Below are 57671 nucleotides of genomic sequence, written 5' to 3'. Positions count from 1 at the left end.
TTTCTGATCGTGCTGTCACTTGACCCTGCAATATCACATTCAGCGATCACATCAAAAAGAGCTATATGATGTCTCAGCAGGATTTTCTTCTTTTCCTCTATGGTAACAGGAACCGCTTCTCCATAAAGCGTTGCTATCACTTTCCAGAATCTGTTCTGCTTGTGCCCATAATAAAAGCGCTGCTCCCGTGATTTCACAGAGGGCAGCGTTCCCAGGATCAATATTTCACTGTTCCGGTCATATACCGGATCAAATTCATGTCGTATGTGCTGGTATTCCATCAAAAACTCTTTCTGATCGTCAGACAGTTCTGACCATCTTTATATTCATATTTCATGTCATCCATTGTTTTACGGACAAGAAAGATTCCAAGTCCGCCCTCTTTCCGCTCTTCGATCTCTGCAGAAATATCCGGATCCTGCCTTTTCAGCGGGTCATAGGGGAATCCGCTATCCAGAAACATCAGCTGTACGCCATTTTCTTCCTGAAGTGCCTCTATCCTTACTGTAACCGTTCCCGTTTTTTCCCCATAGGCATAATAGGCAATATTACTTACTATTTCATCAATAGCAATATCAAGCTGTATCCGTGCCTTCATAGGGCAATCCAGTTTTTCCAGCTCTGCATTGACAAATTCCGTCACAGTTTCTATCTGCTCAACTATAGCCTCCACTGTTAATTCTTTCATCTACTGTTTTGTTCCTTTCCTTCCTGCATACAATCTTCCTGTCAGCATACAGGAAAAAACCGCACACAATGTTCCGATACAGATTCCTGCAAGTACATCTGTAGGAAAATGTACAAACAGATAGAGCCTGGAAAAAGCAATCAAAAAGGCAAGTATCAATGCTGCGATCCCCGCTTTCCTGTAATAAAAAAGGATGGATACCGCTGCTGCAAAGCTACACACACTATGGCCGGAAGGAAATGAACGCAGCAGCTCCCTTTCCTTCATTTCTATCAGCAGTCTGATATGATTCCCGTCCATATACTCCGTATAATAATAAGGTCTTGGTCTCGCGCAGATTCCCTTTAAGGTCAGATCTGTGATCAGTGTTCCAAAGAGCATAGCCAGTAATACAGAAATTCCGCACTTTCTCGTTTTGGGTATAATCGTCAGGATCAGACCTGTCAGGATCCAGAATTCTCCATGATTATTAATCCATGAAAGGAAAATCAGCACAGGTGTCAAAAGCTGTGTATGAAGCTCCTGTATCACGCGCAAAAGTTCCATTTCCCATCCAAAATATGTCATACGCATCTCCTTGAATTTTCCTGCACTGTCAAAAAAGGGAACCAATGGTTCCCTTTCTTTATCTGTTATTTAATGCCTGTTCAATATCTGCCTTCATATCTTCGACAGCTTTTCTGGAAGCTTCCGCAAAGTTTGCTTCCCCATATGCTTCATACTTTTCCTGCTGATAAGCCGCAATGATACCTCTTGAGGAATTAATGATCGCCCCAAGACCGTCCTCATTAAAGAAGTGCACCAGATCAGCCCCTTTTCCTCCCTGTGCTCCATAACCTGGCACAAGGATATAGCTCTTAGGCATGATCTTCCGCAGAGTCTTTCCCATTTCAGGGTAAGTTGCTCCGACGACTGCCCCGATATAGCTGTAGTCATCTCCCATATGCTCTTCTCCCCATCTGGCTACCTGCTCTCCAACGATCTCATAAAGTGGCCTGTTATCTGCGTCTGCAAGCTTTCTGTCCTGAAACTCTCCACTGCTTGGATTAGACGTCTTGACCAGAATGAAAAGGCCTTTCTTTTCTTCCTGACATACCTTGATAAAAGGCTTGATACCATCTGATCCAAGATAGGGATTGACTGTTGCAAAATCCTCATCAAATCCATAATAGGAATGACTGCCTACCTGTACCTTCCCTAGATGTCCTACTGCATAGGCTTCTGACGTGGAGCCGATATCGCCTCTCTTCACATCTCCGATCACAACCAGTCCCTTTTCCTTACAGTAATCTACTGTCCTTTTGAAAGCCACAAGTCCCGGGATCCCAAACTGTTCATACATGGCGATCTGTGGCTTTACAGCCGGAACCAGATCGTAAATATGGTCTACGATCTCTTTATTATACTGGAATACTGCTTCTGCGGCGCCCTCCAGTGTTTCCCCATATTCTGCAAAAGCCTTTTTCTTAATCTGCTCAGGGATATACTTCATCATGGGATCCAGTCCTACCACAATAGGAGCCCCGGTTTCTTTAATTTTTGCTATCAGTTTATTGATCATTGTCATCCTCCTATATATGCTCTGGCTGCTTCCTCATAACCAGCCTGCAAAAGTACTCTTCTTACACTTTCCTGGATATCTGATGCCAGAATCCCTTCCTCTGTGATCCGCTCCTGGAAATCTGCTGTTACCCTGAGTGCCAGAAGATCTGCTTCATCATGTCCGTCTCTTCTGTCAGTTGCCAGAAAAGCCCTCATAATCGCATCACTGATCTTTGTCAGCGTAAAATCTGTTATTTCCCCATCTCTCTGAATTACCTGGATCATTGCTGCTACACCCCGTTTTTTGATATCTTTTGCAGGAAAATACGTTCATTCTTCCTGCCTGTCCTGATAGAAAAAGTGTATCATCGCACCTGTAAAAAGTCAACAGGATACACAAGATATTGGGTGTACGAAAATAGTCTCTCAAAGATATTGTATTCTGTCAATTATCGGGTTTTCAGAAATTCATATTCCCTTTTGGCTGTCTCGTCATCCGGGTAAGACTTCAAATAACTACTCATAAGGGTGGCCGCCTGTTTATACTGCTGAAGCCTTTCATATGCCACAATTTCGTTCATCTTCAGTGTCTGCATCATGCCATTATCTTCAATGTTCATGGCCTGCTGAAAAGCCGTAAGAGCACCTTCATAATCCTTCATCTGCAGCTTGCACAGCCCCATCTGGTTCAGGATCTCCGGACTCTGCTCGCCGCTTTCTGTCAGGAAGGTATTATAAACACTGACCGCATAGTTATAATCACCAAGAACCTCATGCGTCTTTCCAAGGAACAGCACCGCATCACTGCCTTCCTCTTCCTTCGCCTTGTCAAGGTAGGTTCTGGCATTCTCATAGTCCTCCAGATAATAGCTGATCCTTCCCTTTTCAAAGTTGGTCATATATCTGGTACCGCTTTCCATTGCATTCTGAAGGTAAGTCTTTCCGGACTCTCCATATCCGTTCGTATTCAATACACAATAAATATCGATCAGTCTGTCATAATCCCTTTCATTTAAAGAGATCGTTCTGTCAAAGTCAGCAAGAGCTGCATCAGTTTTTCCTGTTTCTGTCTCAATCACACCCCTGAGGTAATAAGCGTCCCTCTCCTCCGGTTTCATGGCAATGATCGCATTATACACTCCAAGAGCTTCCTCTGCCATTCCCTGCTTATAGTAGGCAGTGGCCAGATAATAGTTCATATCATAATCCATACTGCCAACTCTGCCATCACTTAAGGAAAGTGCTGTCACAAAGGAGTTTATTGCAGCCTCATATTCCGTCTTCCCCATATAGGCGATCCCTTCGCCTCTTACAAGAAGCCTTTCATCCTCGCCCGCTTCTCTTGCCGCAGCAAAGCTTTCAAGCGCACCGTCATAGTCTAGTGCTTCTATGGCTGTCATGCCGGCTTTTATATTTTCATTCTTATCCTGCAGTCCGCAGCCCGAAAGCATAAGCATAACGGGGAGGACTGCTGTCAGAAATCGTATGCTTTTTTTCATTTATCCCCCTATTTCAAACATATCTACCAGTTTTTGCGAAGCCCCTTGGGATAATGATTCTTCATGATCCCGTTTGCATTTTTCCCAAATCCGAGGCTGTAGCCTTCTATCGTGATCAGATTCCAGGAAGGTGCTCCTTTCGTCTCAAAGGTTTCTCCCCGCAGATACTTTTCTGCAAATCCTTCTCCAACTGTAAGATTACAGACCGGTTCAAATTCATCCTTCTTCAGGGAAAGTGCCAGTGCATGTCCCGGTTCGAACCGGTTCTTCTTCAGTGTTCCCAGATGCAGTCCTGCCCGGAGAACCCGAAGCCCCTTAAGTGCCGGTGCCCCTTTCGGGAGCAGATAAAGCTGATCCCCAAACAATACCGGGATTCCCTCTCTGTTTCTGCGAAGATGTTCCTTCTGAAAGGCCAGATATGCTTCATAATCCTTCTCCCTTGCAGGAGTGGCATATCCATACCGGGAAGGACGCTCTTCTTTTTCATTATACCCTTCTTTTTGGAGGACAGCAAGAAAATGTCCTTCTCCCATAAGCTTGTGCGGCCAGAGTCTTATCGTTTTTGAAAGCTCATCACTGCCGCCTTCTGCCCATTCTTTTCTGCCTGGCTCCATGCCCTCCGGCACTTTTACGGAAAGCAGGGAAAATTCCGGATGTCTGTCAAGGAAACGCTGTACACTGCCCTCATCCTCTGCCGGTGCAAAGGTACAGGTAGAATATACAAGCCTTCCTCCGTCATGAAGCATGATGGCTGCCTGATCCAGGATCTCATCCTGTCTCTCTGCACAAAGCTCCACATTTTCAGGACTCCATTCCGTCACTGCTTCTTCATTCTTCCGGAACATCCCTTCTCCTGAGCATGGTGCATCTACAAGGATCCTGTCAAAATATCCAGGGAACAGCTCTGACAGCTGCGCCGAATCATGGTTAACTACAATGGCATTTGCCACACCCATCCGCTCTATGTTCTCAGCAAGGATCTCTGCACGCTTTCTGTTGTATTCATTGCAGACCAGAATTCCTTCGCCCTGCATTGCTGCTGCGATCTGGGTACTCTTACCGCCAGGCGCCGCACACAGATCCAGGATCCTCTCCCCCGGCTTTGCTGCAAGAAACGGTACCGGTGCCATGGCACTTGCCTCCTGGATATAATAAACTCCTGCCTCATGGAAAGGATGTTTACCCGGTCTGTCTTCGCTGTCAAAATAGTAACCATTTTCTTCCCATGGAACCCTTGTCAGGGAAAAAGGGCATAACTCCAAAAAGCGCCCGCTATCCCCCTTCAGGGGGTTTAGCCGCAGCGCCTGTTTTTTTGGTTCTCCATAGCTTTTCAGAAATGCCTGATATTCTTCTGCCGAAAGCATTTCCTGCATCCGGTCTGTAAATGCCTCTGGCAGCATAGATTATACCTCTTTTTCAGGAATATCGATCTTGATATGCACATCCCTAAGCTGTTTTTCATCTACTTCGGAAGGTGCACCCATCATAACGTCCTGTGCTGTCTTGTTCATCGGGAATGGAATGATCTCACGGATACTCTCTTCTCCTGCGATCAGCATTACCATACGGTCTACACCGGGTGCGATTCCGGCATGCGGAGGTGCTCCGTAGCAGAATGCATTGTACATGGCAGGGAATTTGGCCTTTACATGCTCCTCATCCAGTCCCACAATCTGGAATGCCTTCACCATGATCTCCGGATCATGATTTCTGACTGCACCGGAAGAAAGCTCCACACCATTGCAGACAAGGTCATACTGATATGCGTAAATATCCAGTGGATCCTTGGTCATCAGCGCTTCCATGCCGCCCTGAGGCATAGAGAAGGGATTATGGCAGAATTCCAGCTCTCCACTCTCTTCACCGATCTCATACATCGGAAAATCCACAATCCAGCAGAATTCATAGCAGTCTGTCTTTCTGTGCTTCTCACTGGCGATACCGAGGAATTTACGAAGGACTCCGGCTGTCTTCTGGGCATCCAGAAGCTTACCTGCAGTAAGTCCTACGAAGTCACCAGGTTTTAAGGAAAGGGCTTCCATCACCTTTTCCTTCCGATCCTGCAGGAATTTGGCAATACCGCCTGCCAGCTCTCCGCTCTCATCCACCTTAAACCAGTATGCTTTATTTCCACTCTGTACTTCCACATCCGCACAGATCTTGTCGATCACCTTTCTGGTGGCTGTAAAATCATCTACTACGATCGCCTTGATCTTCTGTCCTTCAAAAGGTCCAAATCCACAGTCTGCCATCACATCTGTAACATCCTGCAGTTCAAGATCAATCCTGAGATCTGGCTTGTCCGAGCCATACCTTTCCATGGCATCCTTATAGGAAATTCTCTTAAACGGTGCTTTGGAAGCTGTCTTATAAGTTCCATATTTGGCGAAAACAGGAGGCAGTACATCTTCGATGACAGAGAAAACATCTTCCTGGGTTGCAAACGCCATTTCCATATCAAGCTGATAGAACTCTCCGGGAGATCTGTCTGCTCTTGCGTCCTCATCACGGAAGCAGGGTGCGATCTGGAAATATCTGTCAAATCCTGAGGTCATCAGAAGCTGCTTGAACTGCTGCGGTGCCTGAGGCAGTGCATAAAACTTGCCTGGATGGTTTCTGGACGGTACCAGGTAGTCTCTTGCACCTTCCGGAGAAGAACAGGTCAGGATCGGTGTTGTGATCTCCAGAAAATCATGCTCTGTCATTCTGCTTCTCAGTTCAGAAACGATCTTGCTTCTTAAAACGATCCTGCTCTTTACTTCCGGATTTCTCAGATCCAGATATCTGTATTTCAGTCTGGTTGCCTCATCAGCTTCCTTAGAGCGGTTGATCTCGAAAGGAAGTTCATTATAAATACATTTACCAAGAACCTTGATCTCTTCCGGTACTACTTCAATTTCTCCGGTAGGAAGGGAAGCATTCTTGCTTGAACGTTCTCTCACTATACCGGTGATAGAAAGAGTTGATTCATTATTGACTCCATTTAACTTCGCCATCATTTCCTCTGTCTCGATGACGATCTGGGTTACTCCATAAAAATCACGCAGGATCAGAAATCCCAGATTCCTGCTGACCTTACGCATATTGTCATAAAATCCGACCAGTGTTACCTTTTCTCCTGCTTCTGAGATTCTGAGCTGGCCGCAGTTATGTGTTCTTGACTGTATCATAACAAGCTCCTTTTGTTTTTAATCAATATCTGCACAGTATTATACATTTTTTAGTATCGGTGTGCAAGTGCTCCCATGCAACCGTTTCTTTTTTCTGTATATCTTTCACCTGCTTTCACAGGATCTCTCCTCCCGAAATTTCTTTTTCTGCTGATAGGCTGCGATCTTTACATACACAGGCACCGGAAGAAATCTGCCAAGTGTCATGGCTGTCTGCATCAGATGAGTGGGCACGATCACTACCTGTCTCCTTTCCATCTGCTTCAGCGCATAGTCCACACATTTTTCTGCGCTGATCCCCGGCAGTGCGAATTTCACATTGGCTCTTTCGTTGAACTCCGTATTTACAGGTCCGGGACAGAGACATCCCACGTAAACCCGGCTCTTTTTCTCTGAAAGCTCCTCTGCAACCGCTCTTGTAAGGCTGGTTACATAGGCCTTGGAGGCGTAATAGGTCGCCATATAAGGTCCCCCCGGCATCAGACCTGCGCTTGAAGCCACATTCAGGATATACCCGTGATGCTCCTTTTCCATCTTCTGCAGCATCAGCTTCATCAGTATATGAACCGCCTTCACATTGACCCGGATCATATCAAGATCCTTCTGGAGTCTTGTTTCCTCAAACAGGCCGCAGTCACCAAAGCCTGCATTATTGATAAGGAAAGCCACCGGCTTTTCCTTCAGTTCATAGAATACCCGGTAGCATTCCTCCTCCCTGGACAGATCTGCCACAATAATCTCACAGTCTGTCCGAAGCTCACCGGCAAGACTTCTCAGCCTCTCTTCCCTTCTGGCGATCAATACCAGTGGGTACCCTTTTCTTGCAAATCTTCTGGCAAACTCCATACCGATCCCGGAGCTTGCCCCTGTGATCACAACGTATTTCTTTCTCTGCAGCTTCCGCATTCCGAAATCCCCCTTTTCCCTATACTACATATCTGTTAAAGAAAGCACATTCCTCATCATTGCACTGATCTGCTTCCGGCAGACGGCAGTTCACATGAAAAACATGACCTACTTCTTCTTTTTCTTTGCTTCCATAAATATGAACTTCACTGTCAATCCCAAGAGACTGCAGCTTTTCATACATGGGCTGCGCATCTTTCAGAATATAATCATGAACAGCACTGGTCACAAATGCCGGTGGGAAATCCCCTGTCATGTATTTCAGGGTATTCAGTTCCTCTCTCATGTTTCTGGCTTTTTCTGTATCTTCCAGTATCTCTTTACCCGTATATTCCAGAAAAACATCATTCGGACTTGTATGCTCCGGATCACTGGTATCATAAACGCCGCAGTTCAGTCCCACTGCCCGTACCTTTATACCTGATGGGATAAAGGTAAAGTGCTTCGCATATTCCGGATTGGTACAGATGATCAGATACTGGGTAGCAAGCTGTGCCCCGGCAGAATCCCCCACCACAAAAATATTATTGGTATCAATAGCATATTCCTCTGCATGATCCCTGATAAAAAGGAATACCTGGTTGATGTCCTCAAGAGCCGTCGGGTATTTATACTCAGGAGCCAGTCTGTAGTTGAAATTGACAAAGGTAAATCCACGCTGTGCAAGGCGCATGCCGTAGAACTGATACTGCTCCTTGCTTCCATAAACCCAGCCGCCTCCATGGATACTGATGATCGTCTTCTGTGGCTTCGTTACCTTTTTCTGATGATAAATATCGAGCAGATTGGCATCTCCGTATGGTCCATAGGAAATATTATCAAATCTTATGATATCCTCCGGTGTTGTCAGGCCCTCATCTCTTTTGTCATCACTGATCTTCCAGTTTATCCTGATATCTCTTACTACTTCACTAATCATGTTTTTCCTCCAGTATAGATGTGCAGTGTGCACATTTTGTCGCATCAATGGGAATCTCGCTCTTACAGTAAGGACAGAGCTTTGTCGTCGGTGCTGCCGGCTCTTCCTTTTTCTTTCCAAAGCTCATCAGTTTATTGATAGCTTTCACCAGACAGAACAGAATAAATGCCATGATGATAAAATTCACAACAGAAGAAAGAAAGGCTGATACAAATCCAAGAACCTCTGTTTTCGTATACACAGCATTTCCCGTAAGTTCATTCAGGATAGGATTGATAAAATTATCTGTCAGGGAGGTTACAATTCCGGAGAATGCACCACCAATGATAATACCAACTGCCATATCCATCACATTGCCTCTTAAGGCAAACTCTTTAAATTCCTTCAAAAACCTTTTCATTCTGTACCTCTTCTCCTTATCCGCCGCTTTACTGGGTACTCTGCAGATAATCAACAAACTGCTGGGCTGTTCTGCCGGAAATGCCGCCATGGCTCAGCTCCCACTTGTTGGCTTCCCTCGTCAGCTCTTCTTCAGACATGGTGATGCCGGCACGTTTTGCCAGATTGACCACGATATTGAAATACTCCTTCTGATTCGGCTTTTCATAGCTGATAGTCACACCGAAGCGGTTTACCAGTGACAGCTTTTCTTCTACAGTATCAGAATGATGCTTGTCATTATTGTTATCCTGGTCATTTCTGTCATTCCAATTTTCCTTGATCAGATGGCGCCTGTTGGATGTCGCATAGATCAGGATATTGTCCGGTCTTGTTTCCACACCGCCCTCAATCACAGCCTTCAGATATTTGTACTCAATTTCAAATTCCTCAAAGGAAAGGTCATCCATATAAATGATAAACTTATAGTTTCGGTTCTTGATATCTGCGATCACCGTAGAAAGATACTGGAACTGGTGCTTGTAAATCTCGATCATGCGAAGGCCGTCATCATAATACTGATTGACGATCGCTTTGATACTGGTAGACTTGCCGGTACCGCTGTCACCAAAGAGCAGCACATTGTTGGCTCTTTTTCCCTTTACAAAGGCTTCGGTATTCTCCACAAGCTTCTTTTTCTGGATCTCATAGCCCACAAGATCAGAAAGCATGACCGTATCCATATTGTTGATCGGACGGAAAAGAATACCGCCCTGCGGCTTTTCCTCAATACGGAATGCCTTGTTCAGACCAAACATGCCAACTCCATAATCCTTATAAAAGCCGGTGATCACATCGAAAAATTCCTTTTCATCACTGGTCTGCTCCAGCTTCCTGCTTAGGGAACGTACCTTTTCACTGACATTTTTGTTGTACATCAACTCCTTCTTATGTACTGCCTGATAGTGGGAAAGCCTGGAAAAGCACTGTATCCCAAGATCCCTTTCAATGGGATCGAAATCATAGTCAAAAAGAGCCCTGAAAATACGGAAATCATTTTCAACCAGCTCGTTGACAGTTCCTTCATTGGCTCCCACCTTTTCACAGGTAAGACTGAAAGGATTCTCGCTCATCATCAGAAAAAAAGTCAGATAATTGTGCCAGAGGTTATCGTCAAAGCCATAGTCTGTTGCCACCTTCAGGATGTGCTTTACCTGGGTATTGATATCCCTCACAAGCTCCATCCGGTCATAGACGCCCTTCTCATAACGTCCAAACAGCTCTCCAAGCTGATACAGTATCCCCTCCCTGTCCAGATCTCCATACATTAATAACTGTGAAACTTCCTGATACATATTTTTCTCCTGTCTAATCCTGTTTTTCATGGTCATAGATGATCAGCGCCATGACCTGAAGCTCATCCTCCTCCAGATTGGTCAGGCTGTGTCCCTTGCCGGAGGGGGTAAAATAATGCTCTCCCGGCTTTAAGGTCAGAGTTCTTTCATGGTTGTCGTCTATGGTTGCGGTGCCTTTAAGCACATAATAGTCTTCCCCGTCTCCCTGATGCACATGATAACCTACGGAGCATCCCTTCTGCAGTGTCACCTTTGCATATACACGGTTCATGCCGTGCATTTCGTCTGCCTCCAGTATATGGTCAAAATGGACCGTTCCCTGTCCGCCTAAAAATTCCTTCTGATCTACACTTTTCATCCTGTTGTCCATACCTTTCCTTCATTAATTGCAGTCCTGTCCTGCTTACTGATATATTTTACTCTATTATTCAGCTTCTGAAAAGTCAAAAAATCTTTTCAGAAAAGCCATCAGATGTTATACTTTCCCTGGAGCATACTACTGACAGAAAGGACTTTTATTATGTACATTTCAGATGATATTTTTTATATTGGTGTGAATGACCACAGAATCGATCTCTTCGAGGGGCAATATCCGGTTCCTCACGGCATGTCCTACAATTCCTATGTTATCATGGATGAAAAGATTGCCGTCATGGATACCGTAGATGCTGGCTTTACAGAAGAATGGCTGTTAAAGCTCTCTTCTGTACTTTCCGGCAGAAAGCCTGATTATCTGGTCATCCAGCACATGGAGCCTGATCACTCTGCAGGCATTGCCATTTTCATGGAAGCCTATCCGGATACCTGTGTGGTTTCCTCTGCGCCGGCCTTTACCATGATGAAGCAGTTCTTTGGCAGTGATTTTAACACAAACCGTATGGTGATCAGGGAAGGAGATACCTTAGGTCTTGGCAGACATGAGCTTACCTTTGTGGCAGCTCCCATGGTTCACTGGCCAGAAGTCATGGTGACCTATGATGCCTGCGATCAGATTCTGTTCTCTGCAGATGGCTTTGGTAAATTCGGTGCCCTTGATGAAGAGGAAGCCTGGACAGATGGTGCCCGCCGCTATTACTTTGGTATTGTAGGCCGTTTTGGCATGCAGGTACAAAATCTTCTGAAAAAGGCTTCCGGGCTGACCATCCAGAAGATCTGTCCGCTTCATGGTCCTGTACTTTCTGAAAACCTTGCCTGCTATTTATCCTTATATAATACCTGGTCTTCCTACCAGCCGGAGGAAAAGGGCATCACCATCGCCTATGCCTCTGTTTACGGCAACACGAGAAAAGCTGCTGAGCTTCTTGCCGATATTCTTGAGAAAAAGGGTCGCAAAAATGTTGTCCTGATGGATCTTGCAAGAACAGACCTTTCCTTCTGCCTTGAAAATGCCTTCCGCTATGATAAGCTGGTTCTGGCTTCCATCACCTACAATGCCGGCATCTTCCCTTATATGGACAATTTCCTCCGTCTCTTAAAGGAGCATAATTATCAGAACCGCACCATTGCCTTTATGGAAAATGGATGCTGGGCTCCCACTGCTGCGAAGGGCATGATGGAGATTCTGAAGGACTGCAAAAATCTGACCTTTGTCGAAAATACGGTAACGATCCGTTCTGCAGTCAATGAAGATACCATGAAGAAGATCGAAGCTTTAGCCGAGGAACTGGCTGAATAAAATAAAAAGATGGCTGTGCATCTCTGAACAGATCAGAAAACACAGCCATCTTATACTGATATCCTCATTGCATTCTCTTCTTTCACTTCTGTGGCAGCTGCGCTCTGGCAGCCTGTACATACCTGTCAGCATTTCCCTTATTATCGGCAATTTCCTCTTCCGTCAGCTTCCGTATGATCCTTGCCGGGTTGCCAAAGGCAAGACTGCCGTCAGGTATGTTACTGTTCTGGGTGACCAGTGCCCCGGCACCAATGATGCAGTTATCTCCGATCACTGCCCCATTCAGAATAATGGCTCCCATTCCAACAAGTGTATTATTTCCAACCGTGCATCCATGGACAATGGCACTGTGGCCGATCGTCACTCCGTTTCCAATGCTGACTGGATAATTCCGGGAGGTATGGATCACAGCATTGTCCTGTACATTGGTTCTGCTGCCAATCGTAATCTGATCAGAATCTGCCCGTATCGTTGCATGATACCAGATCCCTGCTTCCTCCCCGACTATTACCTTTCCCTTGACTACTGCTTCATCAGCCACATAATATGCCATTTTTTCACGCTTTCTGTTACTGTTTTATGCTTCGTTTGCCATCTGATAGATTCGGATCATATCCTGCAGATCCAGCTTCTTTGCAGAACCAGTAGAACTTCCGCTTGCTTTCAGGCATCCCTCTGCCATTTCCCGGATCTGTTCCTCTGTCGGGTGGATGCCCAGCTCTTTTAAATTAACCGGCATGCCAATGCTGTGATAAAACTCCTCCATGGCCTTTATACCAAGAAGCGCTGTTTCTTCATCACTGCCACCTGACGTAACGCCCATTACATTCTTTGCATATTTCACAAATCGGGGCAGGCAATACTTATAAACATATCTCGCCCAGCTTGGCCAGATGGCTGCCAGTCCGGCGCCATGAGTCACATCAAACATACCACCCAGTTCATGCTCCAACTTATGGGACATAAAGTCACCACCGTCATTGCCACAGCCTGTCAGGTCATTATGTGCCAGACTTCCAGCCCACATAATCTCCGCACGGGCATCATAGTTATCCGGCTCGGTATGCAGAATTTTTGCATTTTCCATTACGGTACGAAGAAGACCTTCTGCCAGGGCATCTGTGATCTCCATATTGCCGCCATTGGTAAAATAACGTTCAATGGTATGCATCATAATATCGGTACATCCGGATTCCGTCTGGTAATCCGGCAGGGTTTTGGTAAATTCCGGATTCATAATCGCAAACTTAGGTCTTGCCAGGTTATCATCATAAGCTCTCTTTTCCAGTGTCTTCTCATTGGTGATCACACTGCTCCTTGAAGTTTCACTTCCTGCTGCGGCGATTGTCAGTACACTGGCAACCGGCAGGCACTTTCTGGCTTTTCTTGTATGCTCATATAATTCCCAGACATCCTTTTCCGGCTCGCCAAGTCCATAAGCGATCGCCTTAGCTGTATCAATAACACTTCCGCCGCCAACGGCCAGCAGGAAATCAATACCCTCATTTTTACCGATCTCAATACCCTCATATACCTTGTCCAGATGAGGATTTGGAACAATTCCACCAAGCTCCTGGAAATAAAGCTCCTCTTCCTTCAGGGATTCCTTTACCAGGTCAAGAAGACCTGAGCGAACCGCACTCTTTCCTCCATACAGAACAAGGACTCTGGATCCCCCGTATTCCCGGATCAGTTTTCCTGTCTGCTTCTCTGTTTCCTTTCCAAAAACAACACGTGTGGGTGAAAAATACTCAAAATTGTTTGCCATATTCTGTGTCCTCCTTTTTCTATGCCCGTATATGCCTATTATAAAATAAGTTTGGAAAAATCAAAATAATAAATATTCCGCTTTTTATCAAAAAAACATCTTTGATATGATATGAATATCCCTGTCTTATTTCCATAAACACCCTTTTCTTTATGATAAAATTCCCCATCAGCAAACACTGATGGGGAACATTTCTTATCCTTCCTGATTCATCCGGGCAAGTTTCGCTGTCTGATCTGCCAAAATGCACCCGTCTATGATTTCTCCGATATCTCCATTCATTATTTTGTCAAGTTTATACAGTGTCAGGCCAATCCTGTGATCGGTTACTCTTCCCTGTGGGAAGTTGTAGGTTCTGATCTTCTCAGAACGGTCTCCGGTACCGATCTGGCTTCTTCTCATTTCTGCTTCTGCGTCATGACGCTGCTGCTGCTCCAGATCATACAGTTTAGCTTTCAACAGAGCAAATGCCTTGGCCTTATTCTGCAGCTGGGATTTCTCGGTCTGACTGTAAACTACAATACCTGTGGGATAATGGGTCAGACGCACTGCAGAGTCTGTGGTATTAACACATTGCCCACCGTTTCCAGATGCTCTCATCACGTCGATCCTGATATCCTTATCATCAATAACAATATCAATATCATCATCTACCTCCGGCATAACTGCCACGCTGACTGTGGAGGTATGGATACGTCCGCCGGATTCTGTCTCAGGCACACGCTGTACACGGTGTACACCGCTTTCATATTTCAGCTTGGAATATGCACCCTGTCCGGTAATTGTGAAGCTGACTTCCTTCATGCCACCGATTCCGATCTCATCTACATTCAAAAGCTCTGTCTTCCATCGCTGGCTCTCTGCATAATGGACATAAAGCCGGTACATTTCCGCTGCAAACAGGGCAGCTTCATCTCCGCCGGCGCCGGCACGGATTTCCATGATAACATTCTTATCATCATTGGGATCCTTGGGAAGCAGAAGGATCTTCAGTTCCTTTTCCAGCTCCTCGATTCTTTTCTTGGCTGCTGAAAGCTCCTCCTTCAGCATCTCCTTCATATCCTCATCGGACTCAGAATCAAGTAATGCCAGGGAATCCTCCTCATCCTGCTTACATTTCTTATATTCCTTATATGCCTCTACGATCGGTGTCAGATCACTCTGTTCCTTCATCAGCTTACGGAAGCGATCCTGATTGTTTGTCACCGTAGGCTCATTCAGCTCATTCATGATCTCCTCATATCTGGCAAGCAGATCGTCTAATTTATCAAACATGACTATTTCCTCCCGTTAAATGTTCCATACACCACTCTGTCAAGTCCGGCAAGATCCTGACTGACAGTCACCTCTTCGTATCCTTCCTCTTCCATCAGCAGCTTTACTGCTTCTCCCTGATCGTAACCGATCTCAAAGAAAAGCATGCCTCCGGAATAAAGATGTTCTGTCGCTTCCCTGGTAATCTTCCGGTAAAAGTCAAGACCGTCTTCGCCGCCATCCAGTGCGATCAGCGGCTCATGATCCCTCACCTCTTCCATCAGAGTCGGAATCATATCCTTTCGGATGTATGGTGGATTGGATACAATATATTCAAACCTTCCTTCTATGCTTTCAAACAGATCACTCTGGATAAACTGCGCAGATATTCCAAGCTCTTTTGCATTTTGCCCTGCAACAGCAAGTGCTTTTTCCGAAATATCACAGCCAACGCCCCTGCAGCCATTAGAATACCGCAGGAGACTTAAAAGAATACATCCACTGCCTGTACACACATCCAGGATCTCCATGCCATCCCTGAGATACCTCATCACTTCTTCTACAAGAGTTTCTGTATCCTGTCTTGGCACCAGTACATCCTCCGTAACAGAAAAACGCAGTCCCATAAACTCCTGCCAGCCTGTAATCTGCTGCAGTGGCTCATGTGTGCTTCTTCTTTCTATGAAAATACGAAACTGTGTTTCTTCTTCCTCTGTTACCGCTCTGTCTCCATGCACCAGCAGCGTATTCCGGTCCGTCCTGCAGACCTCCTCCAGCAGAAGCCTCGCATCAAGCGCTGCTTCCTGTATGCCAGCCTTCTCCAGTCTGTCTTTTCCTGTTTCATAAAGCTTCCGGTAATTCATGGATCATTCTTCTTCCTCTCCCGGCTCATCCTGAAGCCAGGAATCATCCACTTCATATCCGAACTCATCTTTCAGATATGATTTCCAGTCAAATACCGCCTCCACAGATCTGATGGCAACCTCTGCCATTTCTCTGTCAGGCTCCTTGGTCGTCAGTTTCTGCAGCCACATACCGGGCGCAGAAATGATCTTTACGAAAATATTGTCACTTCTGCCTGCCAGCCGGATGATCTCATAGGAAATACCCGCGATCACAGGTACCAGTGCAATTCGCAGTACTACACGGAGAGCAGAATTCTGTACCCTGATAAAAAAGAACAGGATGATGCTCACAAAAACTACAAGAAACATAAAGCTCGTCCCACAGCGTTTGTGGATCCTGGAGCTTCTCATTACATTGTGGATAGTCAGAGGTCTTCCGTTCTCCACACAGTTGATGCACTTATGCTCTGCCCCATGATACTGGTACAGTCTGTGAATATCCTTCATCAGACTGATTGCGACAATATAGATCACAAAGATCAGTATCCTGATGATTCCTTCTATGATCGCAAGCAGGGAATCATTTCTGATATACTGTACAAGCAGCGTTGACAGAAAATAGGGAAGCAGCATAAATACAGCAATCGCAATCACAATGGAAGCCACCGTTGTCACTCCCATCAGGATCTTCTCTGCCCGTCCCCCTGACACCTTGTTCAGTGCCTTGTCAAGCTTCGTTTCCTCCGCTTCCTCGTCCTCATAGAAGGACGCTGAATAATTGATGGTCTTCATTCCAAGGATCATGGAATCCAGAAAATTAAAAATGCCTCTGATAAAAGGGATCTTTTTCAAAGCACTGTCATGCAGGATACCCCTGTACACATCTACTTCCACTTCGATCTCACCATTTGGCTTACGGATAGCCACTGCATAATCATCTTTATTTTTCATCATCACGCCTTCCAGAACAGCCTGTCCGCCGATCCCGGAATAGTGCGTTGTTTTTTTCTTTTTACCCATGCAAGATACTCCTGTAATAAAAATAATAAGGTTGAGGATGTAACCCTCAACCTTATTGTACATAACCTAATTGTTTCCAACACCATATTTCTTGTTGAACTTCTCGATACGTCCATCAGCTCTGGCTGCCTTCTGCTGACCAGTGTAGAATGAATGGCACTTGGAACAAACTTCAACGTGAATATCCTTCTTGGTTGATCCGGTCACAAATGTGTTTCCACAGTTGCAGGTAACGGTTGCCTGATAGTACTCAGGATGAATTCCTTCTTTCATGTTTTCACCTCTCTATTTATTAACTATATTACAATTAACGTTCTCATGTTTTTCCCGAAACAGCTTTTTAATTGTAACACAGGTTAATATACTATGCAAGTCCTTTTTCTCAGATCCACTTCATTTTTTTGACCATATTGACAAATTCATTATTATTCCTTGTCTTGGCAAAAAGATCCAGGATCCTGTCTACAGCCTCTTCCGGCTTCAGACCATTTAATGCCTTACGGATAATATTGATCGCTTCCAGTTCATCCGGTGAGAGAAGAAGGTCTTCTCTTCTGGTTCCGGACTTCGGAATATCAATAGCGGGGAATACTCTTTTCTCAGACAGCTTTCTGTCAAGCACCAGCTCCATATTACCGGTTCCCTTGAATTCCTCGTATACTACATCATCCATTTTGCTTCCGGTATCTACCAGCGCGGTTGCAAGAATAGTGAGGGATCCGCCCTCTCTCATATTTCTCGCCGCACCGAAGAATCTCTTTGGCATATGCAAAGCTGCCGGATCAAGACCACCTGACAGGGTACGTCCACTCGGGGGTACTGTCTGATTATACGCACGTGTCAGTCTGGTAATACTGTCGATCAGGATAATAACGTCCTTCTGATGCTCTACCAGCCTCTTACCTCTCTCGATCACCATTTCTGATACACGCTTGTGATGCTCAGGCAGCTCATCAAAGGTTGAATAGATGACCTCGACATTTGGTCCCTCGATAGCCTCCTTGATATCTGTTACTTCCTCAGGTCTTTCATCGATCAGCAGAATGATCAGATGCACCTCCGGATTATTTTTCTTAACAGATTTGGCTACTTCCTTTAACAGGGTTGTCTTACCTGCCTTCGGAGGGGATACGATCATGCCACGCTGTCCCTTACCAACCGGGCTGATCAGATCCATGATCCTCATTGCCACACTGGCTCCCGGCTTCTCAAGGTGCAGTCTCTCATTTGGGAATATAGGCGTCATATCTTCGAAATTGCGTCTCTTTGCTGCCTCTTCCGGTGTATAACCGTTAATACTCTTTACATATAACAGAGCTGCAAACTTCTCTCCCTGTGTCTTAACTCTGGTATTACCCTCCAGGATATCACCCGTTTTAAGGCCAAACCGTCTGATCTGACTGGGAGCCACATAAACGTCCCTTTCACCCGGAAGATAATTATCACTTCTGATAAATCCATATCCATCCGGCATTACCTCAAGGATACCATTGACAGCGATCCCACTGTCAAGCTCAGCCGGGAACTTTTCCTCATCGTCTGTCTTATTCTCGTCTGTCTTATTCTCGCTCTCTTCCCTTGCTTCCTGACGATAGCTGCTTTCTCTCAGTTCCTTCTTTTCTGCACTTCTGGCATACATACCCTTACCAGATGTCTTGTCCTTCTCATCCTCGGCAAGCATCAGCTCAATAATCTCGCTCTTTTTCATGGTTGATGTACCCTTTAAGCCCCTTGCCTTTGCAATCGCCTTCAGATCCACAAGCGCAAGAGATTCATATTTTTCTCTCATAAATTCCTCCATTCACTTTTTCTTACAGTCCTGTTGTTTCATTGTCTCTGTGCTTTTTCATACACCTGATCGTGAATAAACCGTTTCTCAAACCTTCACTATCATCTTCTTCAATGGGATTTAAATCTCGACTTGTCATTTGAAATGTCTCTAAATGAACTCTATGGGGATATTATACAACACATTTCCAAAAAGGAAAAGCACTTTTTTATAAAAATAATACAAAAAATACAGCCGGCATGCATGCACTGCTGCCAGCTGTTTCTTTATCAGTTACATCCACTTATACGTTGATCTCTGCTTTCACTCCAAGAAGGTCTTTATTTTCTTCCAGGATCGGTCTGATCACCTTTGAAAGGAAATTATCAACCTGCTCTCTGGATCTTCCAATATATCTGGATGGTTCCATGGATTTCTGCAGATCCTCCAGGGATAACGGGAAAGCCGGGTCTGCTGCGATCAGCTCAAGAAGATTATTATCCTTGCCTTCCACCTTTACAGTCCTTCCTGCCTCCATGGAAAGCTCACGGATCTTCTCATGCAGCTCCTGTCTGTTGCCGCCAAGCTTTACTGCATCCATCATGATATTCTCTGTGGCCATGAAAGGCAGCTCACTCATCAGGTGCTTCTCTATTACCTTCGGATAAACCACAAGACCATCCACTACATTCAGGCACAGATCCAAAATACCATCAATAGCCAGGAACCCTTCAGGGATAGAAAGACGCTTGTTTGCAGAATCATCCAGTGTTCTCTCAAACCACTGTGTGGCAGAGGTGATCGCCGGATTCAGGGCATCGATCATCACATAGCGGGAAAGAGATGCAATTCTCTCACTCCGCATGGGATTTCTCTTGTATGCCATGGCAGAAGATCCGATCTGGGTCTTCTCAAAAGGCTCCTCCACTTCCTTCAGATGCTGGAGAAGTCTGATATCATTACTCATCTTGTGGGCACTTGCTGCGATACCGGCCAGTACATTGGCTACCCTGGTATCCACCTTACGGGAATAGGTCTGTCCGGATACCGGATAGCATTCCTTAAATTCCATTTTAGCTGCGATCATAGGATCGATCTTATCAATCGTTTCCTGGTCCCCGTCAAACAGTTCAAGGAAAGAAGCCTGTGTACCTGTCGTTCCCTTGGATCCAAGCAGCTTCATACCGGACAGCACATGCTCAAGATCCTCCAGATCCAGGCAGAATTCCTGCATCCAGAGTGTTGCCCTTTTTCCTACAGTAGTAGGCTGTGCCGGCTGAAAATGGGTAAAGGCAAGGGTCGGCTGAGCCTTGTATTTATCAGCGAAGGCTGAAAGCTCCGAGAGAACATTGACCAGCTTTTTCTTTACTAATTTCAGTGCCTCTGTCATCACGATAATATCGGTATTATCACCTACATAGCAGCTTGTAGCACCAAGATGGATAATACCGGCTGCCTTCGGGCACTGCTGTCCATAGGCATATACATGACTCATGACATCATGACGGACTACCTTTTCCCTGGCTTTCGCCACATCATAGTTGATATCTTCCGCATGAGCCTTCAGCTCATCGATCTGCTCCTGTGAGATAACAGGTTTCCCATTCTGGGATAATCCCAGCTCCATCTCTGTCTCTGCAAGTGCGATCCAGAGCTTTCTCCACGTCCGGAACTTCATGTCCGGAGAAAAGATATATTGCATTTCCTTACTGGCATAGCGCTCCGATAACGGGCTTACATATCTGTCAGTTTCCATAAGTCCTCCCTCTAATGATCAAATTCTCCCCGGATATCATCTTCCGGTGGATCAAGTGGATATTTTCCAGTGAAGCAGCCACTGCAGATTTCTCTTCCTTCTACGATCTGCGACAGTCTCTCTTCCTTCAGATAGCCAAGCGAGTCAGCTCCGATTATCTTACAGATCTCATCCACAGAACGGTTATATGCGATCAGCTGATCCCTCGCCGGTATATCCGTACCAAAATAACAGGGCCATAAGAAGGGAGGAGAGCTTACCCTCATATGCACTTCCTTTGCTCCTGCTTCCCGCAGCATACGGACAATACGGTCAGAAGTGGTTCCTCTTACGATGGAATCATCAATCATGATGACACGCCTGCCTTCCACTGCATCCCGCAGTGCGTTCAGCTTGACCTGTACACTGCTCTCTCTGTTTTTCTGTCCGGGCTTGATAAAGGTTCTTCCTACATAGCTGTTCTTCACAAATGCCTGTCCATAGGGGATCCCTGACTCCATGGCATAACCAAGAGCCGCACAGTTTCCGGACTCCGGTACACCGACTACAAGGTCTGCGTCTACCGGTGAATCTATGGCAAGATATCTTCCTGCCAGGATTCTGGAATTATAAACACTCATGCCGTCCACAAAGCTGTCCGGACGGGCAAAATAAATATACTCAAATACACATCTGGCATGCTGCTCCTTCGGAATACACATGCTCTTGTCGGATTCAATCCCCTTTTCCGGAGAAATGGTTACAATCTCTCCCGGCTCCACATCACGGACAAAGGTTGCTCCGATGGTATCAAGGGCACAGGTCTCGGATGCCAGCACATAGGAATTATCTCTCTTACCGATACAAAGCGGCCTGAAGCCAAAAGGATCTCTTGCACCGATCAGCTTACGGGGAGACATAATGATCAGGGAGTAGGCTCCCTTGATCTTCTTCATGGCACGTCCTACCGCTTCCTCGACCGTTTTGGAATTCAGCCGCTCCCTTGCAATAAAATAAGCGATCACCTCTGAATCGATAGTCGTCTGGAAGATAGCTCCTGTATATTCCAGTTCTTTTCTCAGCTCCGGAGCATTGATCAGATTTCCATTGTGGGCAAGTGCCAGTGTACCCTTCACATAATTTAATACCAGAGGCTGAGCATTTTCTCTGGTAGAGCTGCCTGCTGTAGAATATCTGACATGTCCGACACCAATATCCCCTTTCAGCTTCTTAAGGATCTCCGTGGTAAATGCCTCATTGACAAGTCCCATGTCCTTGGAGCTGAGTACCTTTCCCTTGGGTCCACTGGTATCACTGACTGCGATACCGCAGCTTTCCTGTCCTCTGTGCTGAAGCGCAAGTAAACCGTAATAAATGGTGGAGGCTACATCCCCTCCATCAAAATCATAGATGCCAAATACGCCACATTCCTCTTTAATCATTTCCATACCTCTGTATCTGTTTATGCAAGTCCAAGACGCTTAAATACTTCGTTATAAGCCTCTTCTACATTGCCAAGATCTCTTCTGAAGCGATCCTTATCCAGCTTTTCATTGGTATTTACATCCCACAGACGGCAGGTATCCGGAGATACTTCATCTGCAAGCAGGATCTGACCATGGAAACGTCCAAATTCGATCTTGAAGTCGATCAGCTTGATATCCGCCTGAAGGAAATATGCCTTTAATACTTCATTTACCTTAAATGCATACTTCTTGATGGTATCGATCTCTTCCCAGGTAGCAAGTCCCAGTGCAACCGCAAAATAGCTGTTGATCAGAGGATCACCCAGCTCGTCATTTTTATAGCTGAATTCAATGGTGGGCTCTGCAAAAGGTGTTCCTTCCGGTACACCAAGCCTCTTGGAAAAGCTGCCTGCTGCCACATTTCTGATGATAACCTCAAGTGGCACGATCTGCACCTTTTTAACTGCAGTTTCTCTGTCACTTAATTCTTCGATCAGATGTGTCGGTACTCCCTCTTTCTCCAGAAGCTTGAAAACATGATTGGTCATACGGTTATTGATAGCACCCTTTCCTACGATCGTGCCCTTCTTTTCCCCGTTGAAAGCAGTTGCATCATCCTTGTAATCTACGATAACAACATCAGGATCCTCTGTTGCAAATACCTTCTTTGCTTTTCCTTCGTAAAGCTGTTCCATTTTTTTCATTTTGGTTTCCTTGCCTTTCGTAAAGTTTTAGTAAATAACCTCTATTGTGGAGTATATACTACCTCCTGTCATAAATCAACACGTCTTATGACTGAAACTTTCCAATAAATTCCCTGACACGTTCATTTTCACAGTGGAAAATCTCCTCCGGTGTTCCTTCTGCCTGTATGATCCCCTGCTCCATAAAAATGATCCTGTCCGACAGCTCCCTTGCAAACTGCATCTCGTGAGTGACGATAATCATAGTCATATGTTCCCTTGCCAGTTCCTTGATAACCTTTAACACCTCCCCGGTCAGCTCCGGATCGAGTGCAGAAGTTGGCTCATCAAAAAACAGGATCTTCGGCTGCAGCGCCAGTGCCCTTGCGATCGATACCCTCTGCTGCTGGCCCCCGGAAAGCTGGCACGGATAAGCATCCGCCTTATCAGAAAGGCCAAGCTGTGCAAGAAGCTTTTCCGCCCTCTCTTCTGCTTCCTTCTTTGGAACCTTATCCACCACAACAGGCGCATCTGTGATATTTTTCATGACACTGTAATGGGGAAAGAGGTTAAAGTTCTGGAACACCAGTCCAAAATTCTTATGAATCTCCTTCAGCTTTGCCTTTGGTGCATAAATGCATCTGCCATTTTCCTCATATGCCGCTTTTTCAGAAAGATAGGAAAGTGTCCCTCCATCCATGGTCTCCAGCATCGTTGCACACCGGAGCAGTGTTGACTTGCCGGAGCCAGAAGGTCCTATGATGGAGACCACCTCTCCTTCTCTGACAGAAAGAGAAATATCCTTCAGGATCTCCACCCCGTCAAAGCTTTTTTTCATATGCTCTATCTGCAGCAGAATCTTGCCTTCTTCGCTCATTGTCTTCCTCCATCTCTTACTTATAGTAATTCAGACTCTTCTCGATCCGTTCCATCACCGTTGCCACGATCAGGTTGAACAGATAATAAAACACGCCTGCGATCATGAGCGGCATGATACTTGTCTCCTTGGCTGCGATCTGCTTTGCCATGGTAAACATTTCTGCCTGAGCCAGCACAAAGGCAAGTGAAGTATCCTTTACAAGCGTGATCGTTTCATTCGTTACCGGTGGCAGGATCCTCTTGATCACCTGTGGAAGAATGATCCTTACAAAGGTCTGGATCCTGCTGTAGCCAAGAACTCTGGCCGCTTCATATTGTCCAACCGGCATGGATTCAATGCCTGCCCTGTATATCTCTGCAAAATATGCCGCATAATTCAGCGCAAATGCTATGATGATAGCCGGGAATCTGTAATTGCCGACCTTCAGGTGAAACACATAAAAGGGGGCAAAATACACCACGATGAGCTGGAGCATAAGCGGTGTTCCCCTCAGCACAGAAATATAGATCTTACTGATCATCCGGATAATGCCATTCTTTGACATCCGTCCAAAGGCTACCAGTAAACCAAGAGGCAAAGAAAAAAGAAGCGTCAGAAAAAAGATTTCTGCCGTCACTCCCATGCCTTTCATAAGCTGTAACAATATGATCGATAATGTCATGTATACCCTCACATTCTGCCTGTTTCTGACAGTGGGAGAGATGATACTGTCATCTCTCCCGTCTTATCCAGTGCAACTTTTTTTATTTACCAAGACATACGCTGTCTGATAAGCCATACTTTTCTGCAATCTTTCCAAAGGTACCGTCATCTGCCATTTCAAGCAGTGTCTTTTCTACCTGATCCTTCAGTTCCACATTGCCAAGCTTAAAGCCTATTCCATACTGTTCGCTTGCCAGATTCTCGGAAAGCTTGACAAAGCCCTCTCCCCTGGATGCGATCTGATAATCAGCAACGCCCACATCGATTGCAAGTGCATCAATTGCACCCTGCTCCAGATCCATGAATGCTGTATTATAATCAGAATACTGTGTCAGATTACCAAAGGTTGCCGCAAGATCAGCTGCATCACCCTCGAGAGCTGCCAGTGCGGAGGAATCCTTCTGCACACCCACATTCTTGCCTGCAAGATCATCAAAGACTGTAATACCGGAATCAGCGGCTACTACAAATACCTGACTGTTATCTACATAGGGAACACTGAATGTATAAGCATCTTCACGTCCGTTCATGGTAAAGCCATTCCAGATACAGTCAATAGCTCCTGAGGATAATTCCATATCCTTGGAATCCCAGTCAATAGGCTGCTTTACAAGCTCCCAGCCGTTCCTGTCACATACCTCCTGTGCCAGCTCCAGATCAAATCCGGTGTACTCTCCACTTTCATCCATATAGCCGTAGGGTGGAAATTCTGCATCAAATCCAACAGTAAAGGTTGTTCTCTCTGCAGTATCCTCCGATGCCGCATCAGCTGTACCGGCTGTCTCTTCGTCAGCAGCTTCTGTTTCTGTTTCCTGTGTTGTTTCCTGTACTGACGCATCTGTTGTTTCTGCGCTCTGTCCGCATCCGACCAGCATGCTTACCGTAAATGCGGCTGTTACTGCCATTGCCAATAATTTTTTCATAATGTTCTCCTCTTCCAGTTTAGTGATTTATTAGTTTATTAGACTAAAGTATTTGTTCGATAATCACTCTATCATGCAGGAGTAGATTCGTCAAGAAAAATCCTTTTCGTATTCATCCACGGTATCCATGATCTCCCTTGCATATCTTGGGTATTTCTTTGCCAGATCCTTGATCTCATCCTGTGCCTTTCCGGCAACCACTTCTTTATTATAATCCATTCTCCGGCGCAGGGACTGCCGTCTGATGATCAGGCTGTGGCGGATCTCCACCATTTCCTTTTTGTCAAGAAGTCCTCTGGTCTGATGGATCCAGATCATGGGATCCTGTATCTGAAATCTTCTCAGCTCATGGATCAGATCCTTCTGACATTCATCCAGATCCTTCTCTGCACTGTAATAGCGCTCCCTCTCTTCTCTTTCCTGCTGATAATCCTGATAATCCTTCTGCAGCTCCCTGGCACTGCTGACCTGATATTTCATATAAAGATAATCCAGCAGGTGCGTATTGTTCACGTACCGGATCTTTACTGTATTCTGAAGTCTTATGATCCTTCCGATCCCGTTTTCCACTCTGGAAAGTTCCTCGGAAGCATTGTTGTACTTGAGAAAAACTGCTGTGATCGCTGCCGCCCCGAGTGCTGCCGCTGCCACATAGCCGATCCCTGTATTCATGGAAAAGCCATACTGCAGGATCAGCAGTACCAAAATACAGATGATCACAGCTATGGTACAGATAATGGCCATGCTTCTGGAATCCTCCAGAATGTGCTGCAGCTCTGCCTTTCTGTACTGGTAGGCCTGCTTTTCTCCATCCAGTCTTTTCAGATCCCTTTTGATCAGTTCCTGATATTCTTCTGCTTTCAGAAGCTTCTCACAGCCCTCCTGGACTTCGTCCTCCATCCGCTCCATCTGACGGTATTTTGCCTCATCCAGCTTCCGTTCTCTTCTGGCATAGTCTGACTGCTTATCGGAAAGCTCCTCGATCCTTCGGGCATAGCTCTGCAGAAGAAGCATCTCTTCCTCCGGCAGTGATTCGATCTCCTCCATGTCCTTCAGATAGGAGGTGACCATGTTATACTCGTGCTTCAGGTTTTCCAGCTCTGTAGATGCCTCTGCGATCTGTTCGAGACACCCTTTGATATAATCCTCTCTCTGCTGCTTATCGTTGATCTGAAGATCATCCCGGTCGTAGACGATCTCATTCCAGTCATCGATCTCATACATGGGGTCTTCCTGGTTCTTTCTCCAGGGAAATATCTTATCAAAAAAGCTCATATACTCTCCTTGTCTACTGTGCCACGCTTGCCCGGTAATCATCCTTAAGCCTTGCTATGATCTTGTCGATCTCTTCATAATAGGAGCCTGTGTTTCCCTCATCCCTGTAGATCTTCAGTGCTGACAGCATACGGTTTTCCCTTGTTGCCTCAAACTGTCCTCTTGCCATCTCATAGAGCTTTTCCACCTTCATGGACAATTCATAATATTCTCTATGGTCTGCAATAAAGGAAACATAATCTGCCTCTGTCAGTTGCTCACGCAGTGCTTCCAGATACTGGATCCCGGACTCCTCCCTCAAAGAAAGCTCATATGCCTTCTTCAGATAAGAGGCTCCACTTTCAAACCGGAACAGTCTGCAGCAGGCCACGCCAAGATTATGATACACCGATGGGATCAGCTCCTTTTCAGCCTCCGGCAGAATGGAAAGCAGCTTTTCATATTCATGCACTGCCAGCTGGTACCTTCCATTTTTCATCAGATAATCTCCCTGGCGTTTCTGCTTCTCATACTGATCAAGTCCTGCGCTTCCCTTTAATACCTCATCGATCCGTTCCTTATCTTCCCTGCTGCAGTAACCAGTATAATCCAGGATCGTATCCACGAATACACCCGGCTGGCACCCGCGCTGGAAAAGCTGCAGCAGCTGATGGGAAAGCTCCTTCAGCTCACATTCTTCATACAGCCACTGTACCAGCTGCTTATCCATGATCCCCGCATCTATCATAAAAGGGTTGCTGGCCAGCAGATAGCAAAGCTCCTCCACACAGTATACATTCATACCTGCATGTTCAAAATAATATGGTTTTTCTGCATATTTACCTGTGCATAATAATACGTTCTCCATGAACCTGCTCCCTTTCCCTCAGACGGTAATAGTCTTGCGCCAGCCCTTGCCGCTGGATGGAAAAAATTCTCCAAATCCCATATCTTCTATGGTTGCTGTTACCTGATTTACAGATTCCATTTCCACATGGATCTTCAGTCTGGTGGTACAAGGTGGTCTCTCCGGCAGTCCTTCCAGTTCGATCTTTTTATCTGTGATATTTTCACCTGTCAGTGGTGTGATATGAAAGAAAAGACTGTTTCCTTTCCTCAGGATCACTTCAAAATCTGCGGCTGCCTCATACCAGTTCTGTCCGGCATCCAGAATGGCAAAGTAAGAATCCTCCCCTCTTCTCTCCACCTTCATGCCTACATTGGATTTCAGCTTATCTGCCCCGAGATATACATACTTTTTTCCTTCCCCACTTGGGCTTACCCTCTCAATGGCTCCATAGCAGGCGCCTTTACTGTACAGGTTATTTCCCTGAAATACTCTTCTGTTCCTGCAGAGATACCGCAGGGACTCCCTTGCCCAGCCTTCTTTGAATCCGTCACCCAGAAGATATACCGTAGAGAATATGCTGCCCTCCATCTCCGCTTCTACTATCTGCAGAAATTTTTCATCCAGTTCCTTCTCCTGCTGCTCCCGTTCTTCCTCTGCCTCCGGTGACTCTCCCCTGACAAAGGTAACCCTCTCCATATCCGGATATATATTGCTGTTGATCAGCACCACCTGTGGTGTTGTCATAGGATTGCATTCAAGACAGATGCTTTTCATCTCTCTGCTGTAATCAAAGATCATGACCTGGTTCTGCCACAGCTCCTTTGGCTGATACAGCATATAATAATAGAAGCTTTCCGCCCTGCTCTGAAACAGGACTTTTTTCGTCTGCAGGGAGAGTCCTGCCACTACCTTGGAAAGAACATCGACCATCTCCGGTGTCAGTTCCTCTACCGTAAACATCATCACTTCGATCTGGCTTAAAGAAACATGAAGAGAGAGCAGGGAAAGACTACGTTTGACATACAGTGTCAGCAGGGCTGCCGGATCGTAGCTTTCTGTTTCCACGACTACCTCTTCTCCCCTTTTAGCAAGCTCCACCAGATCCCCTACCAGAATGCCATCTTCCTCTCTTTCGTATTTCAGTGCCTCCTTACCATAAAACCACTGGTTTACCCCTCTCCGTTTGCAGAGTACAGTAGGAATATTGTACTGTTCTGTGCCTGCCACACTGGATACCGTTTCCACCCTCTGTTCCTCCAGTGTGCAGTAGCTGATCTGGGAAGCCACACTGCCAAGATCATATCCGACTGCTATTTTTTTACCGTTTTTCTTTTCTGTCTGTTCCTTTACCCCTGCGAACATGACTTTTCTCCTTTATACAATATGGAAGAGCTTTTCTACCATAAATTCCCTCTCAAAATATTCATGGAGCAGATCTCCCATGGTATTTTCATCGTTCAGGGCTCTGCCTATGGCAATATCATTGATCAGACTGTATTTGCTTTCCTTCTGTTCCCTGTCTGTATCACTACGGCTTAAGGTACCACTCTCTGTCAGGTGCTCCTTATCCTCTTCCGTTTCTGTAATGTAATACTGCAGCTTCTCTCCAAAGAACAGAATAAACTGTTTCACGCAGATACCGCCAAACATTTCCTTCATTTCCTGCATGACATATTCTCCATCGCTTCCCTCCAGAAGGTAATGGATCACTGCCCTGCCGCCATTTTCCAGCCTGTAACGGATCATGGTCTTATCTGCAAACTGCCTCATAAAAGAGATCTTATCCGCATACTCCTTATAATATGGGAACAGCAGATCTGCAGCGATCAGCTCCCGCAGGTAAGGGATCAGATTCTCTATCACATGCTTATCCAGAAGCTCCTTGTTTTCGGCATAATAACGGGTATAAGCCAGCTTGCATACAAGAGGCACCTCCTCCCGCCTGTCTATGATCTTCTGCAGCTCCTTCATCAGATAATCATCTGTGATCTTATCATCCACAAAATAGTCATAACAGCTCTGTGCAAGGAATGCCATCTCCACATCCGTCCCTGCTCCACCTGCTACATAATACCGGAATATCTCCGTCTTTTCACTGATATAAGCTCCTGTGTAAAGAAGCTGGATCAGTATCCTTTCACTGATCGCATAGGCATCCACACCAAAAGCTGTAGCTGCCTTGTAAACATCTCTCATGTTTCTGACACAGCCATTATAGTAACTGTTCAGATATTTCAGCAGATTTTCATCATATTTTCCACTCTGGAATGCCAGATAGACGAGAGCTGTCAACACAGGATCCGGATCAGCCAGTTCCATCTGGATCAGTCTGCTGCAGAGTCTCATCAGATTTTTGGCATCGATCCCTTCTCCACCTCTCTTACGGATCCATTCATAAGCCTTTTCATACATACCACGCATGATAAGGAAGCTGAGAATCTCTGCATAACAGGAATTATCTGCCATTTCATAGGTTATTTCAGAAAGGAAGCTGTCAAGCTCCTGCATTTTATCTTTTTCATAGAAATACCGTATCAGATTCATACGGATATCCCGCCGCATATTATCTTCCAGAACCCTGTAGCCGCATACACGCATCATGAGCTGCACATTCTCTTCATTGATCACAGCCAGTACGCGTCCTCTTTCACACATCCAGATATCAAGGTTCACATCATCTGTGATATAAACTGCTGCCATTCTGGCAAGCTTGTCCGGGATCAGCATTCTTTCCAGTTCATAATCTTCTTCCCGGCAGTATCGACAGCCACCGCTATCCTCCAGGAAGATACGACAGTCACTTCCATAAACCGGCAGATAAACTTCCCTGCCACCTGCCTTAAACGCCACCTCGCCCTTCTGCTTCTCATATACGATGACAACCCGATGGATATCCGCTCTTCTGATCTGAAGTCTGTGAATAAAGACTGCCTCAGCCAGCCCCCCTGCCGTTTCTTCTGTAATCATGCTTTCTGTCACGATATTCCGGTACAGATAGGAAAGCCATTTGTTATTCTTTCCTTTCATCATCTGAAAGACCACAAAGCGCTCTATCTGCTCCTTGTAGTTCTCATAAATCTCCGGATAGGTTTCTTTGTTTTTATGTACATAAGCATACAGAAACGCATTGTGCAGATTGTCAAGACTGCTGTCAAAGGCAAAATACATCAGTACGATCTTTGGCAATACCGTCCTGTCAGAAAGCTTTACCGACATCATATAATACTCATACAGTCTGGTGATTCTAAGCTGCTTCTCAATCCCCTTTGCATACCATTCAAAGGCTTCCTCATCCATTTTACAGCCCTTGATCAGAAGTGTGCAGACCGCACGCAGTGGTTCATCTGAAGGTACAAGCTCACAGCACTTCTTCAGAAGCTGATATACCTGTTCCTGATATTGTTTTTCCTTAAAGGACAGAAATACGATCTGCTCAGCAATCTGCGGATTCAGCAGCCCTTTCTTCAGCGCATAGGTCAGTACCTGCAGTTCAAAGCCACTCAGCTTCATCAGAAGCGTAGGTGACGCATTCATCAGATTATATGCTTCTATGTAAAGCACCGGACTGATACAGCCCAATTTATACTGATCCTCCAGTACCATCCATTTGGCAGACGGGCTCTTGCCATATTCCTCTGAAAGATATAAAAGCAGCCAGGCGATCCGCCAGTTATCCGGATTCTGCGCATAGATCCTCTCCACCTGCAGAGCCACCTCGTCTATGTAGGACTCTTCTCTGTTGATCAGGGTGGTCAGATACAGATCGTAACAATAAAGTGCCGGATCAAAGCTCCCTGCCATGGCTTCCTCTGTTTTGGACAGAAGCCAGTTTGCTTCACTGTAACGCTCCTGGGTTACCATGAGCTGCACCTGCATCAGTCTGGAAGCATAATCCTTCTCATCTGCACTGACCAGTGTCTCCAGGATCTTTTCTGTTTCCTGCATCCAGGATGCTGCACTGATCTTTTTGGTACGAAAGGCTTCATAATACTGCATCAGACTTAAGATGGCATGTTTTTTCTGCAGCCGCAGGTTCGGTATCCTTCCTGTTCCTGACGATGTACAGACCTGTACTGTGACTGCCAGATCTGTATAGGCATTCTTCAGATGGATGATCCCATAATTTCTGCCTCCGTGAAGCCTGTCCTCAGCCAGGTAAAAGGGTAATCTGTAACAATTCCCAAGGAAGTCTTCCTCTCTGATATAATCCTTTTCCAGTACCAGGAAATCCCCCTCTGCTGTCACGGAAAGGTCGCTGCAGCCCCAGCCATTCCGATTGATCACTACTTTGTATTCTGTATTTTCTTTCGGTGAATCGATACGGATTTCAGGCTCTTCCAAAAGAAACTGAACCTTCTGTTTCTTCTTGATTGCAAGCAGAAATTCCTCTACATTCTGTTCTCTTCTTTCTCCTGCACAAAGACCTCTGTATATGGTGTAATACTGTCTGTCCACTCCCTGAAAGATCGCTTTGAACTGTGCAGAATAAAAGAGCCTGACAGCTTCCTCAAAATTAGTTTTAGCCAGATTGGTAAAATGAAACAGATTCCGGATCGTGCCAAGACTGGATTCCATATAGACTGGCACAATATTAACTTCATAAGGGATCGTATACTCTCCCTGATTGGAGATAATGGAAAATTCTCCCCTGATGCACTCGCCTTCTTCCAGATCTGCAGCATCAAACTGGTAACTGATCTCTTCCTCATAACCGGTAAAATTCTCTGTCAGGCATTTCATCCTGAGTCTCGAGGATGACACCCTGCCCTCAGTAAGCTGATTCTTTGGTCCATATATGGTAAAGGAGCCTTCGCTGATCTCTCCGCTATGCACCGACAATTCAATTCTCGGCGTGGAAAAATCCAGAAAACGGTTTTCTTTATTAAATTCACCTGCCAATATCCTGTCAACTGCACTCAGCACCTTTGTAGCTCCTTTTCCTTATCCGCCAGAAGACAGACAGTCCTTCCGCCCTGAAAAAAATCCGGGCACAGGGCTGCTGCCTAAAGGCAAAAATGTCCATGATTAATTAATAGTATACCATTAGAAAGCACTCTTCTGCAATGGCAAAACACTCCTATGGTTCTGCAATTCTGGTAACTCCGACATAGATATTTGAAATACTGTACCAGGTTGGATAATCTGTCACACCAGTCTGCTCCAGATTGAAAATTTTCTGAAATGCCCTAACTGCCTTTGCTGTTTCCGGTCCATAGACCCCATCTGCAGCAATTATCGGAATTGCAGGATAGTTCTGTGCGATCCTGTTAAGCTGATTCTGAAGCTGACGCACCTTTTCACCGGATGAGCCTATTGACAGAGCATAGCCCGGATAGGAGGACGGCACGCCAGAAATACTCTCTGCCGTATTGATATACATATCATTTCCATAATAATAACGAAGGATCTCAATAGGCGTATAGCCTTCCCCTGCCAGATACTGTGATCCCCACTGGCTTAAGCCATTGCAGGTCACTCTCCTTCCATCACAGTAAGAAGTAAAGATTGGCTGCCTCACACCCGGTCTTGACAGATAATTGGCAAAAATACTGTCTATGATCCTGTCTATGTTGGAATAAATATTTCTGCCATAGATCCAGTTCTGATCATAGGCCGTAGAAGAAGTAATGGTAAAAGGATAACCCTTTCCTCTGTACCACTCCGTATAGACCCGGTTTAAAGTAAATGACATGATTGCCAGCGCATTGGCATAAATGGCATTTTCTTCCCAGGTGGCATACACTTCGGAGGAAACCACGTTTTTGATATAATCCCTGTATTTCACATAATAGTTCTGTGCACTGGCATCATCCGGCACACCATCATGTACCACAATATATTCTGGAATCACGACCCTGCTTAAAACAATCTCTCCCGTTTCCTCTATCGGCTTGATCTCAGCCTCCGGAATCTTTGGCGGATAATCTCCATAGAGGGTATGATCAGGAATAATCACACTTTCCATATCCCCTTCTGCTGTTTCCAGTGGCTTTAAAGAAACCGGCTGCAGTGCCAGGGTGTCAGGCAGGATCTCTGTTCCTGAAACCATGGCAGACTCATACCCGGGAGCCTCCACAAGAACTGTATATTCACTGTATGGTCTCTGCTCAGAGGGTTCAACACTGTAGTCCAGCGGCGGTGCTGCAAGCTCTACCCGTTCTGTCTGTCCGGAGGAATCCGTACTCAGCTTTTCTATCGGAGCATTTGGCTCTCCTGAATATGATATGGTAACGGCAGCATCCTTCACCGGGATCAGTCCAAGGGAAGACGTGACATTGATCTGCAGCCTTCCCCGGGCACTCCCTGTCTGTAAACTTTCCTCAGGCATAAAAATACCCCTGCATAGTCTTTCTTTATTCTATGCAGGGGTTATCTGTCTTGTTACTTTTCTTATTTAGTCAGAAGCAGCATGATATCATTGCTTCTTGTGATAAACTTGCTCATGGCTTCCGGCTCAAGGGGTGCCTGCTGAAGCAGCGCCAGATCATATAGCTGTTCGCAGATCATGGAAACATTACTGCCATCCGTATGATCAAGTACATACTGTACCAGCGGATGGTTGGCATTCAGCACCAGTGTCTCGCCTTCCTTTCCATAATCTCCCATATCCATACCGGGCATTGCATACATTTTCATCATGTCCTGCATTCTCCGGCTCTCCTCGGAAAGTGTCATCATGGAAGCGATCTTCTTATTCTTCAGCTTCTCCACCTTGATCTCGATCTTGTCCTTCTTAAGAGCCTTCTTCATCACCTTGCCAATGGTCTCAGCAGCCTTTGTAAGCTCTTCTTCTGCCTTCTTGCTGGTCTTTGACTTCAGGGAATCTGTAAGGTCTGCATCGATCCTCTTGAATTTAATGCCCTCGTTCTTGGCCTCAAGCTGGGAAATAAACGGCTGGTCAATATTGTGGTTCAGGATCACAGCATCCATTTTGGCAGCCTTGAACATGTTGATATACTGGCTCTGCTGCTTCTCATCTGTTACATAATAGATGACTTTTTCCTTCTTCTCTTCTGCCTCTGCATCCTTGTCAGCAGCTTCTGTTTCGGCAGCTTCTGCGCTCTCATCTGTACTCTTCTCTTCTGTCTCTTCCTTATTCTCTGCCTCATCCGGGTCGATCTTATTGACCTCAAGACATTCAGGAAGCGTCAGATATTTGCCGTCCAGATTCTTGAACAGAATGTAATCTGTCATCTTTTCGCAGAATTTGTCATCCTTCAGACAGCCAAACTTGATGAAAGGACTGATATCATCCCAGTACTTGTCATACTCTTCCTTCTCGGTCTTGCACATACCAGCCAGTTTATCGGCAACCTTCTTGGAAATATAATCGGAGATCTTCTTTACAAAGCCGTCATTCTGCAGTGCGCTTCTGGATACATTCAGCGGCAGGTCAGGACAGTCGATCACACCCTTTAACAGCATCAGGAACTCAGGGATGACCTCCTTGATATTGTCAGCGATAAATACCTGGTTATTGTACAGCTTGATGGTTCCTTCGATGGACTCATACTCCATATTGATCCTTGGGAAGTACAGGATACCCTTCAGGTTAAAAGGATAATCCATGTTCAGGTGGATCCAGAATAAAGGCTCCTTATAGTCCTTAAATACCTTTCTGTAAAATTCCAGATACTCTTCCTTCGTACATTCACTGGGATTCTTCATCCAGAGAGGATTGGTATCATTCAGAAGCTCAGGTCTCTTTACGATCTTAAGCTTCTCCTCATCGCCTTCCTTCTCCGGCTTGATCTCCTCTACAACCACATCATCAGGGCGCTTCTCATCTGCCTTGATGGTTTCTGTCTCCTTGGTATTTGCCTTGGAAAGGTATATTTCGGTAGGCATGAAGGAACAGTATTTCTTAATAACCTCTCTTGCCTTGTATTCATTGCAGAACTCCAGTACATCTTCATTAACAAACAGGGTGATCTTCGTTCCCACCTCTGCCTTGTCACCTTCTGTCATGGTAAATTCTGTACCGCCATCACATTCCCAGTGAACAGCCTTCGCACCCTCTTTGTAGGAAAGGGTATCAATGTGTACCTCATCAGCTACCATAAATGCCGAATAAAAGCCAAGTCCGAAATGGCCAATGATCTGGTCATTATCTGTCTTGTCCTTATATTTACTGATGAAGTCTGTCGCTCCGGAAAAAGCGATCTGGTTGATATATTCCTCTACCTCATCTGCGGTCATACCGATACCATTATCGGTGAAGGACAGTGTCTTTGCTTCCGGATCCACTACAACATCAATCCTTGCCTTATAATTCTCCGGCAGCTCATACTCTCCCATCATATCCAGCTTCTTCAGCTTCGTGATCGCATCACAGCCGTTAGAGATCAGTTCTCTGTAAAAGATATCGTGATCTGAATACAGCCACTTCTTTATAATCGGGAATATGTTTTCACTGTTAATTGATAAGCTTCCATGCTTTTCTGCCATGGTAATCACTCCTTTTCTTTCCTGTATCAATGCTTATATTCCATTTCAGTTTATTACATCTAGGAAATAGTGTAGTTCTGTCAATCCGAAAAGTCAAGGCAAAATTAGCACTCATTATTAATGAGTGCTAACAAATCATGTGAAACATCAGGAAACATCAGGGTTTCCGGCAATTATTAACTTTTTATAAAATTCCGTCAAAGTATTTATTAAAGACATCAAAGAAATCGGATGTCGTAATATTCTCTGTCCCAGCAAGGGACACACTCTGCCATAGATCTTCATTAAGATTCCGGGTCAGGGCTGCAACAAAGTCCTCATACTCCTGCCCAAATACCTCTTCCCGCCTTTTCTCCACGATCTTGACCTTATTGGCATCGGTCTCGGTACGGTTAAAGGTACTGATACATTTGATCAGATAATAGCCATCCGGTGTCTCTACAATATCACTGATCTCATCCGTCTCCAGATTAAAGGCGGCATCCTCAAAGGCCTGATCCTTCTCACCTTTTCCAAAGGAGCAGGTTCCTTCCTCGCTGTCACTGTATTTCAGGATCAGCTCCTCAAAATCTGCCTCTTCGTTTTTCAGCAGTGAACGAACCTCCTCCGCTTTTTTTAGGATCTCCCGCTTCTCTTCTGCAGAATATTCGATCTTCTTTCCGCTGCCATCAAGGATACAGGTTCTGAAATAAATATACTGGACTGTTATGGTTCTTGCTTCATCATCACTGATCTCCGGATTGATATCCTTGATGATATACTGGTAGACCTTTCTTGCCAGTGCATATTCCCGGTACAGCTCCTCTACATCCTTTACTGTGATCTGCAGCGCGCTCTTTTCCTCCTCGCTCAAGGACTGGAAATAGGTTTCTGCCGCCTGCATGACCCTGGCCTCCTCCTCTTCACTCAAAGCCACTCCGTTCTGTCTTGCCAGAAGGTTCATGGTTTTCTGCTGTGCGAGCTGTGCAAGGACAGTTTCCTTAATATTTTCCTCCAGTGTCACACCATCCAGGCTGACATTCCATATTTCCCTGCCGTATACACTTTCATACCGGTTCTTGGTATTGATCAGATAAACCATGGCTTCCGGGAGTGTACAGGACATATCCTCGATCCGGAACACCTCATTTTTCTCAAATCCGGTCGTCAGCACAACTTTGGAGCCTTTCAGCGAATCCATACAGCCTGAAAGAAGCAGGAGCAGCACTGTAAGGAGTGCTGCTGCCATGCGCCTGTTTCTGTTTCTCATGCATTCATTCCCTTTAAGATACTTCTTGCCACACTGATACCGTTAGCTGATGCCTGCTGGAGTCCTCTTGTCACACCGGCACCGTCCCCAATAGCACGAAGTCCCTTAATGCTCGTTTCAAAATCACTGTTTACGATTACTCTGTTGGAATAAAACTTTACTTCCACACCATAAAGAAGAGTCTCATCACTGGCAATACCCGGCGTGATCTTATCAAGTGCTTCCAGCATCTCCTCTATATCCACCATGATCCTGTGAGGGAATACCAGGGAAAGATCTCCGGGTACTGCATCCTTCAGGGTAGGGATCAGGTTATTCCTGCAGAGTCTTTCTTCTGTAGTTCTTCTGCCTCTCTTAAAATCACCAAAGGTCTGTACCAGGATCCTGCCGCCACAGAGCATATTGGAAAGCTGCGCGATCTGCTTGCCATATTCGATCGGTGTCTTGAACGGCTTCGTAAAATTCTTGCTGACAAGGATCGCAAAATTGGTATTGTGTGTCTTATGATCCTTTGCCTTATAGGCATGCCCATTGACAACAGCAAGGCCGCCCTCATAATATTCTGTTGCCACTTCTCCGGAAGGATTGGTACAGAAGGTTCTTACCTTATCATCAAAAGTCGGCGTATGATAGATCAGCTTGGCTTCATACAGATTATCATTCAGATACTGCATGACCTCATCTCTGACCTCAACACGCACACCAACATCTACGGTGCCAGGCGTGGTCTCGATCCCAACCTCTTCGCATTTATCCTTAAACCAGTCAGCACCTTCCCTTCCTACTGCGGATACCACTTCACTGCCGTAGTAAACATCTTCCTTATCGGTTCTGACGCCAACTGCCTTTCCATCCTCTACCAGGATCTCTTCCACCATAGTATTAAAGATCAGCTCTGCTCCCTCATCCATCAGATGCTTCTGAAGCTTTGCATAGATCTTGTAGCCTTCCTCTGTTCCAAGGTGCCTGATCGGGCACTCGACAAGCTTTAAATTTGCACCAATAGCCCTTCTTCTGATCTCGCGGATCACATCCTGCTTATCTACACCATAAACATTTCTGTCTGCTCCAAATTTCAGATAGATCTCATCTGATTCATGGATCAGCTCTGCTGTCTTTTCATAGCCGAGAATTTCCGGCAGATTGCCGCCTACATCCGGGGAAAGGGAAAGCTTTCCATCTGAGAATGCGCCGGCACCGGCAAATCCGGTTGTAATAGAACAGGGCTTGCAGCCTACACACTGCAGAGTTGTTCTCTTCGGGCACACTCTTTTCTCTATGGAACGTCCTTTTTCAATGACGATCACCTTCAGATCCGGCTTCTGACGAAGCAGCTCATAGGCACAGAATATGCCTCCGGGTCCTGCTCCTATAATAATGACATCTGCTCTTTTTTCCATTTAACTAAGCTTCCTCCTTCGCTGACACGCAATGCGGGTCGGACTCACTCTGCGGTTTTACCGCATACTCTTTTAGAATACCACAAGTTGATACGTACTTCCAGTACTGGTTTTCTTAACCTGGATCTGATTTTCGATTTTTTCAGAAAGAAGCGGTACATGGGAAATGATCCCGATCATCCGGTCGCTCTCTGCAAGACTCATCAGCGTCTGACATGCCTGTTCTAGAGATTCCTGATCCAGGGAGCCAAACCCCTCATCGATGAACAGTGCATCTACCTGTATTCCACCGCTGTATGCCTGTACTACATCACTCATTCCAAGTGCAAGGGATAAGGACACCTTAAAGGTTTCGCCGCCCGAAAGTGTTTTCACGGATCTGTACCTTCCGGTATAATAGTCCAGCACCTCCATATCCAGACTGTCCTTACTCCTTCCGTCAGTCACCTCTTTGGTACGATACAGGGTATACCGGCCGCCGCTCATCATGGCAAGGCGCAGATTTGCCGCCTTCAGGATTTCCTCAAAATAAGCAGCAAGTACATACTGCTCCAGCACAAGACGTTTCTTATTATTTCCATTTACGGCATCATCCAGATCCTTGATGATACCGTACTTTTCAGAAAGAGCCGTGCTCTTTTCCTTCTTTTCTTTTAAAGAATGGTACAGCTTTTCCGTTTCATTCCTGTTTTTCCAGAGACAGCTGCCTGCTTCTGTAAGACTGTCTTTCTTTTTCCGGATCTCTGCAAGCTTCTGCTGCTCCTCTGCCGGGTTTCTCTGCTCCCGCACCTTAAGCTCTTCCTCAAGATGATGGATCAGGTGCTCCTTAGCATAGCACCGCTGTCTGTAATCCCTTACTGCTTCCTGCTCTTCCTTCCGTTTCTGTTCCGGAAGAAAAGCAGCCCGGTATTCTTCTTTCCCTATAAAGCCAGCCTTTTGCAGCTCATCCCGGAAGTTTCCCCTGGCAAGCCCTTCTTTTTCCAAAAGCACCTGTCTTTCCTGCCTAAGTGCCTCTTTTGTTTTTTTCTTTTCTGAAATACGAAGACAGATCTCCTCTGCTTCCTTCCTCTGCTTTTCGAAATCTGATCTTTCATGAAAATCAGGATATTCCCTGATCTCTGCTGGCAGCTCCTGCATTTTCTCTGTCAGCTCCTGCTGCATCCTCCGGCTTTTCTCTGCCTCCCTATCCAGCAGATCCCTGGCCTCCCTGCAGGCTCTCGTTTCTCCATGGATCTTCAAAAGCTCCTGCCTTTTCTTCTCTGAAAGCAGCTTCTTTTCTTTTAATTCTTCTTCCGTTGGCACACCCTGTTCTCTTTCCTGTCTGCAGGGATGTGACAGGGCTCCGCAGACCGGGCAGGGCTCTCCTTCCTTCAGATCCTGTGCCAGTATGCCGGCAATACCATGCCGGTATCTCCTCTCTGCATTTTCATAGTCATGGATGCTCGCTTCTGCCTCTTTCTCTGCTTTCTCATACCTGACCTGCAAAGCACCAAATTCCTGCTTCTTTTCCCTGAGTGCCGTTTCTTTTTCCTGCCGGAGCCTTTCTGCTTCTTCACACCTTTCCTTCATGTCAAAGGCCTCTGCTATCTGCTCTGCCAGTTCCACAAGGGTACGCTGTTCCTCCTGCTTCTGTAAGAGGCCTTCCAGCTCCCTTTCAGAAAGCTGCAGTTTCTTTTCACAGGTCTTCCTCTGCTCTTCCCGGTTCTGCAAAAGCAGCTCATATTCCCGCACAGCTGCTGCCTCTCCTGCCCTCTGCAGACGTTCTTCCATCTGCCGGTAATCAGGCTCCCTTTCTGCAAGGCTCTTCTGCTTTTCCCGTTCTTTTGCAAGCTGTTCCATAAGCGCCTTTGTCTGCTCTGCTTCCTTCACGATACCTGCAAGCTCTTCGATCTCTTCTTCCGCTTTCTTTTCCTCTGAATGCAGCCTCTTTTCTTCGCTGAGGAAAACGCTTATCTTCTCCTTAAGAAAGGGAAGCAGCCGTTCCGAGTAGATACCTGCCTCCGCCACAAGTGCCTCTACTTCCGCTTTCAGTTCCTCATCAGGTGAAAATACAGAAACCTCTTCTTCCATACGATGGCGGTATTCCATTACCTGCCTGTAAAGTTCTGCAGAGCTGTTCTTCAGCTTTGCCTCCAGCCTCTCATAAAGCTTCGTATCAAAAATTTCCCGGAAGATCTTTGACTTTTCCGAAGATGGTGCAGTAAGAAGTCTTGTGAATTCTCCCTGTGCGATCATGGAAAGCTGTCTGAACTGATTGATGTCTACCTTAAGGAGCTCCCTGATCCTGGCTGTCACCTCACTGCTTCCTTCGATGCAGCTTCCATCAGGCATAGTCAGATATGCGTTTTCCTTCTCTTTCGTCAGCTCACCATTTTTTGACTGCCGTTTTCTTGGCCGCATATATTCCGGATTTCTCCGGATACGATACCGCTTTCCCCCATGCTCCATTACAAGCTCTACATAGGTTTTGGTAGAAGGAGCAGCAAAATCACTTCTGACACTGCCCTTTTCTCTCGTTTTTCCGCTCAGATCCCCGTACAGTGCATATGTGACCGCGTCAAAAATAGTGGTCTTTCCGGCTCCTGTTGCACCTGTGATCAAAAACAGTCCTCTGCTCCCAAGTGCCTCAAAATCAATAGGTGGCTGCTCATCCCGGTATGGCCCCCACCCGCAGATGGTCAGTGTGATCGGCTTCATTCCTCTGTCTCCTTTATCATCTGTACCAGAAGCGCTTTCTTTTCTTCCGTCATCGCCTCTTCTCTGACAAATCCGTAAAAATCTTCAAGAATCGTCAACGGATCCCTTCTTTTCAGCTTCAGTTCTTCTCCCGTATACTGCAGACTGCCAGCCGTTTCTTTCCTGACTACCTGCATCACATTGGGATACACGCTTCTTAAGACTCCCATAGGATCAACCAGCTCCTTCTGATCTGTCAGAATGGCCTGCACATAATCTTCTCTGTTCTGATCCTCTTCTCCCTGCCTCAGAAGCTCCTCCATACTGCCCTCGAGCTTTCTCATTTCCCTTGGAGGAGTAAGCGGCAGCTCTGTCACCTGACAGTTTCCCTTTTCCTTAAGCTCGACCAGTAATACCTTCTTTTTCTGTCCTGCTTCTGAAAAGGAATAAGAAAGCGGGGAACCCGCATAATATACCTGTCTGTTTCCGATCTGCTGCGGTCTGTGGATATGACCAAGAGCCACATAATCCATCCCGTCAAATGCAGAGGCATCCACATTGTCAATGCCGCCCACATGGATCGTCGTTTCGCTGTCTGAAAGCAGTGGTTCCTTTCCGGCATCCGTCACAAAGAAATGTGTCACAAGTATCCGTCGTTTGGTATCCTGCCTGCTTTGTCCGGCTGGCAGCTTAGATCTTTCTGCAGCTTCCTTCTCCCAGTATTTCCCAAGTGCCTTCGCCACGGCCTCCTCACTTGTTCCTGCAGCCTCTGCTGAAGGTTTGATAAAAGGCAGCAGCAAAATGTCCACGTCTTCATAAGCATCCTTCGTATGGATCACAGTGATCTCATTATGATACACCCCTGCGATCATGATCCCCTGCTCCCGCAGGAGCTCTTCTCCGTAGCTTATCCGTTCTGGAGAATCATGATTGCCACTGATCATATATACAGTGATCCCCTCTCTGGCAAGGGCAGTCAGAAAATCATTGAACACAAGAACCGCATCTCCGGAAGGTACTGCCCTGTCATAAATGTCTCCCGCAAGGATCACGCCATTTACCTGATTTTCCTTGGCAAGTAACAGGATCTGTGAAAGAATTTCCTTCTGATCCTCCAGCATGGAAAAATCATTTACTGTTTTACCAATATGCAGATCACCTGTATGCAGTAATTTCATCCTGTTTCCTGTTCCTTTTCTCTTCTTTTATCTGAAGCATCTCTTCCCGCTATTGTAAATCAAATCATCCTCTCCCGCAATCCCAGCAAAATCTTTTTTTCCATCCTGCTCACCTGGACCTGACTGATCCCGAGCAGTCCCGCTACCTCCGTCTGGGTCTTGTCCCTGAAGTACCGGAGCGTGATCAGTGTCCGTTCCATTTCCGGCAGGCTTTTTAAGAGCTGCTTCACCAACAGCCGGTCCAGCAGCTTTTCCTGCTCATCTCCTTTTTCATCTGCCAGCTGGTCTACCAGATAGATCTCATTTCCATCACTCTGATATACAGACTGATAAATAGATTCCACCCTGGCGCCTGCCTCCATTGCCAGGATCACTTCTTCAGTCGTCAGTGCCGCCTCAAGGGCTACCTCTTCAAGTGTTGGTTCTCTTCCGAGGCTTTTGAGCAGTCTCTCCCTGGCATATTTCACCCGGCTGCCATTTTCCTTCAATGTTCTTGACACCTTAACAAGCCCGTCATCCCTGATAAACCGTTTGATCTCTCCGGTGATCAACGGAACCGCATAGGTGGAAAATTTCACCTCATATCCTGTGTCAAATTTATCGATCGCCTTGATCAGGCCGATCACCCCGATCTGAAACAGATCCTCTGCTTCATAGCCTCTGTTCAGAAACCGTTTTACAATATGGTGTACCAGTCCGAGATTCTGTTCTATCAGTACTTCTCTCGATTCTCTTTCTCCTGCCTGTGCCCGCCTGATCAGTACTGTATTTTCCATGTCAGATCACTCCTCACGGTCAATAAATGGCAGTGTCCCCAGCTTTTTGCTCATCAGCACCGTAGTTCCCTGTCCAGGCTCCGATATCACTTCCAATTCATCCATAAAAGCCTCCATAAAAGCAAAGCCCATACCGGATCTGTCCATATCAGGTTTGGTGGTATACATGGGCTCCATGGCCTTTTCCACATCTTCAATGCCCTTTCCTTCATCTATGACCTCTACCTGCAGTACATCCCTGTTCAGCAGACAGTGTATGTATACCTGATTCTGTTCTTTTCCCGTCATGCCATCATAACCATGGATAATTGCATTCGTCACAGCCTCAGATACCGCTGTCTTGATATCTGCGATCTCCTCCAGTGTCGGATTTAATGGTGTTACAAAAGCAGCCACTGCGATCCTTGCAAATGCCTCATTTTCTGACACAGCAGTGAACTGTATCTGCATTTCATTTTTCGTCATTTCCGATCCTGCATGTTTGTTTTCCAGACGTCTTCCCGTTTCCATCGTTTTCCCCTTATGCCTTTCTTTTTCTTTGTTTTCTGATTCTATTCCATGATCTCAATCACCTTATGCAATCCGCAGAGCATCAGTGTCTTTTTGATCCTTGCATCCGCATTGACTGCAAAAACCCTGCCTCCAAAACAGGTGATCTTCTTATATCGTCCTATGATGATCCCGATCCCGGAGCTGTCCATAAACCTGGTCTTCTCAAAATCGAACACTACATTTCCTACTCCTTCCTTCAGAATATATCTGTCCGCAGTCCGTCCGATATATTCTGATGCATGATGATCCACCTCTGCCGGCATCCTGACCATCAGATAATTGTCAATTACCTTGAATTCCTCTTCCATTTTTCCCTCCTTATTCTGTCTTTCCCTGGTCTTTTCCACTTTTACAGCTGTAAAGACGTAAAAAAAGAGAACATGCTTATCATGTTCTCTTTTGTAAACGATATTGCTCCTGCAATCCTGATCCTTCTGCCTAGAGCTGCTGCAGGTTATTTCATTTAATTCTGATTATTGATCTCTGCCAGATAGGTTTCTGCCTTGGATGCCCTGTCTGTTCCCGCAAAGTCATCCATTACCTGTGCATAAATCTCCTTGGCCTTATCATCGTCTCCGTTCTCCCGGTAGCAGTTACCCAGATAGAACAGGGCATCTGCATTCGTATTGTCATAAGTAAAGGCTCGCTTCAGATTCGGGATCGCTGCTCCGTAATCTCCATTTCTGTAGCTGTCATTACCAAGTCCGTAATAGTAAGCTGCAAGCTTTTCAGAAACCAGTGTCAGGAACTGCTTGCGGAGTGTTTCATAGGAGTTCGAGTGCTTTACCTCTTCCTCCCCATTTTCATCCGGCTCCATGGCCTCCATGTAACCTGCGATTGTTTCAATGTCCTCCGGATCTGTCAGATAGGCGTTCACAGCCATCATCAGCCCGTCTGTTGCCTGCAGGGCACCATCCGTTCCCTCCAGTGCTGCCAGCTGGCTTGTCAGCTGTGTATTTTCATCTGTCAGGCTCCTGATCTTCTGCTCCTGCTCATCTATGGTCGCTGTCTTGGCATCCGACTGTTCACTGACTGCCCTCAGATCATTGTTAATATCTGCCTTGGCTTTCTGGATCCTTGCCGGAAGGATCAGAAAGCAGGCGATCCCGATGCCGATCACAAGTCCTATCCCCAGATTCAGAAGGGAGGATACCCCTTTCTTCTCCGCTGCATTGACAGGCTGGATGATCGTTTCATTTCCGCTCTGATAACGGATGATCTCATCAGAAGAAGCCTTTTTCCTCGTACTGCCCTTCTGGCTTTCCTCAGGAACCAGCATATGCGTGACTTCCTTCAGATAACGCTGTGTTGTGGTATTGCCTGTATCGATCTGCTCACATTTCTCCAGCTCTCTTCTGGCCTTCTCCCATTCCTCTGTGTTCATGTAAAGCAGCGCCAGAAGCTGGTGTGCCCTGACATACTTCGGATTATTGGAAAGCACCTTCTTAAGCTGGATCACAGCCAGATCCTGACTGTCCTGCCAGCAGTACGCAAGTGCCTGATTATACTTCTTGATCGTCTGGTTGATGCCATCGAGTCTCGCCTGATTATTCTGAATCATATCAATATAATCATTGGCGATATTTTTCTTCGGGCGGAGATTCTGGCTGATGACCCACTCACCAAGGGCGGATACCGCTTCTCCCATTTCAAAATAAACAAGTCCCAGAAGATTTCTCGCATCAATATTGTTCTTGTTCAGTTTAATACTTTCTTTCAGACTGGCGATCGCTCCTGACAGATCTCTTACCGACGCCTTATCCAGTCCGTCATTATAAAGACGGTTGGAAAGGTATATCACCTTCTTATAAAGTGATACATCAGCGCCGCATCCGGTACAGAAGTCCTGCTCTGATAAACGACAGCCGCAATTATAACAGATCATGCCGTTACTCCTCTTCTGCTTCCGTCTTTTCTTTTGCCTTTTCTACCATCTGTATCAATATATCTGCCACATCCGTCAGATCCTGTCCGTAGATCGCTTCTGCAGCATCCTCAACCTCAAGACTTGGGTGAAACTTCTTTAATTCTTCTTCAAAATCTATCATCCGGTGTTCTCCTCTTAAGGCTCTTTATCTGCCCTATCAAATATAACGAACCGGCAACATAAATCACGTCAGCCTCTTTTCTGCCTGCAAGCAGCCATCCAAAGGCCTCTCCTGCATCTTCATAAAAGCGGCAGGGTAATTCATACTGCCTCCATAGCTTCGAAAGCTCTGTAAGAGACGCACTTCGGTCAGAGGAAAGTGTCGTGACCGCAATCTCTGTAAAGAGACCACTCTCTGCTATTCTCCTGATCATCTTTTCATACTGCTTGTCCGCAACTACCCCAAACAGAAGCTTTCTCTCTCCCCTGCAGGGTATTACTTTTACTGTTGCAAGCAGCGCCTCTATCCCATCTTCATTGTGGGCACCATCCAAAAAAATGCCGGGCTGTACCTCTTCCATCCGCCCCGGCCAGTATGCACCCAGAAGTCCCTTCCTTATGGCTTCTTCCCCGATCAGATATCCTTCCCTGTTCAGTTCTTCTGCTGCAAGAACTGCAAGAGAGGCATTTTCCACCTGGTAAAGTGCAACCATATGAAGTGACAGCCCAATATAATTATAATAACCAGTATGCAGTGAAAAATCAATGTTTTTATTCCCTGTATTTATATCCAAAATATTGCTTTTTTCGAGCAGAACCGCCCGGCTTCCTATTTCTTTTGCACGATTCACCAGCACCCTTGTCGTCTCAGGCCGTCTGTCCGGGAATATAACAGGTACTCCCTTTTTGATAATACCGGCCTTTTCTCCCGCAATTTCCTCCAGCGTATTACCAAGGTACTGCATATGGTCAAATCCAATCTCCGTGATCACACAGAGTGCCGGATGCTTTATACTGTTTGTTGCATCCAGTCTGCCTCCCAGACCGGTTTCCAGTATCACAGCATCCGGCTTTTCATCCCTGAAATAGATCATTGCCATCAGAAACAGATATTCAAAGAAGGAAGGATGTGACAATCCCTCCTTCTTCCCTTCTTCTGCCAGTATCTGAACCTCCCGGAATACCTCAGCGAACCGGTTCTCTGATATCATCTCATCATCGATACGGATCCGCTCCCTGATATCCACAAGATGGGGAGACGTAAAGATCCCGACTCTCCTTCCGCTCTCCTTCAGAATAGACGCAAGGCAGGCACATACACTGCCCTTCCCATTGGTACCGGCTACATGGATCACAGGAAAAGGGAGCCTGTCACAGCCTGCGATCGTAAGCATGCGGGACGTATCCTCTACTGTATTTTTCCCGGCAAATCTCGGTATCTCGTTGATATATTGTTCTGCCTGCTCAAACGCCGTCACGTAACTGGCTCCCTTCTTCCGTTTGCTTTATTTTATTTGCTTAGCTGTGCAAGTCTTTCCTTTACCTGCTCCATCATCTGGGTATATTTCTCAAGCTTTGCCTTTTCTTCATCAATCTTGGCCTGTGGTGCCTTGCCCATAAACTTCTCATTGCTCAGCATACCATTGACTCTGGCAAGCTCGCCGGTCAGACGTTTCTCTTCCTTCTTCAGTCTCTCGATCTCCTGTGCGATATCCACAAGCTCCGCGAAAGGAATGTAAAGAGTCGCACCATGGATCACAACAGAAACCGCATCCTCTGCGATACCGTTCTTATCCTCCTGGATCACAACCTCAGAAGCTCCGGCAAGAGATGTGAAGAACAGCTTTCCCTCTGTAAAGGCTCTACGGACCTCTTCCTTTTCGCTGACTACATAGATCATGGCCTTGCGGCTTGGTGCTACATTCATTTCGGTACGGATATTACGCACACCTCTGACTGCATCCTTGATCGTCTCGATATCCTGTTCTTCCTTTGCAAAGCTCCAGTCATCCTGATATACCGGCCAGCTTGAGATCATGATCGATTCCTCTTCTGACTGCAGGGTACAGAAAATTTCCTCTGTGATAAACGGCATATAAGGATGGAGCAGCTTCAGCGCATTTAACAGGACTGTCTTTAAGGTCCAGAGTGCTGCATTCTTGCTTTCCTGATCATCTGTATTGTAAAGACGGGGTTTTACCATCTCGATATACCAGTCACAGAACTCATCCCAGATAAAGTCATATACCTTCTGTACCGCGATTCCCAGTTCAAAATGATCCATATTCTCGGTAGCATCCTTGATCAGGGCATTCAGCTTGGAAAGAATCCACTTATCTACCGGCTGCAGGACAGGATCTGTAACCTGAAGTCCTTCCTCCGGCATGTTCATCATGATGAAACGGGATGCGTTCCAGATCTTGTTTGCAAAGTTTCTGCTCGCCTCTACTCTTTCATAGTAGAAACGCATGTCGTTACCCGGTGCATTACCGGTGATCAGGGTAAGACGCAGGGCATCTGCACCATACTGATCGATAATCTCCAGAGGATCGATCCCATTGCCAAGGCTCTTACTCATCTTACGTCCCTTAGAATCTCTGACAAGTCCATGGAACAGAACTGTCTTAAACGGTCTTTCTCCCATCTGCTCATAGCCGGAGAAGATCATCCGGATAACCCAGAAGAAGATAATATCATAGCCGGTTACCAGTACATCTGTCGGATAAAAATATTTCAGATCCTCTGTCTGCTCCGGCCAGCCAAGTGTGGAGAACGGCCAGAGTGCTGATGAGAACCAGGTGTCCAGGGTATCCGGATCCTGTGTAAAGTGAGTGCCGCCGCACTTAGGGCACTTCTCAGGCATCTGCTTTGCTACTACGGTTTCTCCGCAGTCATCACAGTAATATGCCGGGATCCTGTGACCCCACCAGAGCTGTCTGGAAATACACCAGTCTCTGATATTGTCTGTCCAGTTGAAGTAGGTCTTTTCCATTCTCTTCGGGATCAGCTGGATGTCCCCGTCCTTTACAGCTTTTACTGCGGGCTTGATCAGTTCATCCATCCTGACAAACCACTGCTTCTTGATCATGGGCTCGATGGTTGTCTTACATCTGTCATGGGTACCTACATTATGGGTATAATCTTCAATCCTTACAAGGAGTCCCATCTCATCCAGTTCCTTTACAATGGCCTCTCTTGCTGCATAACGGTCCATACCGCAGAACTTGCCGCCGTTTTCATTGATGGTGGCATCATCATTCAGGATATTGATCTCAGGCAGATTGTGACGCTTTCCAACCTCAAAGTCATTCGGGTCATGGGCAGGTGTGATCTTAACTACACCGGTACCAAACTCTCTGTCAACATAAGCATCTGCAATGATCGGGATCTCTCTGTTGATAATAGGGAGCATCAGCTTCTTTCCAACGATATCCTTATATCTGTCATCATCGGGATGGACTGCTACTGCAGTATCACCAAGCATAGTCTCCGGTCTTGTAGTCGCAAACTCAAGGAATCTTGTGGTACTTACAGTTCCGTCATCCTCGATCAGCGGGTACTTGATATGCCAGAAATGGCCTGCCTGCTCTTCATATTCTACCTCGGCATCAGAAATGGAGGTATTACATACCGGACACCAGTTGATGATCCTGCTGCCCTTGTAGATCCAGCCTTTTTCGTGCATCTTGCAGAATACTTCGGTAACTGCCTTATTGCAGCCCTCGTCCATGGTAAAACGCTCTCTGTCCCAGTCACAGGAGGAGCCAAGCTTTTTCAGCTGTTCAATGATCCTTCCGCCGTACTCAGCCTTCCACTCCCAGGCTCTCTTAAGGAACCCTTCTCTGCCAAGATCTTCCTTGCTGATGCCTTCTTCCTTCAGCTTTTCAATGATCTTAACCTCTGTAGCGATGCTGGCATGGTCTGTTCCTGGCTGCCAGAGTGCATTATAGCCCTGCATCCTCTTATAACGGATCAGGATATCCTGCATGGTATTGTCAAGGGCATGTCCCATATGGAGCTGTCCTGTGATATTCGGAGGGGGAATTACGATCGTAAACGGTGTTTTGGAATGATCCACCTCTGCATGGAAGTATTTCTTCGCAAGCCATTTGTCATAGATTCTGTCCTCAATCCCCTTGGGATCGTAGGTCTTTGCAAGTTCTCTGCTCATCATCTTCTCCTTTTCTGTCTTAAAAAAGAATCCTGCTTGCAGGATTCTCCGCCTGCGGCGGGTCGCTTTAAGCGACATCTACCCCTCCGCCGCAGTGCGATCCTGCCCGGAGGGTTTTTTATGTCATAGGAAATTACTCCGTAATATTCCAATGACATAAAAAACCCTTTACAGAATCACTTCTGTAAAGGGCGTCATTTCTACGCGGTACCACCTTTGCTTGTCACTCACTGCCGCCGGCATCTGCCGAAAGCACTATCCGTTAACGGGGATCAGCCGTGAGAACCTACCTGGATTCCTTCAACCTGCAAAAACCTCTGCAGCTGCCAGAACGCTGTTCAGCTCTCCGGTTCCAAAGCTACCTTCCCTGTATCCACTGCCAGATATTCTTTCAGCCGATGGAATATCCTCTCTGATGCCTGAATAAACAGGTACTCCTCTTTGTCACTACCTTTTCATAACTCATTAAATCTATCTTAGTAGGCAGGCGCCTGCTTGTCAAGTCCATTTCTGTCCCTTGAAGGTTCTGTTTCTAAAATACTTCTCCGATGACCGCGATCTCCATACAGCCATCCGGCAGCTTCTCCGGTCTTTTGCCAGACTGGCTGGTATGGACGTACATACTTGTAATCCCAAACGCATCCGCTCCTAGGATATCTGCTTCGTATTCATTCCCGATCATGACAGAATCCTCCTTCTTAAGTCCATATTTCTCGAAAAGATCCTCAAACAAATAATGGGATGGCTTCTTTACACCTGCATCCGAAGAATATAAAATACCGTCAAACAGCTCATAAATCCCCAGCATCTTCATCTCCGGCTCTGTGAAGATCCGCTGCGCGTTGGAAAGCAGATAGATCTTTTTTCCTGATCTTTTCAATCTTTTCAAAAGATCTTCCGCACCATCATAAAGCCGGATATAGTAAGTCGACAGTGCCCGGAAAGCAGTTGCCATAAGTTTAAGCTTTTCCTCCGATGGCTCTATGCCCTTCTCTGTAAAAAGGCCGGTAAATACCCTGTCAAGCGGGAACTCAATTTCTCTTTTCAAAAGGCTCCCATTTCTCATTTTTTTCTGCCGGTCCCACTGACGTCCTTCCTCCACCTTACACAGACGAAGGTAGCTTTTACGCAGCTCTGTTTCCGTATAGGGCACACCATTCATCGAAAAAAGCAAAGCCACTTCCTTCCACAGAGAGGCCTTGCTTTCGCTTGTATGAATGTCAATCAGGGTTCCATAAAGATCAAAAATATAATTTGTCATGCGATCTTAATTCCTTTTATTTTATCGTGGGCAAAAGAGAAATAAAACATCTGGATCCGGAATTTGTTCCCTTCATACAGATCCAGCATCTGATACAGATCCTTATAATAATCAAACAGCTTTCTCTTGGTCTTCATGGTCAGCTGCAGACTTCCTGCCTGCGTATCCACAAGACTTCCCTTGGTCTTTACATAGTAATAGAGCGGCTTATTGATCACACCAACCTTACCTACATACTGCAGATACTCCAGATTAAACCGGAAGTCCTCACACCAGTCAAGCTGGGTATCACACTGAAGAGCAAATCTCCTGATAATGTCTGCCTTGTAAAACTTATTCCAGAGAACACCATAGTAAAAGTTAGCCGGCGCAGACATCATGTTTTCGGCAAATCTGGTTCTTGTCAGAACCGGTCCTGCCTCTACATGCCCCCTCACCATGATCGTCCTGCCCCTTACCCTGTTGTAATCCGAGATCACCATTTCGCAGTCATACAGAAGCGCAGTCCTTACAAACTCCTCTGTTGCATGCTTGACTAACCAGTCATCTCCGTCCACAAACTGGAAATACTCTCCTCTGGCCCGCTTCATGGCAATGTTCCTGCTATCAGAAACACCGCTGTTTTCCTTTTTAATATAACAAAATCTGGAATCCTGCTCTGCATATTTACGGATGATACGATCCGTATGGTCTGTGCTGCCGTCGTTGACTACAATAACCTCAATGTTCCGATAGGTCTGGTTCTGTATGCTGCGGAGGCATCTTTCAATCGACCTTTCTCCGTTATATACTGGTACAATGATACTTACCAATGGCTCTTTCATAATATCACTCCTTAAATATAGGATTTTACACCTCTTCCCGAAAAAAGGCAAATTCCTGCCAGTTTCTTCTCCTTGCTCTATACTGGTAAAAACAGGAGGATCACTATGAACATATTACAGGAAGAAAAGCTCTCGGTCAGTCTTCTTGGTATTTTCCCATCGAAATAAGAGCATCCCTCACCATCTGCAGCTCATCCTCGTAGATGCAGTTTGGCAGGGTGCCGTTTCTGACTCTTGAAAGTGCCTCCTCCAGTTCAAAAAAGGCTGCACCTTCCACTTCACTTTCCTGAAGGATAAGATCAGCGATCCGAACCGGCTTTTCATAAAAATAAACAGCACTGATCTCCTGATCCAGAAAAGGCTTTCCATAAAAGGATGTCCTTAAGTCTGCCCTGTGGTATCCGATCAGCTGCAGCTCCTCTTCTCCTGCTTCGATACCCAGTTCTTCGGCAAGCTCCCTCCGTGCCGATGGCAGATAGCTGTCCCCTGCATGGATATGGCCTGCTGATGAAATATCATAGTATCCCGGATACGAATCCTTCTTCTTACTCCTTTTCTGCAGAAGCACCTGATAAGAGCCATCCGGCATCCGGTTCACGATCCATATATGGGCTGTCCTGTGCATCTTTCCATAGTGATGTACCATGCCCCGCTCCATCACTTCCCCGGTAGGCTCTCCCTTTTCATCACAGATATCAAAAAGCTCAAGCTCCCGCCCGTCCAGCACCGCCCGGTACCAGGTTCCATCCTCATGGTAGCAGAGCTTTAAGGAAAAGAAAGGTCTCTCTTCCTTTAACAGCTCAAGGAACAGTCTGTCCCCGTCCCAGAGCTTCAGCTTCGTGATCTCTTCTCTGGCAACAAAGGCAAGCTCCCCTTCTGTACACTCTGTCAGGGTTCCCGTATAGCCATCTGCCGTATAAAGACACATATATTCTGTCGGATAATTCTCACTGCAGAAGGTCACGATCCCACGGAACCGGTATGAGGTCAGGATCAGTCCCGTTTCCTCAAAAACCTCACGAAGGAGACAGTCCTCCGGACTCTCTCCTTCTTCAAAGTGACCTCCTACACCAATCCATTTATTCTTATTGATATCCTGCTCCTTTTTCACGCGGTGGAGCATCAGATAACAGTTCTCTTTTTCAATGTAGCAGAGAGTAGTCAGCTTACTTTTCACCGTTCAGTACTTCTCCCACGATCTTATTAACCATGCCGCCGTCTGCTCTTCCCTTGACTTTTGGCATCAGCTCCTTCATGACCTTACCCTTGTCCTTCATGGAAGGTGCATCAATGGCAAGTGCTGCAAGAACCGCCTTTACCTCCGCAAGGACAGCCTCTTCACTCATTTCTTCCGGTGCAAATTCCTGATAAACTGCCAGTCTCTTCTCACAGGCTTCCTTAATATCTTCCCTGTCTGCCGGTGCAAGCTCCATGGTTTCCTTCGTCTGCTTGATCTCCTTCTTGACTACCTCGAATTCCTCAGCCTCTGTCAGATCCTCTCTCTTGTCGATAGCTTTGTTCTTCAATGCAGAAAGCAGCATGGAAAGTGCATCCTTTCTGTCCTTTTCCTTGTTTTTCATTGCCGCAACCATTTCGCTGCGTACCTTGTCTGCCATACTCATGACCGTTACTTCCTTTCCTCTTAACTGCTGTATCTGATAATCAAAAGCTCAAGGCTCATGCTATCATTCATTCTTCCTGTCTTGACTGCTTCTTCCGCTTCCACACAGGCTCTTAAGGCTGCTCTCAGCTCTTCCTCTGAAAAGCCGTCTGCCTGCACCATATATTTCCCGGCTATAAAGGCAGGCAGACCTACCTTTTCCCCGACCGCCTTATTGGCATACCCCTTTTTCTTCAGCTCCTTCACCTGCAGAAGAAGGTTAAACTGTCTTGCTACCAGAAACAGGATCCGCATGGGCGGCTCCTTCAGTGCCACCAGCTCATAATAAAGAGAAAGCGCCCTTTTCTGCTTCTTCTCTGCGATAGCTCCTACCATATCAAAAATGTGACTTGTCAGCTGCTTCACACAGATGGCATCCATATCACTGCCGGTGATCTCCGGTCTGTCAAGACAGTAGCAGAACAGCTTCTCAAGCTCCCTGCTGATCGTCTCCATATCAGTACCTGTCATCCGTATCAGGTGATCAACTGCCTGTCCGGAAATTTCCTTGCCTTCCTTCCTGACTCTGGATACGATCCATCTCTTTAAGACTGCTTCCTCCTGTACCTTGAATTCTGCCACATAGCCGGTATCCTTTACCGTCTTGTAAAGTCTGCTTCTCTTATCCGCTTCTGCCTCCACGAAAACGAAATAGGTGCTTCCGGTATCACCCTTCAGATAATCCGCCAGTTCTTCACCACCGCTTTTAAAAAGACCGCTGTTTTCAAGGAGGATCAGCCTCCGCTCTGCAAAAAAGGGAAGCGTCTCGGAAAGATCAATGATCTCCCCTGTGGAAAGTTCCTTTCCCTCATGGTAATAATAGTTCATGGTATCATCACCGATGATGGCTTCCTTCAGTCTGTCCCTGTACTGCTTCCGGAGATAGGCCTCCTCACCGCAGAGAAGGTAAATCTTTTTCAGTTGTCCTGTCTTGATATCATCATTGATCCTCTGCATGTGCCCTGCCTTCGAAAGTCCTTACAAAATTCTACCTTCTCAGTTTATCACATCCTCACCGGGAATCAATTCTTTTTTCGCCTCCCTGATCGTATTTAGTCCTCCGGCACTTCGATCTTCTGATTAAACTGATCCAACAGCAGGGCTGCCACAATACCGACTGCCAGGCAGAGCAGATTGTTCACGCAGGAAAAAGTGCTCACCGTAAAGCTCCTGAAGGGAATGATCACAAGTGTAGCTGCCATGACGATTCCGACGATTCCATGAAATACCATGGCATAATGATGCTCCATCAGCACCGTCACTGCCCTTGCCAGCAAAAGCACAGTAAGAAGTGCCCCGATCCCTGCCGGGATCAGAACCGCCATGTCCAGTCTCCCGATCCCATCCACAAGCGGCGTATACAGTCCCAGCGGCATCAGCAGTGTGGAAAAGCTCATACCTGGTGCGATCACGCTTAATGCAATACAGAAGCCGCAGAACAGATACCAGCCAAATGACGGTGCTATGGTAACCTGAATGATCTGCAATAAGGTCAGCAGTATCAGGATCATTCCAAAGCAGACCACTGTCATCAGCAGATCACTCTTTTTTCTTCCCTTTTTCCCTGCCTCCCGAAAGAGTGATGGCAGCATACCGCCGATCAGCCCTACAAACAGACAGACAGAAGGATCCGGATATCTGGTGAGCAGAAAGCCAAGTATCCTGGCTACCACCACAAATCCAAAGCCTCCGCCAAGGATCAGTGGAATCAGCATCCGGCAATACCTTTTCATGGCTGATCTCGGATGGGAGAGCAGTTCCATAACAGGCTGGTAAACCCCAAATACCACACTTAAGACACCTCCTGAGATCCCTGGCAGCACAGCTCCAAGGCCGATCAATGCTCCCTGCAGAAAATGCAGCAGCAGAAAGGAGGTCTGACCCTTAGTTCCATGATTTTTCTTTTTCTGATTCATACATGTACGTCCCCTTTTCCGGGTTCCTTACCCTGCAGTCATTATACAGGATACTATATGTATTTTCCTGCAGATTTATGAATCTGTACATTTTCTTATCAGGAAAAGCGAAGGACCAAAGTCACCTTCAGTCCTCTGCGCGTTCCCTGTATATACTTTTCACGTACCGGAAGGTGCGACCGTCTTCTGCCCGGTACAGGCCGCTGGGATAACCGGTCTCATCATGGTAATCTCCATCCGGTCCCTGTCCCATCACAAGATAAATTGCTCCGTTCTCTTCATAAACCTCCTCCGGCATAATGAAGGGACAGTAGGTGGTATCATCAGAAAGGGGAATCTGCGGCTCGCTGATCTCCAGTGACTGAAAATGTCTGCCTCCGTCCTCTGTGATATAAAAGCTTCCAAGGCTCCCGCCGCTGTAGGCAAGTCCGGCATAGCCGGTCTGCCCTCTCCCTTCTGTTTCCTGATCAGGAAAGGTAATAAAAAGTGCTTCTCCACCAGAACCGTTAAAGGGATCGGTATTGACAAAGGTACATTCACCGTCCTTTACCCCGATCAGTGTATAATAGCTGCTCCCGCAGGCTCTGTCTGTCGCAAGCAGACGCATCTGTGTACCATCAGAAAGCGTGTCACTGCAGGCAGCTTCCAAAGACAGATAATAGGCTTTCTGCTCTTCTGTCACAGGAGCCGGTGTCGGCTCCTCCGGTAACGTATCAGTCTGCGCCCCGCTCTCTGATGCATCAGTCTGCGCCCCGTTCTTTGATACATCAGTCTGCACCCCGTTTCCTGCTGCGCCGCTCTGTGTATCATCCATGACCGTTTTCTGCTGTCCTTTATCAAGCGGCACTGTTTTCCCATGTAATGCGATCTGTATGCCGGCTGACGGCAGCAGTAAAGCGATCAGTGTAACAATAATAACAATCCATCCGTTCTTTTTCATCCTGCAAAGTCCTGTAAGCCCTTTCCTGTATACTGCAGTGCGATCCGATCCTCCGGATGGACTTCTGTCAGATACAATACGATAACAAAGAACCATTCAAGCGGCTTCATCAGCAGATACACAAGATCTGCGATCCACCTTTTCCGGATCATCCTGGCTATCGGAAATCCGTAGGTATCATAAAAATGCCGTACTCTCCGGTGAAGCTCTGGTGTCTTCTCCTCCAGAATCTGTTCAAAAGCATTGGCAATACAGAGCTGCCTGTTCACTATCACCTCATGGCCATGGCGGATTCCCCGTCTGATGGGATGCACGATCCTTTTATCTCCACCTGCTGCCACCGTGCAGAGATAATGCTCATCCACCATAACATTCGGCGGAGCGATCTGTGTGGAAAGCCTGAAATCGCTGGTTTCTGTAAAGGCCTTGATCACGGCATCCGGTGCCTGGCCAAACAGCAGCAAAATCAAAATCAGAATGCCAAGAAGGGGCCACATCAGCAGAAGCGCCGCTGCCGGCCAGCGCTTTGCTTCTTTTAAAAGATGGTTGACAGCCCCAAGGAAAGGAACGCTGTCAATCTTACTGCTTCTCTCTGGATCCTCCCTGTACTCATCCATTTTCACAAGGATCAGCCGTGCTGTGATCAGGAAATAATTCAGGGGAACCAGTACCAGATACAGATCCATCCAGTCCGCATATACATGCCAGGTAAATATCACAAGCAGAGCACCTCCAAGATAAACTGCTGCCATGGCAAGCACAGTAACAAGCGGTGGTGTCTTTGAAGCGTCACTGACCTTTAAGATCAGAAACCCGGTCAGCGCCACGCAGGCGATCACGAGTATCGTCAGTGCTGATCCCGTATAGATCGGTGTGTGCATCTCTGCATTGATCAGCTGCTCCTGCCAGTCTGCACGGAATGAGATGCTTTTTCCCCAAAAAAGATAAAGCAGCTCATAAAAAAAGGCCAGCAGCATAACATAGAAATCATAGAAAAGCGGATCCGGCTGTCTGGTTACTGCTGCTTCTCCTGACATTTCTTCAGCTTCCTGCCTGGTACGCCTGCACATCCTGCTTACCAGCAGATAGACTTCATAGGCTGTCAGGAAAAATGGATAGCATAGAAAAGGTCCATAAAACAGACATCCCATAAAGAGATAACTTAATTCCGGCATTCCATCTCCTGCCGCCACACTCAGCACAACAGCTCCAAGCGATCCCAATATCATCGATCCTGCGATCTGTCCGATGTAAACAAATTTCCTGTTCTTTTTCATATACAGTCTCCTCCCGGTGCCTGTCAGTTTCAATGTAACTGTACTATAACATGTTATCCTATGTTCAGCAATAAATTGCGTACACCAATTGGAGGTCAATTTCCACTCAAACCATATTGCTCTGTCTTTTTCTTTGATGCTTTATTCAGCATTTTTTCATGACTATCAGCCAAATTTTTAGACTTTGAAATAGTCT

The 57671-nt window shown here is 46.2% G+C and carries 51 protein-coding genes and 1 pseudogene (1 of these 52 running past the window's edge); 1 reads left to right on the top strand and 51 read right to left on the bottom strand.

All coding sequences use genetic code 11. The features are described 5' to 3' along the window. The 13 genes from OCV77_RS08620 to OCV77_RS08560 all read right to left on the bottom strand — a co-directional run. On the bottom strand, positions 1–281 hold the 5' portion of the coding sequence (locus tag OCV77_RS08620) for a DNA-deoxyinosine glycosylase (protein WP_262574643.1). The gene continues 208 nt to the left of window position 1, outside the view; the window shows 281 of its 489 coding nt (coding positions 1–281); it begins with the start codon at positions 279–281; its stop codon lies off the left edge, out of view. Beyond that, positions 281–688: an ATP-binding protein gene (locus tag OCV77_RS08615; RefSeq protein ID WP_262574642.1), complete on the bottom strand. Its 408-nt coding sequence runs from the start codon at positions 686–688 to the stop codon at positions 281–283. The genes OCV77_RS08620 and OCV77_RS08615 overlap by 1 nt, the downstream gene beginning before the upstream one ends. Continuing rightward, entirely contained in the window at positions 689–1255 is a 567-nt protein-coding gene (locus OCV77_RS08610; protein WP_262574641.1) for a phosphatase PAP2 family protein, read from the bottom strand. Between the two features lie 58 nt (positions 1256–1313). Continuing rightward, positions 1314–2249, bottom strand: a complete 936-nt coding sequence (gene pyrF, locus OCV77_RS08605; protein ID WP_262574640.1) for an orotidine-5'-phosphate decarboxylase — start codon at positions 2247–2249, stop codon at positions 1314–1316. A 2-nt stretch (positions 2250–2251) separates the two neighbouring features. Then, positions 2252–2515, bottom strand: coding sequence for an ATP cone domain-containing protein (locus tag OCV77_RS08600; RefSeq protein WP_262574638.1), 264 nt, complete (start codon positions 2513–2515; stop codon positions 2252–2254). 164 nt (positions 2516–2679) lie between these two features. Then, positions 2680–3729, bottom strand: coding sequence for a tetratricopeptide repeat protein (locus tag OCV77_RS08595; protein ID WP_262574636.1), 1050 nt, complete (start codon positions 3727–3729; stop codon positions 2680–2682). A gap of 23 nt (positions 3730–3752) precedes the next feature. Further along, positions 3753–5129, bottom strand: coding sequence for an RsmB/NOP family class I SAM-dependent RNA methyltransferase (locus OCV77_RS08590; RefSeq protein ID WP_262574634.1), 1377 nt, complete (start codon positions 5127–5129; stop codon positions 3753–3755). A gap of 3 nt (positions 5130–5132) precedes the next feature. Beyond that, positions 5133–6899: an aspartate--tRNA ligase gene (gene aspS, locus OCV77_RS08585; RefSeq protein WP_262574633.1), complete on the bottom strand. Its 1767-nt coding sequence runs from the start codon at positions 6897–6899 to the stop codon at positions 5133–5135. Between the two features lie 105 nt (positions 6900–7004). Then, complete coding sequence (locus OCV77_RS08580; RefSeq protein WP_262574632.1) at positions 7005–7805, bottom strand: SDR family NAD(P)-dependent oxidoreductase; 801 nt, start codon at positions 7803–7805, stop codon at positions 7005–7007. Positions 7806–7824: 19 nt separating this feature from the next. Continuing rightward, the gene (locus OCV77_RS08575) at positions 7825–8724 is read right to left on the bottom strand and encodes an alpha/beta hydrolase (protein WP_262574631.1); all 900 of its coding nucleotides are present in this window, start codon (positions 8722–8724) and stop codon (positions 7825–7827) included. Next, positions 8717–9124, bottom strand: a complete 408-nt coding sequence (mscL, locus tag OCV77_RS08570) for a large conductance mechanosensitive channel protein MscL (RefSeq protein WP_262574629.1) — start codon at positions 9122–9124, stop codon at positions 8717–8719. Before mscL ends, OCV77_RS08575 begins: the two co-directional genes overlap by 8 nt. Positions 9125–9152: 28 nt before the next feature. Further along, on the bottom strand, positions 9153–10457 hold the full coding sequence (locus OCV77_RS08565) for an ATP-binding protein (RefSeq protein ID WP_118798273.1): 1305 nt from the start codon (positions 10455–10457) through the stop codon (positions 9153–9155). 13 nt (positions 10458–10470) lie between these two features. After that, positions 10471–10827 (bottom strand): cupin domain-containing protein, encoded by a 357-nt coding sequence (locus OCV77_RS08560; RefSeq protein ID WP_262574628.1) that lies wholly within the window; start codon positions 10825–10827, stop codon positions 10471–10473. Between the two features lie 150 nt (positions 10828–10977). Between OCV77_RS08560 and OCV77_RS08555 the strand changes: the two are divergent. After that, positions 10978–12129 (top strand): annotated as a pseudogene (locus OCV77_RS08555) (FprA family A-type flavoprotein); the annotation flags it as partial. Positions 12130–12214: 85 nt separating this feature from the next. Here OCV77_RS08555 and OCV77_RS08550 read toward each other — a convergent pair. From OCV77_RS08550 to OCV77_RS08365, 38 genes are all read right to left on the bottom strand, one after another. After that, positions 12215–12685 (bottom strand): gamma carbonic anhydrase family protein, encoded by a 471-nt coding sequence (locus OCV77_RS08550; protein WP_262574623.1) that lies wholly within the window; start codon positions 12683–12685, stop codon positions 12215–12217. A gap of 24 nt (positions 12686–12709) precedes the next feature. Beyond that, entirely contained in the window at positions 12710–13900 is a 1191-nt protein-coding gene (locus OCV77_RS08545; RefSeq protein WP_262574622.1) for an iron-containing alcohol dehydrogenase, read from the bottom strand. Between the two features lie 195 nt (positions 13901–14095). Next, positions 14096–15175 carry a peptide chain release factor 1 gene (prfA, locus tag OCV77_RS08540; RefSeq protein WP_118798154.1) on the bottom strand — a complete coding sequence of 360 codons (1080 nt, stop codon included), beginning with the start codon at positions 15173–15175 and terminating at the stop codon, positions 14096–14098. A gap of 2 nt (positions 15176–15177) precedes the next feature. Next, positions 15178–16017 (bottom strand): peptide chain release factor N(5)-glutamine methyltransferase, encoded by an 840-nt coding sequence (gene prmC / locus OCV77_RS08535; protein WP_118798153.1) that lies wholly within the window; start codon positions 16015–16017, stop codon positions 15178–15180. Positions 16018–16020: 3 nt separating this feature from the next. Next, positions 16021–17019 carry a DUF1385 domain-containing protein gene (locus OCV77_RS08530; RefSeq protein ID WP_262574621.1) on the bottom strand — a complete coding sequence of 333 codons (999 nt, stop codon included), beginning with the start codon at positions 17017–17019 and terminating at the stop codon, positions 16021–16023. A 66-nt stretch (positions 17020–17085) separates the two neighbouring features. Then, positions 17086–17292, bottom strand: a complete 207-nt coding sequence (gene rpmE, locus OCV77_RS08525) for a 50S ribosomal protein L31 (RefSeq protein WP_118798151.1) — start codon at positions 17290–17292, stop codon at positions 17086–17088. A gap of 109 nt (positions 17293–17401) precedes the next feature. Further along, positions 17402–18808, bottom strand: coding sequence for a transcription termination factor Rho (gene rho, locus OCV77_RS08520; protein WP_262574620.1), 1407 nt, complete (start codon positions 18806–18808; stop codon positions 17402–17404). Positions 18809–19091: 283 nt separating this feature from the next. Continuing rightward, positions 19092–20543 carry an adenylosuccinate lyase gene (gene purB, locus OCV77_RS08515; RefSeq protein WP_262574619.1) on the bottom strand — a complete coding sequence of 484 codons (1452 nt, stop codon included), beginning with the start codon at positions 20541–20543 and terminating at the stop codon, positions 19092–19094. An 11-nt stretch (positions 20544–20554) separates the two neighbouring features. Beyond that, on the bottom strand, positions 20555–21970 hold the full coding sequence (gene purF, locus OCV77_RS08510) for an amidophosphoribosyltransferase (protein WP_416910428.1): 1416 nt from the start codon (positions 21968–21970) through the stop codon (positions 20555–20557). Positions 21971–21984: 14 nt separating this feature from the next. Beyond that, positions 21985–22692 (bottom strand): phosphoribosylaminoimidazolesuccinocarboxamide synthase, encoded by a 708-nt coding sequence (purC, locus tag OCV77_RS08505; protein ID WP_118798147.1) that lies wholly within the window; start codon positions 22690–22692, stop codon positions 21985–21987. Positions 22693–22777: 85 nt separating this feature from the next. Then, complete coding sequence (locus OCV77_RS08500; protein ID WP_262574616.1) at positions 22778–23548, bottom strand: amino acid ABC transporter ATP-binding protein; 771 nt, start codon at positions 23546–23548, stop codon at positions 22778–22780. Positions 23549–23564: 16 nt separating this feature from the next. Then, positions 23565–24212 carry an amino acid ABC transporter permease gene (locus OCV77_RS08495; RefSeq protein ID WP_262574615.1) on the bottom strand — a complete coding sequence of 216 codons (648 nt, stop codon included), beginning with the start codon at positions 24210–24212 and terminating at the stop codon, positions 23565–23567. An 82-nt stretch (positions 24213–24294) separates the two neighbouring features. Beyond that, positions 24295–25176: an amino acid ABC transporter substrate-binding protein gene (locus OCV77_RS08490; RefSeq protein WP_262574614.1), complete on the bottom strand. Its 882-nt coding sequence runs from the start codon at positions 25174–25176 to the stop codon at positions 24295–24297. A 90-nt stretch (positions 25177–25266) separates the two neighbouring features. After that, the gene (locus OCV77_RS08485) at positions 25267–26451 is read right to left on the bottom strand and encodes a hypothetical protein (RefSeq protein WP_118798143.1); all 1185 of its coding nucleotides are present in this window, start codon (positions 26449–26451) and stop codon (positions 25267–25269) included. 13 nt (positions 26452–26464) lie between these two features. Next, complete coding sequence (locus tag OCV77_RS08480; protein ID WP_262574612.1) at positions 26465–27298, bottom strand: tetratricopeptide repeat protein; 834 nt, start codon at positions 27296–27298, stop codon at positions 26465–26467. Between the two features lie 18 nt (positions 27299–27316). Further along, on the bottom strand, positions 27317–28642 hold the full coding sequence (locus tag OCV77_RS08475) for a DUF5716 family protein (protein WP_262574611.1): 1326 nt from the start codon (positions 28640–28642) through the stop codon (positions 27317–27319). 12 nt (positions 28643–28654) lie between these two features. Then, positions 28655–32203 carry a DUF5717 family protein gene (locus OCV77_RS08470; protein ID WP_262574609.1) on the bottom strand — a complete coding sequence of 1183 codons (3549 nt, stop codon included), beginning with the start codon at positions 32201–32203 and terminating at the stop codon, positions 28655–28657. Between the two features lie 154 nt (positions 32204–32357). Continuing rightward, positions 32358–33608 carry a peptidoglycan-binding protein gene (locus OCV77_RS08465; protein ID WP_262574608.1) on the bottom strand — a complete coding sequence of 417 codons (1251 nt, stop codon included), beginning with the start codon at positions 33606–33608 and terminating at the stop codon, positions 32358–32360. A 62-nt stretch (positions 33609–33670) separates the two neighbouring features. After that, a complete protein-coding gene (gene htpG / locus OCV77_RS08460; RefSeq protein WP_262574607.1) occupies positions 33671–35728 on the bottom strand; it encodes a molecular chaperone HtpG in 2058 nt (685 codons plus the stop codon). A gap of 184 nt (positions 35729–35912) precedes the next feature. Next, positions 35913–36977 (bottom strand): peptidylprolyl isomerase, encoded by a 1065-nt coding sequence (locus tag OCV77_RS08455; RefSeq protein ID WP_262574604.1) that lies wholly within the window; start codon positions 36975–36977, stop codon positions 35913–35915. After that, the gene (locus OCV77_RS08450) at positions 36974–38377 is read right to left on the bottom strand and encodes an NAD(P)/FAD-dependent oxidoreductase (RefSeq protein ID WP_262574601.1); all 1404 of its coding nucleotides are present in this window, start codon (positions 38375–38377) and stop codon (positions 36974–36976) included. Before OCV77_RS08450 ends, OCV77_RS08455 begins: the two co-directional genes overlap by 4 nt. Before the next feature lie 72 nt (positions 38378–38449). Further along, on the bottom strand, positions 38450–41074 hold the full coding sequence (locus tag OCV77_RS08445; protein ID WP_262574599.1) for an AAA family ATPase: 2625 nt from the start codon (positions 41072–41074) through the stop codon (positions 38450–38452). Beyond that, positions 41071–42231 carry an exonuclease SbcCD subunit D gene (locus OCV77_RS08440; protein ID WP_262574598.1) on the bottom strand — a complete coding sequence of 387 codons (1161 nt, stop codon included), beginning with the start codon at positions 42229–42231 and terminating at the stop codon, positions 41071–41073. The genes OCV77_RS08445 and OCV77_RS08440 overlap by 4 nt, the downstream gene beginning before the upstream one ends. A gap of 59 nt (positions 42232–42290) precedes the next feature. Continuing rightward, positions 42291–43007 carry an RNA polymerase sporulation sigma factor SigF gene (gene sigF, locus OCV77_RS08435; protein ID WP_118798133.1) on the bottom strand — a complete coding sequence of 239 codons (717 nt, stop codon included), beginning with the start codon at positions 43005–43007 and terminating at the stop codon, positions 42291–42293. Between the two features lie 6 nt (positions 43008–43013). After that, positions 43014–43472 carry an anti-sigma F factor gene (spoIIAB, locus tag OCV77_RS08430; protein ID WP_262574755.1) on the bottom strand — a complete coding sequence of 153 codons (459 nt, stop codon included), beginning with the start codon at positions 43470–43472 and terminating at the stop codon, positions 43014–43016. An 86-nt stretch (positions 43473–43558) separates the two neighbouring features. Continuing rightward, positions 43559–43867 (bottom strand): STAS domain-containing protein, encoded by a 309-nt coding sequence (locus OCV77_RS08425; RefSeq protein ID WP_118798132.1) that lies wholly within the window; start codon positions 43865–43867, stop codon positions 43559–43561. Positions 43868–44022: 155 nt separating this feature from the next. Continuing rightward, positions 44023–45444, bottom strand: coding sequence for a tetratricopeptide repeat protein (locus OCV77_RS08420; protein WP_118798131.1), 1422 nt, complete (start codon positions 45442–45444; stop codon positions 44023–44025). A 4-nt stretch (positions 45445–45448) separates the two neighbouring features. Continuing rightward, positions 45449–45607 (bottom strand): hypothetical protein, encoded by a 159-nt coding sequence (locus OCV77_RS08415; protein ID WP_262574597.1) that lies wholly within the window; start codon positions 45605–45607, stop codon positions 45449–45451. Further along, positions 45594–46904, bottom strand: coding sequence for a bifunctional folylpolyglutamate synthase/dihydrofolate synthase (locus tag OCV77_RS08410; protein ID WP_262574596.1), 1311 nt, complete (start codon positions 46902–46904; stop codon positions 45594–45596). The genes OCV77_RS08415 and OCV77_RS08410 overlap by 14 nt, the downstream gene beginning before the upstream one ends. A gap of 32 nt (positions 46905–46936) precedes the next feature. Next, the gene (locus OCV77_RS08405; RefSeq protein ID WP_262574753.1) at positions 46937–49597 is read right to left on the bottom strand and encodes a valine--tRNA ligase; all 2661 of its coding nucleotides are present in this window, start codon (positions 49595–49597) and stop codon (positions 46937–46939) included. A 532-nt stretch (positions 49598–50129) separates the two neighbouring features. Further along, positions 50130–50858 (bottom strand): HAD family hydrolase, encoded by a 729-nt coding sequence (locus OCV77_RS08400; protein ID WP_262574594.1) that lies wholly within the window; start codon positions 50856–50858, stop codon positions 50130–50132. Further along, positions 50855–51682 carry a glycosyltransferase family 2 protein gene (locus OCV77_RS08395; protein ID WP_262574592.1) on the bottom strand — a complete coding sequence of 276 codons (828 nt, stop codon included), beginning with the start codon at positions 51680–51682 and terminating at the stop codon, positions 50855–50857. Before OCV77_RS08395 ends, OCV77_RS08400 begins: the two co-directional genes overlap by 4 nt. 136 nt (positions 51683–51818) lie before the next feature. After that, positions 51819–52859, bottom strand: a complete 1041-nt coding sequence (locus tag OCV77_RS08390; protein WP_331488822.1) for an NUDIX domain-containing protein — start codon at positions 52857–52859, stop codon at positions 51819–51821. Continuing rightward, on the bottom strand, positions 52849–53304 hold the full coding sequence (locus tag OCV77_RS08385) for a GatB/YqeY domain-containing protein (RefSeq protein WP_262574590.1): 456 nt from the start codon (positions 53302–53304) through the stop codon (positions 52849–52851). Before OCV77_RS08385 ends, OCV77_RS08390 begins: the two co-directional genes overlap by 11 nt. 20 nt (positions 53305–53324) lie before the next feature. After that, positions 53325–54299 (bottom strand): DNA polymerase III subunit delta, encoded by a 975-nt coding sequence (gene holA, locus OCV77_RS08380; protein ID WP_262574589.1) that lies wholly within the window; start codon positions 54297–54299, stop codon positions 53325–53327. A 95-nt stretch (positions 54300–54394) separates the two neighbouring features. Next, positions 54395–55258, bottom strand: a complete 864-nt coding sequence (locus OCV77_RS08375) for a DUF368 domain-containing protein (RefSeq protein WP_262574588.1) — start codon at positions 55256–55258, stop codon at positions 54395–54397. Positions 55259–55385: 127 nt separating this feature from the next. Next, the gene (locus OCV77_RS08370) at positions 55386–56198 is read right to left on the bottom strand and encodes a hypothetical protein (protein WP_262574587.1); all 813 of its coding nucleotides are present in this window, start codon (positions 56196–56198) and stop codon (positions 55386–55388) included. Continuing rightward, a complete protein-coding gene (locus OCV77_RS08365; RefSeq protein ID WP_262574586.1) occupies positions 56195–57475 on the bottom strand; it encodes a DUF6688 domain-containing protein in 1281 nt (426 codons plus the stop codon). Before OCV77_RS08365 ends, OCV77_RS08370 begins: the two co-directional genes overlap by 4 nt. Between the last annotated feature and the right edge of the window lie 196 nt (positions 57476–57671).

The organism is Suilimivivens aceti, assembly GCF_025567405.1.
GTDB lineage: Bacteria > Bacillota > Clostridia > Lachnospirales > Lachnospiraceae > Suilimivivens > Suilimivivens aceti.
This window is presented reverse-complemented; position numbering and strand designations above follow the sequence as displayed.

Coding starts and splice junctions, on each gene's coding strand:
- htpG (WP_262574607.1), bottom strand. CDS start 35,728: ATGGCAGAAAAGCATGGAAGCTTATCAATTAACAGTGAAAACATATTC.
- holA (WP_262574589.1), bottom strand. CDS start 54,299: ATGCAGAGGATCAATGATGATATCAAGACAGGACAACTGAAAAAGATT.
- OCV77_RS08420 (WP_118798131.1), bottom strand. CDS start 45,444: ATGATCTGTTATAATTGCGGCTGTCGTTTATCAGAGCAGGACTTCTGT.
- mscL (WP_262574629.1), bottom strand. CDS start 9,124: ATGAAAAGGTTTTTGAAGGAATTTAAAGAGTTTGCCTTAAGAGGCAAT.
- OCV77_RS08440 (WP_262574598.1), bottom strand. CDS start 42,231: ATGAAATTACTGCATACAGGTGATCTGCATATTGGTAAAACAGTAAAT.
- OCV77_RS08395 (WP_262574592.1), bottom strand. CDS start 51,682: ATGAAAGAGCCATTGGTAAGTATCATTGTACCAGTATATAACGGAGAA.
- prfA (WP_118798154.1), bottom strand. CDS start 15,175: ATGTTTGATAAATTAGACGATCTGCTTGCCAGATATGAGGAGATCATG.
- aspS (WP_262574633.1), bottom strand. CDS start 6,899: ATGATACAGTCAAGAACACATAACTGCGGCCAGCTCAGAATCTCAGAA.
- OCV77_RS08495 (WP_262574615.1), bottom strand. CDS start 24,212: ATGACATTATCGATCATATTGTTACAGCTTATGAAAGGCATGGGAGTG.
- prmC (WP_118798153.1), bottom strand. CDS start 16,017: ATGAATTACCGGAAGCTTTATGAAACAGGAAAAGACAGACTGGAGAAG.
- OCV77_RS08565 (WP_118798273.1), bottom strand. CDS start 10,457: ATGTATCAGGAAGTTTCACAGTTATTAATGTATGGAGATCTGGACAGG.
- OCV77_RS08595 (WP_262574636.1), bottom strand. CDS start 3,729: ATGAAAAAAAGCATACGATTTCTGACAGCAGTCCTCCCCGTTATGCTT.
- OCV77_RS08465 (WP_262574608.1), bottom strand. CDS start 33,608: ATGCCTGAGGAAAGTTTACAGACAGGGAGTGCCCGGGGAAGGCTGCAG.
- OCV77_RS08530 (WP_262574621.1), bottom strand. CDS start 17,019: ATGGGTAAAAAGAAAAAAACAACGCACTATTCCGGGATCGGCGGACAG.
- OCV77_RS08575 (WP_262574631.1), bottom strand. CDS start 8,724: ATGATTAGTGAAGTAGTAAGAGATATCAGGATAAACTGGAAGATCAGT.
- OCV77_RS08415 (WP_262574597.1), bottom strand. CDS start 45,607: ATGATAGATTTTGAAGAAGAATTAAAGAAGTTTCACCCAAGTCTTGAG.
- OCV77_RS08480 (WP_262574612.1), bottom strand. CDS start 27,298: ATGGAGAACGTATTATTATGCACAGGTAAATATGCAGAAAAACCATAT.
- OCV77_RS08370 (WP_262574587.1), bottom strand. CDS start 56,198: ATGAAAAAGAACGGATGGATTGTTATTATTGTTACACTGATCGCTTTA.
- OCV77_RS08475 (WP_262574611.1), bottom strand. CDS start 28,642: ATGTTCGCAGGGGTAAAGGAACAGACAGAAAAGAAAAACGGTAAAAAA.
- pyrF (WP_262574640.1), bottom strand. CDS start 2,249: ATGATCAATAAACTGATAGCAAAAATTAAAGAAACCGGGGCTCCTATT.
- OCV77_RS08590 (WP_262574634.1), bottom strand. CDS start 5,129: ATGCTGCCAGAGGCATTTACAGACCGGATGCAGGAAATGCTTTCGGCA.
- OCV77_RS08400 (WP_262574594.1), bottom strand. CDS start 50,858: ATGACAAATTATATTTTTGATCTTTATGGAACCCTGATTGACATTCAT.
- purB (WP_262574619.1), bottom strand. CDS start 20,543: ATGGAAACTGACAGATATGTAAGCCCGTTATCGGAGCGCTATGCCAGT.
- OCV77_RS08615 (WP_262574642.1), bottom strand. CDS start 688: ATGAAAGAATTAACAGTGGAGGCTATAGTTGAGCAGATAGAAACTGTG.
- OCV77_RS08500 (WP_262574616.1), bottom strand. CDS start 23,548: ATGAGCGAAGAAGGCAAGATTCTGCTGCAGATAGAGCATATGAAAAAA.
- purF (WP_416910428.1), bottom strand. CDS start 21,970: ATGGAAATGATTAAAGAGGAATGTGGCGTATTTGGCATCTATGATTTT.
- purC (WP_118798147.1), bottom strand. CDS start 22,692: ATGAAAAAAATGGAACAGCTTTACGAAGGAAAAGCAAAGAAGGTATTT.
- OCV77_RS08425 (WP_118798132.1), bottom strand. CDS start 43,867: ATGGAAGAGGAATTCAAGGTAATTGACAATTATCTGATGGTCAGGATG.
- OCV77_RS08545 (WP_262574622.1), bottom strand. CDS start 13,900: ATGGCAAACAATTTTGAGTATTTTTCACCCACACGTGTTGTTTTTGGA.
- OCV77_RS08375 (WP_262574588.1), bottom strand. CDS start 55,258: ATGAATCAGAAAAAGAAAAATCATGGAACTAAGGGTCAGACCTCCTTT.
- rho (WP_262574620.1), bottom strand. CDS start 18,808: ATGAGAGAAAAATATGAATCTCTTGCGCTTGTGGATCTGAAGGCGATT.
- OCV77_RS08485 (WP_118798143.1), bottom strand. CDS start 26,451: ATGAGCTTTTTTGATAAGATATTTCCCTGGAGAAAGAACCAGGAAGAC.
- OCV77_RS08405 (WP_262574753.1), bottom strand. CDS start 49,597: ATGAGCAGAGAACTTGCAAAGACCTACGATCCCAAGGGGATTGAGGAC.
- OCV77_RS08600 (WP_262574638.1), bottom strand. CDS start 2,515: ATGATCCAGGTAATTCAGAGAGATGGGGAAATAACAGATTTTACGCTG.
- spoIIAB (WP_262574755.1), bottom strand. CDS start 43,472: ATGACGAAAAATGAAATGCAGATACAGTTCACTGCTGTGTCAGAAAAT.
- OCV77_RS08365 (WP_262574586.1), bottom strand. CDS start 57,475: ATGAAAAAGAACAGGAAATTTGTTTACATCGGACAGATCGCAGGATCG.
- sigF (WP_118798133.1), bottom strand. CDS start 43,007: ATGGAAAATACAGTACTGATCAGGCGGGCACAGGCAGGAGAAAGAGAA.
- OCV77_RS08455 (WP_262574604.1), bottom strand. CDS start 36,977: ATGAGAAACAGAAACAGGCGCATGGCAGCAGCACTCCTTACAGTGCTG.
- OCV77_RS08610 (WP_262574641.1), bottom strand. CDS start 1,255: ATGACATATTTTGGATGGGAAATGGAACTTTTGCGCGTGATACAGGAG.
- OCV77_RS08490 (WP_262574614.1), bottom strand. CDS start 25,176: ATGAAAAAATTATTGGCAATGGCAGTAACAGCCGCATTTACGGTAAGC.
- OCV77_RS08450 (WP_262574601.1), bottom strand. CDS start 38,377: ATGGAAAAAAGAGCAGATGTCATTATTATAGGAGCAGGACCCGGAGGC.
- OCV77_RS08385 (WP_262574590.1), bottom strand. CDS start 53,304: ATGAGTATGGCAGACAAGGTACGCAGCGAAATGGTTGCGGCAATGAAA.
- rpmE (WP_118798151.1), bottom strand. CDS start 17,292: ATGAAAGAAGGAATTCATCCTGAGTACTATCAGGCAACCGTTACCTGC.
- OCV77_RS08560 (WP_262574628.1), bottom strand. CDS start 10,827: ATGGACAACAGGATGAAAAGTGTAGATCAGAAGGAATTTTTAGGCGGA.
- OCV77_RS08550 (WP_262574623.1), bottom strand. CDS start 12,685: ATGGCATATTATGTGGCTGATGAAGCAGTAGTCAAGGGAAAGGTAATA.
- OCV77_RS08580 (WP_262574632.1), bottom strand. CDS start 7,805: ATGCGGAAGCTGCAGAGAAAGAAATACGTTGTGATCACAGGGGCAAGC.
- OCV77_RS08445 (WP_262574599.1), bottom strand. CDS start 41,074: ATGAAGCCGATCACACTGACCATCTGCGGGTGGGGGCCATACCGGGAT.